This window comes from Rugosimonospora africana (assembly GCF_016862975.1).
GTDB lineage: Bacteria > Actinomycetota > Actinomycetes > Mycobacteriales > Micromonosporaceae > Rugosimonospora > Rugosimonospora africana.
Window position 1 is genome coordinate 1 of the sequence record NZ_BONZ01000112.1, and the last position, 43,568, is coordinate 43,568.

At 71.7% G+C, this 43,568-nt stretch carries 35 protein-coding genes and 1 pseudogene; 17 read left to right on the forward strand and 19 right to left on the reverse strand.

Annotated features, from left to right (window positions below):
- Positions 1 to 66: 66 nt before the first annotated feature.
- The 6 genes and pseudogenes from Raf01_RS45445 to Raf01_RS45470 form a co-directional block, all read right to left on the reverse strand.
- Positions 67 to 2,061 (reverse strand): S53 family peptidase, encoded by a 1,995-nt coding sequence (locus Raf01_RS45445; protein ID WP_203924388.1) that lies wholly within the window; start codon positions 2,059 to 2,061, stop codon positions 67 to 69.
- A gap of 208 nt (positions 2,062 to 2,269) precedes the next feature.
- Entirely contained in the window at positions 2,270 to 3,292 is a 1,023-nt protein-coding gene (locus Raf01_RS45450) for a galactose-1-phosphate uridylyltransferase (RefSeq protein WP_239134501.1), read from the reverse strand.
- A 65-nt stretch (positions 3,293 to 3,357) separates the two neighbouring features.
- A complete protein-coding gene (locus tag Raf01_RS45455; protein ID WP_239134493.1) occupies positions 3,358 to 4,182 on the reverse strand; it encodes a PHP domain-containing protein in 825 nt (274 codons plus the stop codon).
- A 118-nt stretch (positions 4,183 to 4,300) separates the two neighbouring features.
- Positions 4,301 to 5,293, reverse strand: a complete 993-nt coding sequence (locus Raf01_RS45460) for a LacI family DNA-binding transcriptional regulator (RefSeq protein WP_239134494.1) — start codon at positions 5,291 to 5,293, stop codon at positions 4,301 to 4,303.
- A gap of 77 nt (positions 5,294 to 5,370) precedes the next feature.
- Positions 5,371 to 8,241, reverse strand: coding sequence for a glycoside hydrolase family 3 protein (locus Raf01_RS45465; protein WP_239134495.1), 2,871 nt, complete (start codon positions 8,239 to 8,241; stop codon positions 5,371 to 5,373).
- Positions 8,242 to 8,494: 253 nt separating this feature from the next.
- Positions 8,495 to 8,686: pseudogene (locus tag Raf01_RS45470) on the reverse strand (hypothetical protein); the annotation flags it as partial.
- A 178-nt stretch (positions 8,687 to 8,864) separates the two neighbouring features.
- Here Raf01_RS45470 and Raf01_RS45475 point away from each other — a divergent pair.
- Both Raf01_RS45475 and Raf01_RS45480 read left to right on the forward strand, forming a co-directional pair.
- Entirely contained in the window at positions 8,865 to 9,278 is a 414-nt protein-coding gene (locus tag Raf01_RS45475) for a DUF4352 domain-containing protein (RefSeq protein WP_239134502.1), read from the forward strand.
- Entirely contained in the window at positions 9,275 to 9,763 is a 489-nt protein-coding gene (locus tag Raf01_RS45480; RefSeq protein ID WP_203924391.1) for a type II toxin-antitoxin system HicB family antitoxin, read from the forward strand. Before Raf01_RS45475 ends, Raf01_RS45480 begins: the two co-directional genes overlap by 4 nt.
- A gap of 61 nt (positions 9,764 to 9,824) precedes the next feature.
- Here Raf01_RS45480 and Raf01_RS45485 read toward each other — a convergent pair whose 3' ends face one another.
- Both Raf01_RS45485 and Raf01_RS45490 read right to left on the reverse strand, forming a co-directional pair.
- Positions 9,825 to 11,039, reverse strand: coding sequence for an ROK family transcriptional regulator (locus tag Raf01_RS45485; RefSeq protein ID WP_203924392.1), 1,215 nt, complete (start codon positions 11,037 to 11,039; stop codon positions 9,825 to 9,827).
- A 198-nt stretch (positions 11,040 to 11,237) separates the two neighbouring features.
- The gene (locus Raf01_RS45490; protein WP_203924393.1) at positions 11,238 to 13,673 is read right to left on the reverse strand and encodes a TIM-barrel domain-containing protein; all 2,436 of its coding nucleotides are present in this window, start codon (positions 13,671 to 13,673) and stop codon (positions 11,238 to 11,240) included.
- 185 nt (positions 13,674 to 13,858) lie between these two features.
- Here Raf01_RS45490 and Raf01_RS45495 point away from each other — a divergent pair, with 185 nt between their 5' ends.
- The 6 genes from Raf01_RS45495 to Raf01_RS45520 all read left to right on the forward strand — a co-directional run bounded on the left by Raf01_RS45495 (position 13,859) and on the right by Raf01_RS45520 (position 20,903).
- Positions 13,859 to 15,571, forward strand: a complete 1,713-nt coding sequence (locus Raf01_RS45495; protein ID WP_203924394.1) for a type 2 periplasmic-binding domain-containing protein — start codon at positions 13,859 to 13,861, stop codon at positions 15,569 to 15,571.
- A gap of 71 nt (positions 15,572 to 15,642) precedes the next feature.
- Positions 15,643 to 16,632 carry an ABC transporter permease gene (locus Raf01_RS45500; RefSeq protein WP_239134496.1) on the forward strand — a complete coding sequence of 330 codons (990 nt, stop codon included), beginning with the start codon at positions 15,643 to 15,645 and terminating at the stop codon, positions 16,630 to 16,632.
- Entirely contained in the window at positions 16,629 to 17,582 is a 954-nt protein-coding gene (locus Raf01_RS45505) for a carbohydrate ABC transporter permease (RefSeq protein WP_203924395.1), read from the forward strand. Before Raf01_RS45500 ends, Raf01_RS45505 begins: the two co-directional genes overlap by 4 nt.
- A gap of 205 nt (positions 17,583 to 17,787) precedes the next feature.
- The gene (locus tag Raf01_RS45510; RefSeq protein ID WP_203924396.1) at positions 17,788 to 18,234 is read left to right on the forward strand and encodes a MarR family winged helix-turn-helix transcriptional regulator; all 447 of its coding nucleotides are present in this window, start codon (positions 17,788 to 17,790) and stop codon (positions 18,232 to 18,234) included.
- Positions 18,231 to 19,985, forward strand: a complete 1,755-nt coding sequence (locus Raf01_RS45515; protein ID WP_239134497.1) for an MFS transporter — start codon at positions 18,231 to 18,233, stop codon at positions 19,983 to 19,985. Before Raf01_RS45510 ends, Raf01_RS45515 begins: the two co-directional genes overlap by 4 nt.
- A 90-nt stretch (positions 19,986 to 20,075) precedes the next feature.
- Complete coding sequence (locus Raf01_RS45520; RefSeq protein ID WP_203924397.1) at positions 20,076 to 20,903, forward strand: LLM class F420-dependent oxidoreductase; 828 nt, start codon at positions 20,076 to 20,078, stop codon at positions 20,901 to 20,903.
- A 128-nt stretch (positions 20,904 to 21,031) separates the two neighbouring features.
- Here the strand turns inward: Raf01_RS45520 and Raf01_RS45525 are convergent, their stop codons facing one another.
- A complete protein-coding gene (locus Raf01_RS45525) occupies positions 21,032 to 21,808 on the reverse strand; it encodes a crotonase/enoyl-CoA hydratase family protein (protein WP_203924398.1) in 777 nt (258 codons plus the stop codon).
- 75 nt (positions 21,809 to 21,883) lie between these two features.
- On the opposite strand from Raf01_RS45525, the gene Raf01_RS45530 reads away from it, so the two are divergent.
- Positions 21,884 to 22,390, forward strand: a complete 507-nt coding sequence (locus Raf01_RS45530; protein ID WP_203924399.1) for an OsmC family protein — start codon at positions 21,884 to 21,886, stop codon at positions 22,388 to 22,390.
- A gap of 19 nt (positions 22,391 to 22,409) precedes the next feature.
- On the opposite strand, the gene Raf01_RS45535 is transcribed toward Raf01_RS45530, so the two are convergent.
- Both Raf01_RS45535 and Raf01_RS45540 read right to left on the reverse strand, forming a co-directional pair.
- Positions 22,410 to 23,717: a hypothetical protein gene (locus tag Raf01_RS45535; RefSeq protein ID WP_203924400.1), complete on the reverse strand. Its 1,308-nt coding sequence runs from the start codon at positions 23,715 to 23,717 to the stop codon at positions 22,410 to 22,412.
- A 70-nt stretch (positions 23,718 to 23,787) separates the two neighbouring features.
- Positions 23,788 to 25,011, reverse strand: a complete 1,224-nt coding sequence (locus Raf01_RS45540) for a CehA/McbA family metallohydrolase (protein WP_203924401.1) — start codon at positions 25,009 to 25,011, stop codon at positions 23,788 to 23,790.
- Between the two features lie 160 nt (positions 25,012 to 25,171).
- On the opposite strand from Raf01_RS45540, the gene Raf01_RS45545 reads away from it, so the two are divergent.
- Positions 25,172 to 26,710 carry a tyrosine-protein kinase domain-containing protein gene (locus Raf01_RS45545; protein ID WP_203924402.1) on the forward strand — a complete coding sequence of 513 codons (1,539 nt, stop codon included), beginning with the start codon at positions 25,172 to 25,174 and terminating at the stop codon, positions 26,708 to 26,710.
- Between the two features lie 146 nt (positions 26,711 to 26,856).
- Here Raf01_RS45545 and Raf01_RS45550 read toward each other — a convergent pair whose 3' ends face one another.
- From Raf01_RS45550 to Raf01_RS45570, 5 genes are read right to left on the reverse strand one after another with little or no spacing between them, the layout of a single operon-like run.
- Positions 26,857 to 27,615 carry an arsenate reductase/protein-tyrosine-phosphatase family protein gene (locus Raf01_RS45550; protein WP_239134498.1) on the reverse strand — a complete coding sequence of 253 codons (759 nt, stop codon included), beginning with the start codon at positions 27,613 to 27,615 and terminating at the stop codon, positions 26,857 to 26,859.
- 8 nt (positions 27,616 to 27,623) lie between these two features.
- On the reverse strand, positions 27,624 to 28,736 hold the full coding sequence (gene wecB, locus Raf01_RS45555) for a non-hydrolyzing UDP-N-acetylglucosamine 2-epimerase (protein WP_239134499.1): 1,113 nt from the start codon (positions 28,734 to 28,736) through the stop codon (positions 27,624 to 27,626).
- Positions 28,737 to 28,744: 8 nt separating this feature from the next.
- Positions 28,745 to 29,980: a glycosyltransferase family 4 protein gene (locus Raf01_RS45560; protein ID WP_203924404.1), complete on the reverse strand. Its 1,236-nt coding sequence runs from the start codon at positions 29,978 to 29,980 to the stop codon at positions 28,745 to 28,747.
- Between the two features lie 35 nt (positions 29,981 to 30,015).
- On the reverse strand, positions 30,016 to 31,137 hold the full coding sequence (locus tag Raf01_RS45565) for a polysaccharide biosynthesis C-terminal domain-containing protein (RefSeq protein WP_203924405.1): 1,122 nt from the start codon (positions 31,135 to 31,137) through the stop codon (positions 30,016 to 30,018).
- Positions 31,134 to 32,174, reverse strand: a complete 1,041-nt coding sequence (locus Raf01_RS45570) for a polysaccharide biosynthesis protein (RefSeq protein WP_203924406.1) — start codon at positions 32,172 to 32,174, stop codon at positions 31,134 to 31,136. The genes Raf01_RS45565 and Raf01_RS45570 overlap by 4 nt, the downstream gene beginning before the upstream one ends.
- A gap of 576 nt (positions 32,175 to 32,750) precedes the next feature.
- On the opposite strand from Raf01_RS45570, the gene Raf01_RS45575 reads away from it, so the two are divergent.
- The 6 genes from Raf01_RS45575 to Raf01_RS45600 all read left to right on the forward strand — a co-directional run bounded on the left by Raf01_RS45575 (position 32,751) and on the right by Raf01_RS45600 (position 39,186).
- Positions 32,751 to 33,884 carry an aminotransferase class I/II-fold pyridoxal phosphate-dependent enzyme gene (locus Raf01_RS45575; RefSeq protein ID WP_203924407.1) on the forward strand — a complete coding sequence of 378 codons (1,134 nt, stop codon included), beginning with the start codon at positions 32,751 to 32,753 and terminating at the stop codon, positions 33,882 to 33,884.
- A gap of 176 nt (positions 33,885 to 34,060) precedes the next feature.
- Complete coding sequence (locus Raf01_RS45580) at positions 34,061 to 34,741, forward strand: sugar transferase (RefSeq protein ID WP_239134500.1); 681 nt, start codon at positions 34,061 to 34,063, stop codon at positions 34,739 to 34,741.
- Positions 34,738 to 35,559, forward strand: coding sequence for a GNAT family N-acetyltransferase (locus Raf01_RS45585; protein WP_203924408.1), 822 nt, complete (start codon positions 34,738 to 34,740; stop codon positions 35,557 to 35,559). Before Raf01_RS45580 ends, Raf01_RS45585 begins: the two co-directional genes overlap by 4 nt.
- Before the next feature lie 31 nt (positions 35,560 to 35,590).
- The gene (locus tag Raf01_RS45590; protein WP_203924409.1) at positions 35,591 to 36,664 is read left to right on the forward strand and encodes a lipid II:glycine glycyltransferase FemX; all 1,074 of its coding nucleotides are present in this window, start codon (positions 35,591 to 35,593) and stop codon (positions 36,662 to 36,664) included.
- Between the two features lie 96 nt (positions 36,665 to 36,760).
- Positions 36,761 to 37,930 (forward strand): class I SAM-dependent methyltransferase, encoded by a 1,170-nt coding sequence (locus Raf01_RS45595; protein WP_203924410.1) that lies wholly within the window; start codon positions 36,761 to 36,763, stop codon positions 37,928 to 37,930.
- Positions 37,870 to 39,186: a lipopolysaccharide biosynthesis protein gene (locus tag Raf01_RS45600; protein ID WP_203924411.1), complete on the forward strand. Its 1,317-nt coding sequence runs from the start codon at positions 37,870 to 37,872 to the stop codon at positions 39,184 to 39,186. The genes Raf01_RS45595 and Raf01_RS45600 overlap by 61 nt, the downstream gene beginning before the upstream one ends.
- Before the next feature lie 6 nt (positions 39,187 to 39,192).
- Here the strand turns inward: Raf01_RS45600 and Raf01_RS45605 are convergent, their stop codons facing one another.
- The gene (locus Raf01_RS45605; RefSeq protein WP_203924412.1) at positions 39,193 to 39,942 is read right to left on the reverse strand and encodes a class I SAM-dependent methyltransferase; all 750 of its coding nucleotides are present in this window, start codon (positions 39,940 to 39,942) and stop codon (positions 39,193 to 39,195) included.
- A 47-nt stretch (positions 39,943 to 39,989) separates the two neighbouring features.
- Here Raf01_RS45605 and Raf01_RS45610 point away from each other — a divergent pair, with 47 nt between their 5' ends.
- Positions 39,990 to 40,904 carry a glycosyltransferase gene (locus Raf01_RS45610; RefSeq protein WP_203924413.1) on the forward strand — a complete coding sequence of 305 codons (915 nt, stop codon included), beginning with the start codon at positions 39,990 to 39,992 and terminating at the stop codon, positions 40,902 to 40,904.
- A 30-nt stretch (positions 40,905 to 40,934) separates the two neighbouring features.
- Here the strand turns inward: Raf01_RS45610 and Raf01_RS45615 are convergent, their stop codons facing one another.
- Both Raf01_RS45615 and Raf01_RS45620 read right to left on the reverse strand, forming a co-directional pair.
- Complete coding sequence (locus Raf01_RS45615) at positions 40,935 to 42,194, reverse strand: glycosyltransferase (RefSeq protein WP_203924414.1); 1,260 nt, start codon at positions 42,192 to 42,194, stop codon at positions 40,935 to 40,937.
- Complete coding sequence (locus Raf01_RS45620; protein WP_203924415.1) at positions 42,191 to 43,399, reverse strand: glycosyltransferase family 4 protein; 1,209 nt, start codon at positions 43,397 to 43,399, stop codon at positions 42,191 to 42,193. Before Raf01_RS45620 ends, Raf01_RS45615 begins: the two co-directional genes overlap by 4 nt.
- Positions 43,400 to 43,568: the final 169 nt, after the last annotated feature.

Genomic DNA, 43,568 nt, shown 5'->3' on the forward strand with positions numbered 1-43,568 from the left:
CCCCGCCGATACGAGCGGCGGCCCGGCCCCGGATCCGGGGCCGGGCCGCCCTTTCGGGTGAACTCGCTAATGGAACAGCGCGGCGAGCGGCATCCCCAGGAAGAACAGGAGACCGCCCGGCGTCCCGACGCCGGTTTCGTCGTCGTAGCCGCGCGTGCTGTGAATCGTGGTGCTCTGCACGTCGATCGTCTGCAGCTGGTACGTCTTGCCCTGCGTGTTGTCGACCGAGTTGGCGTAGTTCGTCCGCACCTGAGCCAGCGGGCTGGTGGGCGCGGTGATGTCGTGCAGCGCCGGCGTGTTCAACAGCTTGTAGAACAGCGGGTTGACGAAGCCGAGCTTGCGGTGGGCGAACTGGTCCGCCACCGCGATCACGCCGGCCAGCAGCGGCGAGGCCAGACTGGTACCGCCGATGCGGTACTGGTCCCAGTGGGTCCCCTCGGGGAAGACCTGGGTCTCGCCGACCAGGAAGCCGGTGTTCGGGTCACCCGGCATCGAGATGTCCGGCACCGCGCGCATCGGCGTGTTGCCGCCGAAGTACTTCGAGATCGACGCGGGTACCTTGCCCTTCTGGTAGAAGGGCTGGGCGTACAGCACGCTCGTGCCGCCACCGCCGCCGGAGGCGTACGTGCCGGGCGGTGCCGGCGACCACGCTCCGTTGGTCAGCGCCGAGTACGAGCTCTGCCAGCCGTGCTCCCACAGCCACTGCCCGTTCTTGCCGATGCCGACGCTGGTGCCGCCGACGCCGGTCACGTACGGCGAGTCGGCCGGGAACTCGACCGACCGGGCCGCCGGGTTGGTGCCGCCCACGGTGCGGTCCCCGGCGTCGCCGCTGGAGAAGTTCACCGTGATGCCGGTCAACGCCGCCTCGAGGCTGAACTGCGTGTAGAAGTCCACGTAGTCTTGGCCCAGCTCAGCGATGTCGTCCGTGCCGTCGGTCCACGAGTTGGTGATGACATCCGCGACGTGGTTGTCGATCGTCTCGGCCCAGGCGGTGTCCAGACCGCTGCTGCAGTCCGCGCCACCCACGTAGACGACCTTCGCCCCGGGCGCCATCGCGTGCACCGCCTCGACGTCGAGCGTCTCCTCGCCGTACCAGCCCTGTGGTCCGCACAGGTCGGTCAGGTCGTACCCGTCCGGCCCCGGGGTGATCTGGCTGAACTGGCCGGGCTTGAACAACGGCTGCCCGTGCACCTGGTTGTACTTCTGGGCGTCGGCCAGGATGGTCGGCGCCGCGTACGCGTCGGTGATGGCCACCGTCACGCCGCGCCCGTCGACGCCGGAGCGCAGCAGGCTGCTCTCCCCGTATGCCGACTGGTACTGCTGCGGCCCGTACCCGCAGACCGCGTACGGCTGCTTCTTGCCGTACGCGGACGGCTTGTCGGTGGCCACGTTCTGCCCGTAGTAGTCCGAGCACGGCTGGACGCCGAAGCGCTCACCGGGCGGCGGGCCGGGCTCCATGTCGGCCGGGGCGTGCAACTGCGAACCCTGGTCGATGCCGAGCACCCCGGCGACGACCCCGGTGACCGCAGCCGGCGTACCGGCCGGGAACGACAGCGCCGACGAGTTGGAGCGGACCGTCCTGCCGCGGTACGAGTAGTTCTTCACCGTGGTGGAGAACGTCTTCTCGATCTGTGCCGCGGTCCCGCTCGCCTCGATGTACATGCCGCTGGTGAGTGTCTTGGTGACCTGGAACCCTTGCTTGGTCAGCCAGTCGCGCACCGAGGACACGTCCGAGGCGCTCGGGGCGTACTGCGCCCGGAACTGCGCGTCGGACAGCCACTTGCCGTAGTTCGCGCTGTCCGGATCGGAGATGCTCTGCAGCGTCGAGACAGCACCGCTGCTGTTGCGCATGCCGAGCAGCACACCGAATCCGACCCGGTTGCTGGCGGGGGTGTCGCTCAGCGCCTTCGCCTGGCCCAGCCACGCGGGCGCGCTGCCCCCGATGACGTGCCTGCTGGGCGCTGCCGATGCCGCGGGCGCCAGGGCGGCCACGGTCACCGCGGATGCGGCGATCGCCAGCCCCACCATCAGGCGCCGCCGGCCAAACGGCGGTCTTTCCATGCGATTCCTCCATCTCACACGGAAGAGGTTTTCGATGGCGTCCAGCAAACTCGGATCGACGACGGTCGGTCAAGATTCACACAATCGGTTGATTACGGCGAATGCGGAGATCGCGACCATTGCACGTCATCGCAAGGGTGAAGACGAGGGTGAGCGAGCCTGCTCAACCGGGCCTCACTGGGCCGGGCATGCCGAGCCGGCCGCTCGTTCAGCCGGCCGCGGGCCGCCCCGCGATTTCGGCGCGCAGCGCGCCGGCGGTCTGCTCCGGCGTGCTCGGATTGACCGCGACGCCGGTCGCGATCTCCAGCCCGCCGACCGTGGTGACCCGCGGGTAGATGGTGAGGTGCCAGCGGTACCAGTCCTCCGCCGCCGGGTCGCCGACCGGGCCGGCGTGCACCACCAGGTTGTACGCCGGGTCGTCGAGCACCGCCGCGAGTCCGGCCAGCACCCGGGGGAGCGTACCGGCCAGTACCGTCAGGATTTGGTCGGACGCGTCGCCCAGACCAGCCGCGCGCTGCGCGGGCATCAGCGTCGTCTGGTGCGGCACCGACCCGGCCCGGTCCTGGAAGACCAGCACCTCGCCGAGGTCCAGGACGATCCGCTCGCCGGCCCGGCGCTCGGCCGCCGCGACGGCGTCGTGCAGGCACGTGCCGGTCCGGTCGTGGTACTCGCGGGCACGCCGCCACCGGTCGAGCAGGCCCGGCGGCGCCTGGTCGAGCGCCACGATCTGGCTGTGCGGGTGGACCAGGGACGCGCCGGCCCGCGCACCGTAGTTGCGGAACACGCTGATCGCGGCCGGTCCTTCCGCGGCCAGCGCCCGGCAGCGCTCACGCATCGCGAACAGGATCGTGGCCACCTCGTCCGGGTCGCCCCGCCGCAGGTCCCAGTCGTGCCGCCCGGACTCCACCAGGACCTCGTGCCGGCCGGTGAACGGGGCCGGGGACTCCGGCGTGGGCGCCGGCGCCCGGACGGTGTCGCCGGGCGGGTCGACCGCGGCGTACAGGTTGGGTACCACCCGGACCCGCCAGTCGGGTGCGCCGGCCGGTACCCGCAGCACCTCGGGCGGGGTCATGGCCTCGCTGCCCCAGCAGAACGGGCAGGCGGTAGGCCCCGGAGATGATCCGGCCGCCGGAGATGATCCGGGCGTCCGGGACTCGTCGGGTCGGGCGGCCCGCCGGGGTGCCAGGACGTTCCAGCCGCCGGTCGCCTCGTCCACCCGGACCTCGACCATCAACGTCCGCCCCTCCGGCCCCGTCGCTGCCCGGAGCGCTCCCGCTCAGGGCCTGAGCGCGAACCCTACCGCCGCCAGAAGTCGAACTGGTCGCGACCGGGCCGGAAGCCGGCCGCCTCGACGACATCGACAGCCACGTCGAACCGGCCTCCGACCAGCCACGGCCGGTGCGCGTCGCTGCCGAACGACACCGCCCGGCCGCCCTCCTCACGCCACCAGCGCATCAGGTCCGCCGTCGCCATCGGCGACTTCGTGTTGACCTCCAGCACCCGGCCGGTACCGGCCAGCGCGCGCAGCACCGCCCGGTACTCCTCCTCGAACTTCGGCTCGTCGAACAGCTGTGACCCGCCCGGCCAGTACCGGCGCGGATAGTCCAGGTGCGCCAGCACCTCAAACTCGCCGACGCCCTCGATCATCCGGATCAGCTCCGCGAAGTAGCAGCGCATCGCCTCGTCGTAGCTTCCGAGCAGGCGGAACAGGCTTTCGGCCGCGACCAGGTCGCCGCCGTACGGCACGGCGTGCAGCGAGCCGAGCACGCGGTCGAACGGGCCGGTGGCGAGCACTCCCTTGATGCTGCCGGCGAACAGGTGCGGCTCGCCCGCCTCCACGCCGGAGAAGATCCGCAGCGGCTTGTACCGCTCGCGGCACTCCTCGATGTCGGCGAAGTATCCGGTGACGTCCAGCGGCCGGATCTTGTCCCACCACTTCAGCGTCATCGGGTCGGTGGCGATGACGTCGTCGTCGATCCAGTCCGTCCACTCGACATGCTCGGTGAACGCGAGCGCCGGCAGGCCGAGCGCCAGCGCCTGCTCGCATGCCCGGGCCATCGATGCCTGCCCCTCGGTGTCGAATGACCACTGCGAATGCACATGATTGTCGACGGGCAGCACGTTCCGAGTCTGCCAGAGAAGGCCACACCCTCCGGCCGGACGTGTCGCGGCTCACGCGGCCTCGCCGGGCGTCCGGCCGTACCCCCGCCCGACTGCCGCCGGAGGTGGCGGGAATCACTCACACCCGGGGCGGCGGGGCGGTGCTGTCCCGCACGGTCAGGCGCGGTGGCAGCAGGCTGGAGTCGGGCACCGGCTGGCCGCCCAGCTTGCGCATGAGCAGCCGGACGGCCTGGGTACCCACCTCCTCGGCCGGGATCAGCACCGAGGTCAGCGCGGGCGTGGCCCGGTGGGCGAGGCCGTCCGGGCAGATCGCCACCACCGACACCTGCTCCGGTACCCGCCGCCCGTGCGCCACCAGCGCGGCCAGCAGCGGATCGACGACCGCCTCGTTGTGCACCACCAGGCCGGTCAGCGCCGGGTGCCGGGCCAGCAGCTCGTCCACCCTCGCGCCGACCGCGACCGGGTCCTGCTCGCAAGGCCCGGCGGCGGCCGACATGCGCAGCGCCGCCGCCATGTCCAGAAAGCCGGCCATCGTACGGCGGGCGAAGCCGGTGCCCCGGTCGTACACCGCGCCGGGCGCGCCGATCAGGGCGACGTCGGTGTGCCCGAGCCGCGCCAAGTGCTCCACGCACACCTGCCCGGCACGGTAGAAGTCGAGGTCGACGCAGGTGAGCCCGGCCGGTTGGGCGGGAAACCCGATGAGCACGCTCGGCCGGTCCAGCTCGCACAGCAGCGGGATGCGCGCGTCGTCCAGCTCCACGTCCATCAGGATGAGACCGTCGACGAGTGCGCTGGCATCCATCCGGCGCAGCCCGTCGGCCCCCTCGTCGGCCGTCATCAGCAGGACGTCCTGATCGAACTCCCGGGCCGTGGTGACCACCGAGACTGCGAACTGCATCAGCACCGGTACGTGCATGCCGGCCCGCAGCGGCAGCACCAGGGCGATCACGTTGGCCCGGTTGCTGGCCAGCGCGCGGGCACCGGCGTGCGGGTGGTAGTTGAGGGTACGGATGCTGGCCAGCACGCGCGCCCGGGTGGCGGCCGAGATGGTCCGCTTCCCGCTGAGCGCGTACGACACGGTGCTGGGCGCGACCCCGGCGTGCCGGGCCACGTCCAGGATTGTGATGACGCCGTTGGGCGGTGGGCGCCGTCCCGTCACCCGGTCCGGTGGCGTGGCGTGGTGAGCGGTCACTTCCCGGCCCGGAAGCTGAGGCTGCGCAGGGTGACGCCGGGCGCGTCGAACACCGCGTACAGGTCGCGGACCCCGGCCGCGCCGCGCAGCGGCGTACCGGCGGAGACGAACTCGTACCGGCCGGCCCGGCAGGCGGCGGTGACCTGCCCGATCACCGGCCCGTCCAGCGGATCGTCCAGGCGCAGCGTGATCCCGGCCGGGCCGCTGCCGAGACGCGACAGCTCGGCCGCGCACCGTGCCGCACCGTCGCCGAAGTCAGTGCCGTCGAAGCAGACCCAGGCGCCCGGCTCGGTGGAGGTGACCGCGTCGCCGCGCTCCGGGCCCGCGTCGCACAGGGTGATCCCGGCGTACCCGTCGAAGTCCGCCGCGCACACCGTGCCGTCCAGCGCCCGCCGCGGCGGGATGGTCTCCCCGGCCACGTCCAGGGTCGCCGCGCACCGGATGTCGGCGCTCGACCGGCCGACCAGGATGTCGTGGGCCGCCCGTTCCACCACGGCGCGCTGCCGGGTGACGTCCCAGAACGCCAGGCCGGCGGCGGCCAGTCCGAAGTGGACGGTGGTGCGTTCGCCCGGAGCCAGGTGCAGCCGGCGGAACCCGCGCAGCTGCCGTACCGGTTGCTTGACCCGTGAGGTCCGCTGGCGCGTGTAGAGCTGGACGACCTCGTCGGTGGCCCGTGCGCCGGTGTTGGTCACGTCGAGGCTGATCCGCACCTCGCCGTCGGGCTCCACGGTTGAGGAGGACAGGCGCAGGTTGTCGTACTCGACGGGGGAGTAGGTCAGCCCGTGGCCGAACGGGTACAGCGGGGTGCCGCGGAAGTAGAGGTAGGTCGCGTCGCTCGCGATGATGTCGTAGTCGAGCAGGTCCGGCAGGTCGGCGGCGTGCCGGTACCAGGTCTGGGTCAGCCGCCCGGCCGGCGCGGTGTCGCCGAACAGCACGTCGGCCAGCGCGCGACCGAACTCCTGACCGCCGTGCGCGGACCAGAGGATCGCGGGTACGTGCTCGTCCGCCCAGCCGATCGCGTACGGGTAGCTGCTGGTGACGACGAGCACGCAGCGCGGGTTGGCCGCGTGCACCGCCCGTACCAACCGGTCCTGGTCCGGCGGCAGGGACAGGTCGGCGCGGTCCTCGGTCTCCCGGCCGTTGATCAGCGGATGGTTGCCGACCACCACGACGGCGATGTCGGCTTCCGCGGCCACCGCGGCGGCCCCCAGGATCCCGTCGCTGACCAGTTCGACGGCGAACCCGGTCGCCTCCGCCCCGCTGGCCGCCACGGCGCGCAGCGCGCCGTCCGGATCGATCGCGACGTACCGGTCGCTGGCGAAGTGCCGCAGCACCGTGTCGCCGCCGCGCTCGACCAGCTCGAACGTCTCGTTGACCACCCAGCCGCCCGGGCGCGGGGACTCGTTGGCCAGTGCCTTGCCGGTGTCCACGGTGAGGTAGCGCCCGTTGCACACGCAGCGCAGCGCGAGCACGCCGTGCCCCCAGTCGTGGACGTCGAGCCAGGAGTCCGGCCCGGCACAGTCGGCGCCGGCCGTCAGCGGGCCGCCGTGCGCGGAGCCGTCCGCGGTCACGTACCGGCCGGCCGCCGTCCCCGCCCCGGGCGCCACGCGCAGCGCGATCCGGTCCACGCCCTCGGCGAACCGCACCGCGTCCGGGCTGTCGAACCGTGCGGCGAGCCCACCCCGCACCGTCGTCGCGTACGGCAGCGTGCCGCTGTACCAGTCCTCGTACAGTACGTCGGCCAGCGGCCCGACCACCGCGACACGGTCGCGCCGGGACAGGGTGAGCGGCAGCATGCCGTCGTTGCGCAGCAGCACGATCGACTGCCGGGCGGCCTGGACCGCCAGGTCCTGGTGCTCCGGGCAGTTGATGACCTCCTCGGTCACGTCCGCGTACGGGTGGGACTCCGGCGGATCGAACTCGCCGAGCCGGAACCGGAGGAGCAGCAGCCGCCGCACCGCCGCGTCCACGTCGGCCTCGGTGAGCAGGCCGCGCGCCAGCGCGGTGGTGAGCCGTTCGACGGTGAGCGTCGGGTGGTCGCCGTTGTCGGTGAAGCTGTCCACGCCGGCGCGCACCAGGGCGGCGTGGCCGGACACGTGGTCGGGATAGTAGTGCTGCGCGTCGACCACATTGGACGGTGCCTGCGCGTCGCTGACCACCACGATGTCGTGCTCGCTCCAGCCGCGCAGCTCGTCGTGCAGCAGCGGGGACAGGTGCGCCGGCCGCCCGTTGACGAGGTTGTACGAGGCCATCACGGCGACCGCGGCGCCGGCCCGGATCGGGGCCTCGAACGCCGGCAGTTCATACTCGCGCAGTACCCGGGGCGGCATGCCGCTGCTCGTGCTCTCCCGGCGGGTCTCGTTGTTGTACGCCAGGAAGTGCTTGAGCGTCGGTGCCGTCTTGAGTACCCGGGGGTGGTCGCCGCGCAGGCCCCGCGCGTACGCCGTGGCGAGCACGCCGGTCAGCAGGGGATCCTCCGAGTACCCCTCCTCGTTGCGGCCCCACCGGGGATCGCGCAGCAGGTTGACCACCGGAGCCCAGACGTTGAGCCCGCCCCGGTCGGGGTTCTTGTGGTGGAACCCGCGCGCCTCGTCGCCGACCGCGTCGCCGACCCGCTCGACCAGGTCCGGGTTCCACGTGCTGGCCAGGCCGATCGCCTGCGGAAAGACGGTGGCCGGGCCGAGCCAGGCCAGACCGTGCAGCGCCTCGGTGCCGGTGTGGAACGCGCCCATCCCGAGGCGGGGGACCGGCGCCTGGTGCTGGTGAAGCAGGGCGACCTTCTCGGCCAGCGTGAGCCGGTTCATCAGGTCGGCCACCCGTTGGTCCAGCGGCAGGTCCACGCTCTGAAAGCCGCCCGGCTCTTCCATGTCGATCCTCCCGGCCCGGTAGCGCTGCCCGGCGCCGGGGGCGTTTCCGGCGCGGCAGGTCGAAGCGCTTCGACCGACCCCGGACGGGCCGCTGTCGTCCGGGAAGTGAGGCTTCGAAGCGCTTCGATAGCGATTTCCGTTAGGTTGCCCCGCGGTTAGCGCCACGTCAAGAGGTCGCCGTCGATCCGCACGATGTCCCGGCAGTTGCGGGTCAACGGCGTCGGGTCGGGATATTGAGTCGGGTGAGTGCCGGTCAGATTTGCCAGTTCGCGTCCACGTCATCGCTCTGCAGGTCCAGGTGCACCTTGTACTCGTGAACGCTGCCCTTGGTCACGTCGAACACCACTGTGCCGGACTTCTTCTGACCCGACTGGATGTCACCCGCATCCATGTCCTCCCAGCCAAGCGCGGTCGTCTCGTCGTAGGTTGTCCCGTCCGGGCCGACGGGCTGGAAGTCGCAGCTGCACGCGTAGGCGGTTCCCTACGTAACCGACTCGGTCACGTACACCACCACGAACATGCCCTTGACACAGTACGGGCAGCAGCCCGGATATCCCCAGCAACCGCCACCCGGTTTGCCAGTTCCGCCGCCGCCACCGCGGAAGCGGAAGTCGCGGGTGGGGATGGTGATCGGCATCGTGGTCGCAGCAGTGATCGTGCTCTGCGGTGTGGGCGCGGTGATCGCAGCCTTCAACGGCGGCGGAAGCTCGTCGGGCACCACCACTGCCTCGGGCGCAGGGAACGGCAGCGGCGGCGGGAAGAAGACGACGGTCGGCCTGAATCAGCCGGCCCGTGACGGGAAGTTCGAGTTCACCGTCACCAACGTCAAGTACGGGGTGGCGGAGGTGGGCGATCAGTTCCTCAGCAAGTCCGCCCAGGGCCAATTCGTCGAGGTAAGCGTCACCGTCAAGAACATCGGCGATCAGCCCCGCACGTTCGCCGGATCCAACCAGAAAGCGTTCGGCGTCCCTACAGGGACACTGCGGGCCATTGAGAAGGACATGGAACCAGTGTTCGGAACGGGGTGGCTGAAGTGAGCGCCAAGACCTACCGGGTGGACGTCATCCGCGAAGATGGCTCCTGGCTGGCCGACGTACCGGATCTTCAAGGAGTCCACACCTGGGCTCGCAACCTGCCTACGCTGGACCGGTCGGTGCGCGAGGTCATCGCCTTGGCCGAGGATCTTCCCGACGGTGCCGAGGATGGCCTACGCCTCGACTACGAATACAACATCGGCGACCCAGAGCTGAACGCCATCACTGCACGGCTACGCGCCGAACGCGAACGCATCCAGAAGGCAGAGCGGGAGCTGGCCGAGGCGACTGCTGCCGCCGCCGGGCGCCTTGTCGGCGACGCGGCTCTGTCCGTCCGAGATGCGGCCACCTTGCTCGCCGTATCCCCGCAGCGGGTGTCGCAGGTGGCGCCGCAGCCGGCCCATGCCGAGCGAAGGGCGCGGGTAGCAAGGAGCAAGAAAGCCGCCAAGAAGGTCCGGAAGCAGCGGCAGGAACGCACGAGCGCCTGACACCTCTGTCGGGCCGGCCACCCTGGAGTCGCCAGGGCTGGTCGCGCCGGGCGAACCCGGATCAGGCCGTGGGCAGCGGCAGCCGGCCGGCCTCGACGGCGTCCAGCACGGCGGCCGCTCCGCCGACCGCCGCCGCGTCATGGCCGAGCGCAGACGCGACCAGCCCGGCGCCGGGCGGCTGGGGCGCGACGACCAGCGTGTCCAGCGCCTCGCCGGCGGTCGGCAGGATCCACGGCGCGAGCGGGACGTAGTGCCCGCCGAGAATCACCACGCTCGGGTTGACCAGGTTGGCGAGCAGCGAGGCGCCGTGACCGAGGTGGCGACCGGCCTCGTGCAGCGCCGCGAGGGTCTTCGGTTCCTGCGCGCGGGCGCGGCGCACGATGCCGGCCACCTCGGGCTCCAGGTCGCCGGCCGGTTCCGTGCCGGCCAACCGGCGGATCAGCGCGCCGACGCCCGCCACCGCCTCCAGGCAGCCACGCCGGCCACAGCTGCACTCCGGGCCGCCCGGGTCGACCACGAAGTGACCGATCTCGCCGGCGTACCCGCCGGCACCGCGCAGCAACCGGCCACCGGCCACGATGCCCGCGCTCACGCCCGGCCCGCTGGTCAGGTACGCCAGGTCGGGCGTGCCGGCGTAGGGCCCGTACCGGTGCTCGGCCAGCACCGCGAGGTTGGCCGAGTTGTCCACGGTCACCGGGTAGTCCGGCGCACCCAGTGCCCGTACCAGCGAGTCGCGCAGCGGCACGTCGCGCCAGTCCAGGCCGGTGGCGATCCGGACCACCCCGTCCGGGTCGACCAGTCCGCCGACTCCGACGGTCAGCCCGAGCACCTGCCGACCCTGGTCGGCCAGGCGGCCCAGGGCGCGCCGGGCCAGCGCCGCGATCGCGGCCACCGATCTGCCCGGTGTGGCGCCCCGACCGGTGAAGGCGCGCCGCCAGGCCAGCAGGTGCTCGCCGCCGAGGTCCACCGCGATGACGGTGAGCTGGTCGGTGCCGACGTCCAGGCCGATCGCGGCGTACGGCGCGCCGTCCAGGACGATCATCGTCGCCGGGCGGCCGATGCGCCGCTCGGTCATCCCGGTCTCGCGCAGCAGCCGCCGTTCGATCAGCTCCCCGACGAGGCTGGACACGGTGGCCTTGTTCAGTCCGGTGGACGCCGCGATGTCGGCCCGCGAGCAGGGCGCGTTGGTGCGTACGTAGTCGAGCACGACCGCGAGGTTCGTGGCGCGTACGTCGGTGAAGTCCGCCGGCGCGGGGCCGGTGTACGTCGTCGTCAAGGTGTGTCCCGCTTCTCGCTGGGCTGGTTCTCGCCGGGCTGGGCTGGCTGGCCCGGGCTGGCTGGCCTGGGCTGGCCTGGGCTGGGCTCTGCGCCGGTCCGGCAGCCGGGCAACCTTCCTTTTGTTTGTAGATCCAACAAAACTGTACCGGCCGGGGACTGTGCCCGCATCACCCCGGCCGGTCCCCGCGTGTGTCCGTCAGGCCAGCCGCGCGGTCAGCCGCCCGTCGACCGTCTCCAGCGTCGCCACCACCCCGTCCACCGTCACCACCTCAGGCGGCTGCGCCCCCGCCACCGGCGCGAAGACCACCCCGTGTACCCGGGCCGGGCCGTCGGTCACGATGTCCAGCCGGGTGTCCTGGCGGACGGCGGTGATCCGGGTGTCGCCGGACACGTCCGAAACCACGGTACCGGTCTCGCCGTCCCCGCCGGCCGCCCAGCTGACCAGGGTCAGGTCCCCGAACGCGCCATCGCCCACCGTGTCGCCGGCATCGGTCGTCGCGATCAGCGCGCCCAGCCGGACGAACAGTGGCACGCGTCCGACGCCGCGCGACGACCCAGACCAGTCGTCCGACCAGTCTGGCTCGGCGCGTCTGACGCCGCGCGACGACCCAGACCAGTCGTCTGCGATGGTGACGTAGCGGCCGCCGGCCTGCGCCGTGCCGGTCCAGTAGTCGACCCAGTCGCCCTCGGGCAGGTACACCCGGCGCACGCCGGCCGGGTCGGTCATCGGCGCGACCAACAGGTCGGGACCCAAGAGGTACTCCAGGTCGGCCTGCCAGGCGGCCGGGTCGTCCGGGTACTCGACCAGCAGCGGGCGCATCATTGGCAGCCCGGTGCGCGCCGAGTCGGTGGCGGCCGAGTACAGGTACGGCATCAGCTCGTACCGCAGCCGGAGCGCCGCGACCGCGTCCCGCTCCGCCTCCGGCGGGAACTCCCAGGGCAGCCGGGACGTGGTGCCGTGGAAGCGCACCAGCGGCGACAGCGCGCCGAAACCGGCCCAGCGCGAGTACAGGTCGGGCACCGGGGTGCCGTAGAACCCGCCCACGTCATGGCTCCAGAACGGTACGCCGGACAGCCCGTGCGACAGGCCGCCGCGCAGGGTGCTGGCCATCGCCGGGTACGACGCGTTGGTGTCGCCGCTCCACTGGGCGCAGTGCCGCTGCCCGCCCAGGAACGACGAGCGGGCCCACACCATCGAGTGCCCGGCGACCTGGCGGGTCGCGTCCGCCACCGCGTCGTTGTAGAGCAGGCTGTAGACGTTGTGCAGGACCGTACCGCTCATGCCGTTGGACGCCACCGAATCGACCGGTACCCCCTCGGCGAAGTCCGTCTTGAACACCGCCACGCCCTGCTCCAGCAGCCCGCGCAGCCGGTCGCAGTACCAGGCGCTCGCGGCCGGGTTGGTGAAGTCGACGATGCCGGACGCCGGGTGGCTGCCGTGCCAGACGTCGGCGATGTAGACCGAGCCGTCCGCGCGGCGCAGGAAGTACCCGCGCTCGGCCGCGTCGGCGAAGTCGGGGCTGAACTGGCTGATGTACGGATTGATCCACAGGCAGACCCGGAACCCCGATTCGGCGAGCGTGGCCAGCATGCCGGCCGGGTCCGGAAAACGCTCCGCGTCCCAGCGCAGGTCTGACCAGTGGCCCTCGGTCTGCCAGTAGCAGTCCAGGTGCAGCACGTCGCAGGGGATGGCGCTGGCGCGGATGCGACGCGCCCGGGCCAGCACGGCCTCCTGTGTGTCGACGAAGAAGCCGGACGAGATCCAGGTGCCGAACGCCCACTTGGGCGGCAGCGTCGGCGCGCCGGTGAGCCGGTCGAACCGGGCCAGCACCCGCGCCGGGGTCGGCCCGGCGAGCACGTAGTAGTCGATCAGGTCGTCCGGTACGACGATCTGCAGGCTGCTGTGCGTGGAGTGACAGATGTCGAACTCGGTCGCGGTACCGCTGTCGACCAGCACCCCGTAGCCGCGGCTGGACAGGTAGAACGGCACGTTCTTGTAGGAGCGCTCGGACTCCGCGCCGAACGCGTCGTAGTTCCACATCACCACGCGCTGGCCGCGCTTGTCGAAGCCGGTGAACTTCTCGCCGAGCCCGACGAAGTGTTCGTCGGCGGCGGCGGCGAAGCTCTCGTGGTACGCCGCGACGACACCGTCCACCGTGGATCGTCCCAGGGGCAGGGTGCGCATCCGTCCGCTGATGTCCACCTCACCGGGATCCTCGGCCACCAGTACGCGACCGTCGCCGTCCAGGAAGCGCAGGTGCCACGGGTCCAGGGTGATCTCGGCGGTGAGCGGGCCGGTGCGCAGCCGCACCCGTCGGTCCTCGACCTCGACCCGGGCCTGCGGGTCGGTCGCCGGGCGCACCAACTGGGCCACGGTCGCCGAGCGGGAGCGGACGTCGAGGTCCTGGGCGAGCCGGACGCGCACGACGCCCTCGCCGGCCGCGCTGATCTCGGCGGTCAGTACCTGGCCGTCGGCGGTGACGGCCTTGACGCTCACCCCGTTGCGGTCGGTGGCGACCAGTTCGGCGCGGACGAGCGCGGACAGCCCGCCCGCGCCCGGTGGGCGCACCGGGAGGTCGATCGGGTCGGCGACGAACAGCTCGTGAGGTACCAGTGGCGGGCGGTAGGGCATGCGAATTAGTTTTCCGACTAACCAAACGAACGTCAACCTTCCTACCGATTGCGGCTTGGACGAGCGGTGCCTTGTGGTCCATGGCCCTGTCGTCTAATTTGTTTAGCGTCCAGCCCAACTAACTGACGTCAATGTCTGCGCCGCCTTCACACCCCCGTCTCCATACACCCGAAGGGTGATCCGTCATGCCACCCGAAGCTTCGCCATCGGTGCCCCTCGCCGTTTCCCGGCGCGGCCTGCTCTCCGCCGCGGCTGTCGCGGTCGGGGCGGCCGTGGCGTCGCCACTGCTGTCGGCCTGTGGTTCGAAGGGCAGTGGCGGTCCAGGTACGACCGGCAAGAACGAGCTGCAACGCGCGCTGCCCAGCTACCTGCCCAACCATTCGGTCACCGCCGACGTCCCGAGTGTGACCGGGGCCAACGGCGCCATCTCCGACCCGTGCTTCCTGAAGTACCCGGCCAGCCCGGTGACCACGGTCAGCGGCGCGGTCGGCTCCGGCGGCAGCTACACGACCATGACCCCGCTCTGGGGGGCAATCCCGCCCTCGGCCGGCAACAAGTACTACGACGCGGTCAACAAGGCGATCGGCGCGACGCTCAAACTCCAGCCGTCGGACGGCAACACCTACGGCAACATCCTCCCGCCCGTGTTCGCGGCGGACAAGCTGCCTGACTGGATCATGATCCCGGGCTGGTTGAACGTCCAGCTGAACCTCGGCGAGGCGATGGGCACCAAGTTCGCCGACCTGACCCCGTACCTGGCCGGCGACAAGGTCAAGCAGTACCCGAACCTGGCCAACGTGCCGGCGGCCGCCTGGGCGGCCGGGGTGTGGAACGGCAAGCTGTACGGCATCCCGACGTACCCGTCGGCCGCGGTCTTCAACGGCGCCTACTTCTACCGCAAGGACCTGCTCGACAAGCTGGGTGTCTCGACCGCCGAGCTCAAGTCCGCCGACGACCTGTTCAATCTCGGCAAGGAGCTGACCCACGCGAGCTCCGGCGTGTGGGCCTTCGACGACTTGTTCGGTCAGTCCGCCGCATACGCCAGCCAGCTCTTCCAGTTCACCAACCACTGGACCGCCGACAGCGCCGGGAAGCTCATCTACAAGTACGAGACCGACCAGATCGTCGAGGCGCTGAACTGGCAGGTCAAGATCGTGAAGGCCGGGTACATGCACCCGGACGCGGTGGCCAACACCAACCAGAACGGCAAGCAGAGGTTCTGGAGCGGCAAGGTGTACTTCGAGGTCGACGGCACCGGGGCCTGGAACGGTTCCGACGCGCAGTCGGGCACCGCCGCGAATCCCGGCTACAACCGGCAGGCGTTGCCGCTGATGGCCGCGGACGGCAAGAGTACGCCGACCATCGAGCTGGGCAACGGCGCGGCGATGTTCAGCTACCTCAACAAGAAGCTCTCCGACGCTCAGATCAAGGAGTGCCTGGCGATCGCGAACTACTTCGCGGCACCGTACGGCTCGGCGGAGTGGCTGAAGGTGAACTTCGGCGACGAGGGCGTGGACTACACCATGGTCGACGGCAACCCCGTGCTGACCTCGGCCGGCAACAAGGAGGTGGCCACCACCTACCAGTTCCTGGCGTGTCCGCCCGCGGCGACCACGGTCAGCAACGGCTTCACGCAGGTCGCCAAGGACTACGCCACCTGGCAGGGCCAGGCGGTCGCCCGCGCGGTCAAACCGCTGTTCTACGACATGAACATCGCGGAGCCTTCGCAGTACAGCTCGATCAACAAACCGGTCGACGACACCATCGACGACGTCCGGTTCGGTCGCAAGCCGATCTCAGCCTTTACCGACGCCGTCGCCACTTGGCGCAAGCAGGGCGGCGACGCGCTGCGCACGTTCTACGACGGCATCCGCGACAAGTACGGAACCGGTCAGTAGGGGCGACGGGGCGTCCGGCCCGCGCCTTTGCCCGGGCGCGGGCCGGAGCGGTGAAGCGTGAGGAGGCGGAGGTGTCCGCGATCATCGAGGACGGCGCGGTACCGGGCGCGTCCCGGGAGGCCGCCCGGGCGGACACGGTACCGGCCAAGCGGCGCACGGGCTGGCGGATCCGGATCCGCCGGGACCGGTCACTGCTGATCATGACGGTGCCGGCGGTGGTGCTGCTGCTCGTGTTCACCTACGTACCCATGCTCGGCGTCATCACCTCGTTCCAGAGCTACGACATCTACCAGGGCTTCCTGCACAGCCCCTGGGTCGGGATCGCCAACTTCACCAACCTGTTCGGCGACACGCTGTTCTGGCACTCATTCGCCAACACCCTGGTCATCAGCGCGGTGCAGTTGGTGCTGTACTTCCCGATCCCGATCGTCCTGGCGGTCCTGCTCAACTCCGTGATGAACGGCAAGGTGCGCTCGTTCGTGCAGTCGGTGGTGTACCTGCCGCACTTCTTCTCCTGGGTCCTGGTCGTCACCATCTTCCAGGAGATGCTCGGCGGCGCCGGAGCGGTGAACATGGTGCTGCGCCGGCACGGCCTCGGCACCTGGAATGTCATGACCGACCCGGCGACGTTCAAGTATCTGGTCACCGCGCAGGCGGTCTGGAAGGAAGCGGGCTGGGGCATCATCGTGTTCCTGGCCGCGCTCGCCGCCATCGACCAGGCTTTGTACGAGGCGGCCGCGGCCGACGGCGCCAACCGGTGGCGGCGGCTGTGGCACATCACCCTTCCCGGCATGCGCGGGGTCATCGTGCTGATGCTCGTGCTCCGGCTGGGCAACGCGCTGACCGTCGGCTTCGAGCAGATGCTCGTCCAGCGGCAGGCGGTCGGTCGGGACGCCGCGGAAGTGCTCGACACGTTCACGTACTACTACGGCGTGGTCAACAACCACTTCAGCTACGGCGCCGCCGCCGGCCTGTTCAAGGGCGTGCTGTCGCTGGTTCTGGTACTGGCGGCGAACAAACTGGCGCACGCGTTCGGCGAGGATGGGTTGTTCCGGAAATGACGACGTTGACAGCCCGGCCGGGTCCGCCGGCCACCCGGCGCCGGCCGCGCGACGAGCGACCGGCCTGGGAGGAGAAGCCCACCGCCGCCGGGCAGGCGGCCAAGGGCGTGACGATCCTCGTCGTTCTCGCGGTCGTGCTGGTGCCGCTGTACGCAATCGTGCTCACCAGCTTCTCCACCCAGGCATCGATCAACATCGCGGGTGGCCTGGTGCTGGTGCCGCACGGGCTGACCGTCGAGGCGTACCACCAGATCTTCACCAATCAGCTCGTCCTGCACTCGCTGCTGGTCAGCACCGGGGTCACCGTCGTCGGTACGGCCGTGTCGATGGTGGTGACCGTGCTGTGCTCGTACGGGCTGTCCCGCCCCGGCTCGTACGGGCACCGGACGATCCTCATGACGCTCGTCGTCACGATGTTCTTCAGCGGCGGCATCGTGCCGACCTTCCTGCTGGTCTCCACGCTCGGCGGGTACGGCCAGTACTGGTCGCTCATCCTGCCCAGCGCGGTGTCGGTCTTCAACATCCTGGTGATGCGCGCGTTCTTCGCGAGCACGACGCCCGAGCTGATCGACGCGGCGCGCATGGACGGCGCGGGCGAGTGGCGCATCCTGTGGAGGGTCGTGCTGCCGACGTCCCGGGCCGTGACCGCCGTCATCGCGCTGTTCTACGCGGTCGGGTACTGGAACTCGTTCTTCAACGCCCTGCTGTACCTGCCGGACAACGGCAAGTGGCCGATGCAGATGGTGATCTACACGTACACGCTCCAGGCCAACTCCCTGCCGGGCAGCGGGGTCACCAACACCGGGGTGTACGCCGGGCACCAGCAGATCGCCGCCCTGTCGCTGCAGATGGCGGTGGTGAGCCTGACCCTGCTGCCGATCGTGGTGGTGTACCCGTTCGTGCAGCGGCACTTCACCAAGGGCATGCTGCTCGGGGCGATCAAGGGGTAAAGACTGAACGCAGCCGGAGCCGCCGTTTGGCGGAGGCGAGCACAGTCACAGACAGCGAAGACTGAGCGCAGCCGGAGCCGCCGTTTGGCGGAGGCGAGCACAGTCACAGACAACGCAGCCGCGGCCGACACGAGGCACCCCCGCGGGGGTGCCTTTTCTCACCCCACTTTGTAAACCCAGACTTATAAGTCTATGGTTAAGATCTGTGGGAGAGAAACAGAACGCCGCCGACGCGGTCGCTCTCGGTGCGGAACTGCGGGTGGTGCTCGGCCGCGTGGTGCGCCGGGTACGCCAGGGACACAAGCCCGGAGAACTGACCCTGTCCGAAGCCTCGGTGCTGGCCCGGCTGGACCGCGACGGTCCGGCGACCCCGGGGGTACTGGCGGAGCAGGAGCGCGTACAGCCGCAGGCGATGGGTGTCACGCTCGCCGGGCTGGAGCGCCGTGACCTGGTGAGCCGCGCGAGTGACCCGGCCGACGGCCGGCGCGTCGTGCTGTCGGTCACCGACGCGGGCCGCCAACTGCTGAGCGACCGTGCCTCGGCCAGCGTCCAGCGGATGACGCGCGCCCTGGCCGAGGGCTTCACCGCGGACGAGCGCCGGCTGCTGGCCGACGTGATCCCGCTGCTGGACCGGCTGGCGGATCAGCTGTGAGCGTTTCGGAGGGGAGCACGTCCGCGGTGAACACTCCGGACAGGTACAAGTGGGTCGCGCTGTCCAACACCACGCTCGGTGTGCTGATGGCCACGCTCGACGCCTCGATCGTGATCATCTCGCTGCCGGCCATCTTCCGGGGGATCGGGCTCGATCCGCTCGCGCCGAGCAACATCGGCTACCTGCTCTGGATGATCCTCGGGTACCTGCTGGTCTCCGCCGTACTGGTGGTGGCGCTCGGCCGGCTCGGCGACATGTTCGGCCGCGTCAAGATGTACAACCTGGGCTTCCTGATCTTCAGCTTCGGTTCCCTCGCGCTGTCGGTCGACCCGTTCACCCACGCCAGGGGCGCCCTGTGGCTGATCGCCTGGCGGATCGTGCAGGCGGTCGGCGGATCCATGCTGACCGCCAACTCGGCGGCGATCCTGACCGACGCGTTCCCCGCCCGGCAGCGCGGCATGGCCCTGGGCATCAACCAGGTCACCGCGATGGCCGGGCAGTTCCTCGGGCTGGTCGCCGGTGGCCTGCTGGCCGCGGTCGACTGGCGGGCGGTGTTCTGGATCAACGTGCCGATCGGCGTGTTCGGCACCATCTGGTCGTACCGCAGCCTGCGGGAGATCACCGCGGCGCGCCGGGCCCGCATCGACTGGATCGGCAACGTCACCTTCGTCTGCGGCACCACGAGCCTGCTGGCCGCCATCACGTACGGCATCCAGCCGTACGGCGGCCGGGCGACCGGCTGGCTCAACCCCTGGGTCCTGGCCGGCCTGATCATCGGAGTCGTTCTGCTGGCCGGGTTCTGCCTCGTGGAGACCCGGGTCGCCGAGCCGATGATCGACCTGGCGCTGTTCCGGATCCGCGCGTTCGCGGCCGGCAACATCGCGGCCCTACTGATGGCCATCGCCCGCGGCGGTCTCCAGTTCATGCTGATCATCTGGCTGCAGGGGATCTGGCTGCCGCTGCACGGGTACGCCTTCGAGGACACCCCGCTGTGGGCCGGCATCTACATGCTGCCGCTGTCGTTCGGGTTCCTGATCGCCGGTCCGGTCTCCGGGTACCTGTCCGACCGGTTCGGCGCCCGTTCGCTGGCGACCGGCGGCGCGCTGCTGGTCGCCGCGTCCTTCCTCGGGCTCATGGGCCTGCCGGTGAACTTCGCGTACCCGCTGTTCGCGATCCTGCTCGCGCTCGTCGGCGTGGGGATGGGCATGTTCTCCTCGCCGAACACCTCGTCGATCATGGGCAGCGTGCCGAACAACCGCCGGGGCGTCGCCTCCGGCATGCGCTCGACGTTCCAGAACTCCGGTCAGGCGCTGTCCATCGGCGTGTTCTTCTCGCTGATGGTCGCCGGGCTGGCCAGCTCCCTGCCGCACTCGCTGTCGACCGGGCTGGCCGCGCAGGGGGTACCGGCACCGGTCGCCGCACACGTCGCGGGCCTGCCGCCGGTCAGCGCGCTGTTCGCCGCGTTCCTCGGGTACAACCCGGTCGGTACGCTGCTGGCCAGCGCCGGGGTGCTGCACAGCCTGCCGGCGGCGAACGTCGCGGTGCTCACCGGTACCCACCTGTTCCCGAAGCTGATCGCGGCCCCGTTCCACCACGGGCTGGTCACGGTGTTCGTCGCCGCGACCGCGATGGCGCTCATCACCGCGCTGGCCTCGCTGCTGCGCGGGCGGCGATACTCCCACCCGGACAACGCGGTGGACACCGCCGAGCGCGGCGACCGGGTGGACGCCGGCGATCCCGGTCGCCGGTAACCGGCTTGACCGGGGGCGGTGGTTGATCAACCATCGGTGCCACCGCCCCCGGCGCACGGGCCGGGCGCACCGGGAGACGGAGGCTGCCGCGTGGACATCGGGATCGTGGCCTTTTCCGGCTCGGACGGGCTCACTCCGCAGGCGCTCGGGCGCGCGGTCGAGGAGCGCGGCTTCGAGTCGCTGTTCTACACCGAGCACACGCACATTCCGGCCGCCAGCACCCGCGGCGACGGCAGGCCGACGCGCGCCTACGCGGACACGTACGACCCGTTCGTCGCACTGGCCGCGGTCGCGGCGGTCACCACGACCCTGGCGCTCGGCACCGGCGTGTGCCTGGTCACCCAGCGGGACCCGATCGTCACGGCCAAGGAGGTAGCCAGCCTCGACCGGCTGTCCGGCGGCCGGTTCCTGTTCGGCGTCGGCGCCGGGTGGAACCGGCTCGAACTGGCCAACCACGGCACCGATCCGCGGACCCGGATGGCCCTGCTGGCCGACCGGGTACGGGCGATGCGCGAGATCTGGACCGCCGACGAGGCCGAGTACCACGGCACGTACGTCGACTTCGACCCGATCTGGTCCTGGCCCAAGCCGGTCGCCCGGCCGCACCCGCCCGTGCTGGTCGGCGGCAACGGTCCCGGTGCCGAGGACCGGGTACTGGCCTTCGGCGACGGCTGGCTGCCGCAGTGCGGCCCGCTCGCCAGCGTCGAGGAGTTGGCGGGGCGCATCGCCGGGCTGCGCGCACGCGCGGCGGACGCCGGACGGGGACCGGTGCCGGTCACCCTGTTCGCCGCGCTGCCCGACCTCCGGGACCAGTTCGAGGCGGCCGGGGTGGACCGCTGCCTGTTCCCGCTGAGCGACCAGGACGAGGCCAAGACGCTCGAGCAACTGGACGCCTGGGCCGCGCTCATCCGGCGCTGACTGCCCCTTCCTCAGTCGGCGTTACTCGTCTCCGCCACAGATCGGCTCCGGCTGCGCTCAGTCGGTGTTGCGTGGGACTGTGCTCGCCTCCGCCACAGATCGGCTCCGGCTGCGCTCAGTCGGCGCGCTCACTCGAAAGTGCCGCCCCGGCCGCTGCCCGCGCTGAACCGGGCCGCGCCCGGGACCGCCTCGGTCGCCAGCGCCGCCTTTCCGTGCTCGTACTCGACGGAAAGAGCCCGCTCGAGGTCGAGCCCCGCCGCGTCGTACACCGAGGCCCGGTCGTGCCGCAGGCACGTCTGCGGGAACGCGGCCAGGGTGGCGGCCAGTTCCTCGGCGGCCTGGCGCGCTGTCCCCGTCGGTACCACCCGGGTGGCCAGCCCGATCGCCAGCGCCTCCTCGGCGGGTACCGGCCGGCCGGTGAGGATGAGGTCCATCGCCCGGCCGAGCCCGACGATCCGGGGGAGCCGGACCGTACCGCCGTCGATCAGCGGTACCCCGAAGCGCCGGCAGAACACGCCGAACGTGGCGTCGCGCTCGACCACCCGCAGGTCGCACCACAGCGCCAGCTCCAGCCCGCCGGCCACCGCGTACCCGCTGACCGCGGCGATGACCGGCTTGGTCAACCTCATCCGGGTCGGCCCCATGGGCGCGTCGCCGTCCGGCTCGAACCGGTTCGGCCGGCCCTGGGCGACGGCGTGCAGGTCGGCCCCGGCACAGAAGGTGCCGCCCGCGCCCCAGAGCACCGCGACCCGGGCATCGCCGTCGGCGTCGAAGGCGCGGAACGCGTCGGCCAGCGCCCGCGCGGTGTCCCGGTCGACCGCGTTGCGGACCGCCGGGCGGTCCAGGATGACCGTGGTCACCGGGCCGGCGCGCTCGACCCGTACCGCGTCGGTGTCATAGCTCATCGCACCGCCCCTCGCCGCCCATCCACGCTCGCGGCGATACTAGCCTCGTCGGATCGCGACGATGAAGGAGCCGGATTGGGCAGGACGCACAGCTACGAGTTGACCGTGACGTGGACCGGCAACCGGGGCACGGGTACCAGCGGTTACCGCGAGTACGGCCGGGGGCACGAGGTGACCGCGCCCGGGCTGCCGATGCTGCCGGGCTCGTCGGATCCGACGTTCCGCGGCGAACGGGACCGGTGGAACCCCGAGCAGTTGCTGGTCGCCGCGCTCACGCAGTGCCACATGCTGGCATACCTGCACGCCTGCGTGAACGCGGGCGTGGTGGTCGTCGGGTACACCGATACGCCGATCGGGCAGATGGCCGAGACGCCGGACGGCGGCGGCCACTTCACCGAGGTGGTGCTGCGGCCGGAGGTGACCGTGGCGTCGCCCGACATGGCCGACCGGGCGGCCGAGGCGCACGAGACCGCGCACCGGCTGTGCTTCATCGCCAACTCGGTGAACTTCCCGGTGCGGCACCAGCCGGTGATCCTGGTCGCCGGACAGGCGCCGGCTGGGGAGGCCGCGCCGGCTGGCTGAGCGAGGCCGGGTGAGCGGGCTACGCCGGCCGGCCCACCACGGTGAGGTCGAACACCTCGACCGGCGCGCCGGGCACGGTCTGTGCCTGAAGCACCCGGACGTCGGCGCTCAGCGAGCCGTCCGGCACCCGGTAGCTGGCGTCCAGGCCGCCCCACACGCCGGTGGTCGGGTTCCACACCACCACGCCCTGCGGGTTGCCGTGCTTGTCCGACCCGGCCGCGAGCGCCACCGCGCCGCCGTCCGCCAGCCGGTACGGACGGTCCAGCTCGGTCGGGCCACCGGAGCCGTCCGCCTTCACCACCGCGAACGAGATGTTCTCCACCCCCGCCCCGGCACACCAGGTCGGGGAGCACTCCAGGCGCTCGTCGTGCCCCACCCCGCCGACCGGTACCCGCATCCGCCGGCCGGTCAGCACGTCGAACAGCTCGTCGCGGCCGGCGCCGTCACCGCTGCCGCCTCCGTCACCGCTGCCGGCACCGCCGGCGACCTGCCTGCCGGCCGGCTGTGCCCAGGCGCCGGTCACCAGGTCGTACCCCGCCGTGCCCGGCACCGGTGCCGGGGTGCCGCCGGTCGCCGGTACCCGGTAGATCCCGGTGGTCGTCGACTGGGCGTACCGGTCCCACACCACGGTGCCGTCGACCGGGCGGGGCTGGCCGACTTCCCGGGCCTGGCCCCTGGACGTCCCGGGGATCCGGGTCAGCCGGACCGGCCGCCCGCCGGTCAGGTCGGCCGCCCACACCTCGGTGTCCGGCGAGCCGCCCTCGATGACCGTGTCCGCCCAGGTCACCACGTCGCCGTCGACCAGCGGCGGGTACAGCAGGGCGTTGCGCGGCAGGCCGAGCTGGAGCTGCCCGGGGGTGTTCGGCGGCAGGGCCGCGATCGTCGTCACGGTACGGGTACCGGTGTCGAAGACCCGCACCGCGGTCGCGCCGGCCGGGCTCACCTCACCGGTGGTCACCAGGTACCGGTCGGCGGACAGGACCGCGACGACCTGATACGCCGAGCCGTCCGGCAGGGTGGCCGGCAGTGTGTGCACGGCGCCGGGCCAGAACAGCCGCGCCGGTTGGATCAGCCGCACGATCGGGATCCGGCCGGGCAGCGGCGACGGGGAGACCGGGCCGGCCGCCTTCGGGTGCGGGGACACCGCGCCCCGCGCGACGTCCCTGATCGCGACGAGCGCCCCGGCGAGGCACAGCACGCCGAGTACCGCCGAGACGATCACCCGCCGCAGGGTGCGCGAGCCGCCCGGCGCACGGCCGTCCCGGTGGCGCTCACCGTCCACGCCCACGCCGCGACCCGGTCGGGTCCGGTCGCCATCGAAGTTCACGGCTGAACTGTCGCACGGCGGCACCCGTCCCCGCGCGCCGCCCCGCGCACTCCACTGTGGACAGTCGGGGTCACCCGCTGACGGCCAGCACCCGAGTCTGGTGATCCTCCAGCCAGTGCAGGCCGGGTACGGCGGCGAAGGCGACCCGGTCGCCGAGAACCGGCCGGCGCTGCCCGGTGAAGTCGGTCAGCAGGGCTCCGTCGGCGCCGACCGCGACCAGTTCGTCGCCGAGGCGCAGCAGTGCCGGGCCGTCGGGCGACTCGCCGATCGACACCGGTCCGGTGCGCAGCGCGTCGAGCAGCATGCCCGCGGTCGCTTCCCGGGGATCGGTGACCGGGCACAGTACCCAGGTGGTCGGCGTACCCAGCCGCCAGCTGTCGGACGGGTCGTGGAAGTCCGAGCCACCGACCGGTACGGCGGCCGGGTCGAACGCGAGCAGCCAGGCCAGCGGCGCCGTCCAGGTCCGGTCCCACCAGCCGGAGTGCCACACCTCGACCAGCCGGGGCCTGGCGTGCAGCGGGTGCAGCCAGGCGACGTCGGCGGCGAGCGGGTGGTTGACGGAGACCAGCCCGCCCCGATCGTCCACAATGGACAGCCAATCGTCGGCCGGGAGCCGGAAGTCCACCCAGCCGACGTCCCCGTACGCGTTGGCGTGCCCGCGTGCCGTGGTCACCTCCTGACCGGGCAGCAGCAGGATGCCGGACTCGTCCGGCAGCCACGGGTGGTGGCTGACCGTGTTGTGGTCGGTGACCGCGAGGAAGTCCAGTCCGGACGCCACGGCCAGCCGGGCCAGTTCGGAGACGGTGAGCGCGCCGTCTGAGTGCACGCTGTGCGCGTGCAGGTCGCCGGCCAGCCACCGGTACCCGGGCGGGGCCGGCAGCGGGGGACCGGACCGGGTCGGCCGCTGTGGCCACGGCGCGAGCGGTGCGGCGGCGTCGGGTGCCGGGCCGGGCTCGGACGAGGTGGAGACGGTCAGCCGCCACGGCAGGCCCTCCGCCGGTACCCGGTGCAGCCCCAGCATCACCTGCCACTGCCCGGCGGGCAGCGGACCCGGCAGGTACCCGGGGGTCGACCAGGTTTCCGCGATCGTGAACCCCTCGCGTGCGCCGCCGGACCAACCGCGAAACGCCCCGGTGGGGTCCAGGCAGCCCAGGTCGAGGACGCCGGCCGACCGGTCGTACGCCAGCCCCACCCGCAGGGCGCGATGCCCGGCGCCGACCTCGACCGGCACGTACTGGTAGATCGACGCGGCTCGGTCCTCCGGCCGCCACACTCCGTGCTGGACGCTGCTCACCCGATCAGGGTGCCATCAACGCCTCCGGGCGAGGGCGGATCGGCGCCGGAACCGGGCCCGCCAATCGAGGGGCAACCTCCGTTACCTCACCCTTTGCGGAAGTCGTCACTCTTTGCCGAGATGCGCCGTTATTAACCCGAGATGGGAGGGCAGTGGGCTCATGGATTTGCGTAGCTATCTGCGTGCCGTACGGCAGCGGTGGTGGATCGTACTCGCGGCGGTGTTGATCGCACTCGGCATCGGTGCCGCGATCACCATTCGCACCCAGCCGCAGTACGCGAGCACGGTGACGTTCTTCGTCAACACTCCGAACGAGGGGGTGGCCGACGCCTATCAGGGCAACCTGTTCACCCAGCAACGGGTCAAGTCCTACGTGGACCTGCTGACCAGCGACCGGCTCGCGCAGAGCCTGGCGTCCTCGTCCGGGCTCGGGTTGTCGACCGACGGGGTACGGCGGCGGATCAGCGGGTCGACCGAACCCAACACCGTGCTGCTCCAGGCGACCGTCACGGACACCCAGCAGTCCCGGGCGCTCAAGCTCACCGAGGCGCTGACGAAGACGTTCCCGGCGCTGGTCCAGCAGATCGAGACACCGCCCGGTGACGGCGCGCCGACCGTCAAGATCGAACTGGTGAACGGCCCCCGGCTCAGTACCAACCCGGTGTCCCCGCGGCCGGCCCGCAACCTCACCTTCGCCGGTCTGCTCGGCCTGCTGGTCGGGCTCGCCACCGCGATCCTGCGCGAGCAGCTGGACAACACGGTACGCAGCGGCATCGTGCTCCAGCGGGTGGCCTCGGCCGCGGTCCTCGGCCAGATCCCGTACGACGGGGAGAGCCGGACGACACCGCTGATCGTCGGGACCGCCGGCCAGTCGCTGCGCGCCGAGGCGCTCCGGAAACTGCGTACCAACCTGCGGTTCGTCAACATCCAGGAGCCGAGCCAGGTCATCGCGGTCACCAGCGCCACGCAGGGCGAGGGGAAGACCACCACCTGCTGCAACCTCGCCATCACCCTCGCCGAGACCGGGTCGCGGGTCCTGCTCGTCGACGCGGACCTGCGCCGGCCCAAGGTCGCGCACTACTTCGGCCTGCCGTCCGAGGTGGGTCTCACCGACGTCCTCATCGGCGAGGTCACCGTGCAGGACGCGGTGCAGCCGTGGGGTGACAAGCAGCTCTACGTGATGGCCAGCGGCTCGGTGCCCCCGAACCCCAGCGAACTGCTCGGCTCGCCGCGGATGGCGGAGCTGCTGAAGTCCCTGCGGGAGTGGGCGGACATCGTCATCATCGACACCCCGCCGCTGCTGTCGGTCACCGACGGCGCCGTGGTCGCCGTGCAGACCGACGGTACGGTGCTGGTCACCCGCTCCGGGAAGACGACACAGACTCAGGTCACCGCCGCGATGCGGGCGCTTCAGACGGTCGCCGCCCGGGTCCTCGGCTGCGTGCTGAACATGACCAAGGCGTCGAAGTCAGACGCCTACTACTACAAGTCGTACAAGATTCTGTCCTCGGAGCCGGCGGCGGACATCAGCCCGGTCGCGGACATCGACGCGGCCGAGCCCGTGGCGGCGACCGATCCGGTCGACGCGGACGCGCCGCTGGCGCCGGAGACCGAGCCGGCCGCCACCGGACCCGCGCCGCAGCCGGGAGCGAAGCCGCACCGGCGCCCGGGCCCGCAGCTGACCCGCACGAGGCGGTGAGACGGCCGCTTGTCGGGCTCACCGCGGGGGCATGGTGAGCCCGACAAGCGGCTTCACGCGTTGTTGGTCAGACGTTCCTTCGGAGGCGAGCAGCCCGGCGACGCAGCCGGAGCCGTTCCGTGGCGGAGGCGAGCACCGGCCGCGAATCACCCACAGGACGCGATGAGCGCCACCACCGGCTCCAGGGCCGCCTCGATCTGGCCGGCACACTGGTGGAACGCCGCGACCGGCTGCCCGACGGGATCGGCCAGGTCGTCGTCGCCGGGTTCGACCGGCTGAAGCTGGCCGCGAGCCCGTACCGCCGCGGCAACCGCGGCCGCCAGCCGCCGCGCCGCGTCCTGTCCAACGTCCCTCGCGGCGTCCTGTCCACGGTCCCTCGCGGCGTCCGGTACACCGTCCCGGCCGGCATCCGGTCGCGCGTCGTCCGGACCGCTTGACGCGCTCTGGTCTCCGGCCGCCGCGGCGAGCCGGCTGAACTGGCGCAGCGTGAACGTGCGGTGCAGGGCGGCGGGTACCAGCGACAGGCACACGGCCCGCTCCCGCTGGGTCGCGGCGAGTACCAGGCCGGCCTGCGCGATCGTGTCGGCGGTCAGCGGCCGGCTGCGGAACGGGGCCGGATCGGCGCCGAGCCCGGCCGCCACCGTGGCGGCGTGCGGGTGCATCCGGTACCCGGGCATCGCGTTCGTACCCGCGCTGGACACCGGTACCGGTGCCCGATCCGCCCCCAGCCGCCGGGTCAGCATGTCCCGCGCGATGTACTCCGCCATCGGCGAGCGGCACATGTTGGCGTAACAGACGAACAGGATCCCGGACGCCATCGGGGCCACTCCCTCCGCGACCGGCTGGAAGATCCGTTCGCGTGGCGGAGTGTAGCTCCACGGTGAGGTGGGCAGGCGTACCGGCATCGTCGCCGCTACCGCCGGATCCCGGCCCAGTCGTGGTGCCGGCGCACGGTCGACAGGATGAAGTCGACCACCCGCCGGGAGGTGTCCGCGACCTGGTAGTCGGCCGGGCAGCCGACTCCCTCGGCGGCGACCTGCTCCACCGTGACGGCGACCGCCTCGATGACCCCGTCCGGGTCGAGCCCGGTCATGATGATGCCGCCGCTGTCCAGCGCCTCGGGGCGCTCGATGGACTCGCGCAGCGTCACCGCCGGGAAGCCGAGGATGGCGGCCTCCTCGCTGATCGTGCCGCTGTCGGACAGCGTGCACCGGGCGGAGGTCTGTAGGCGTACGTAGTCGAACAGTCCGAACGGCTCGTGGAACGCCACGCCGTCCAGGGTCATGCCGTCGCCGGCGAGCGCTTCGAGCCGCTTGCGGGTACGCGGGTGGGTGGACACCAGTACCGGAAGGGACCAGGTGCCGCGCACGGCGCGCAGGCAGCCGAGCAGCCGGCGCAGCCGGGCCGGGTCGTCCACGTTCTCCTCGCGGTGCGCGCTGACCAGGAAGTACCCGCCGGGCTCCAGCTCCAGTTGGCGGAGGATGGACGAGCGTTCGACGTCGGGCCAGTAGTGCTCCAGCACCTCGCGCATCGGCGAGCCGGTGTGCAGGATCCGGCGCGGGTGCAGCCCCTCGGCGAGCAGGTTGCGCCGGGCGTGCTCGGTGTAGACCAGGTTGAAGTCGGCGATGTGGTCGACCAGCCGGCGGTTCGTCTCCTCCGGCACGTTGAGGTCGAAGCAGCGGTTGCCGGCCTCCATGTGATACACGGGTACCCGCATCCGCCGCGCGATCAGCGCGGCGATGCAACTGTTCGTGTCGCCGAGGACCAGCAGCGCGTCGGGTCGCAGGTCACGGATCGCGTCTTCGATCCCGGTCAGCACGCCGCCCAGCACCCGGCCGAGCGACGAGGTGTCCACCCGGAGGAAGTGGTCGGGCTGGCGCAACCGGAGTTCGGAGAAGAACACGTCGGACAGGTTCGGGTCCCAGTTCTGGCCGGTGTGCACGAGTATGTGGTCGACGGTACGGTCGAGCCGGTCCAGGACGCGGGACAGCCGGATGATCTCCGGCCGGGTCCCGACGACCGTCATGACGCGGCTCACGACTCGGCCCGCAGCCCGACCTTGGACAGCATGTCCTCGATCTGGTCGACGCCCACCGCCAGCGACATCCGGTCCTCGTACAGCCGGCGGGCCCGGTGGCCCATCGCCACCCGTTGCCGGTCAGGGACCTCGGCCGCCTCGGCGAACCGGGCGGCCAGCGCCCGCCAGTCCTCCGGCGCGCAGGTGAATCCCGCGCCCGCTGAGGACACCAACCGGGCGGCGTCGCCGGCCGCGGAGACGATGACCGGCGAGCCGCAGGCCAGCGCCGCCTGAAGCTTGCACGGTACGGTGCCGTGCAGCGCGGCCAGATCGCGGAGGGTCAGCAACTGGTAGTCGGCGGCGGCGTAGAGCCCGGCCATCTCCTGCACCGGCCGGCGGCCGAGGAACCGCACGTTGGTGGCCCGCAGCTGTTGGGCGAGCCGGCGCACCTCCTGCTCCTGCGGCCCGTTCCCGACGATCACCAGGTCCATCCGGGAGCCCACCTCGGCGGCGGCTCGCACCGCGGTCTGTACCCGCTGGAACGGGCCCACGTTGCCGGCGAACATCACCGTGCACCGGTCGCGGTAGCCGATGGCCTCACGCGCGGCGCCGGTCACCGGTACCGGCCGGAACATGTTCTCGTCGGTCCAGTTGAGCACCACCCGGACCTTGCCGGGATCCGCGCCCCGCTCGATGACGAGGCCGGCCATGGACGGCGCGATGACCGCGATGCCGGAGGCGGCGCGGTACAGCCGGCGCATGGTCGCGGTCAGCGCCCGGTGCACGGCCGAGCCCGCCCGGCCGCCCGGCGCCATGTCGGAGGCCGTGACCGACTCCGGCCACATGTCCTGCACGTGCAGGATGGTGGGGATCCGCCGGGCCAGTTGCAGCAGTCCCGCGGCCGTGTACGCGGTCGGTGGCGGGTGGTACACGTAGATGACGTCGACGTCACGCAGGTACCGGATGCCGGCCAGCGAACTGGTGGCCGCGAAGGACAGGTAGCTGGCCACCCGGCGGGCGGCGGAGTTGTCGTGACTCGGATATGCCGGCACCCGCCGCACCGTGATCGCCCCGGTTGTCGTGCGGTCGTTCCAGCGCTGCCGGTACCCGGGGTAGACGTGCCCCTCCGGGTACGACGGGAACGCGGTGAGCACGCGTACCTCGTGCCCCCGGGAGGCCAGTTCCCCGGCCAGCTCGCCGGGGATGAAAGCCGGCTCCGGCGGGTACCACTGGGACAGGATGCCGATCCTCATGCGCCCGCCCGGCGCCGTCCCGCTGTCATTGCCCATCACGCCGCCGCCATCATCACGTCGTCCAGCCGCACCGGCTCCGGATAGGTGTCCGGGCGCCGGGGATCGAAGATTTCGTTGCTCCAGAAGCAGGTCAACAACTCGTCCCGCCCGGTGTTGGCGATGTTGTGCGCCCACATCGCCGGCATGTCCACCACCACCGGGTCGTCGCCGCTGACCGCGAACCGCACGATCTCGTCGCCACCGACCCGGCGCAGCGCGATCTCGGCGCTGCCGCGCAGAACCGCGAACCGTTCCACCTTCGCCAGGTGGTAGTGCTCGCCCCGGATGACTCCGGGCCGGGTGGTGGAGTGGAACGTCTGCCCGCCGCTGTGCGCCTTGACGACCTCGACTAGCTCGCCGCGGGCGTCGGCGTGACGCACCAGCGGTATCGGGTAGTGGGTGGGGAAGCAGTGCGAGCGGTACGTGTTGAACAGCCGCACGTCGTGCCGGTCGCGCAGCGCCGGGATGTCGCCGGTCCGGTACGTGGCGGCGGTCGCGCCCAGCCAGCCGGCCAGTTCCCGTACGCTGACCCGCTTCGCGGGCATCGTCGCGTCCCACGGGCCACCGGCCGGGGCGCCGACCAGCCGGGCCGCCGCGTCCGTGGCGTGCACCAGCTCCAGTTGCCGGTCGTCGCGCACCTCCGGCTCGCCGCCCCGCGCCAACTGACGGCAGAACGTCGCGACCACCGAGTTGTAGAACGGCCGGCCGTGCTCCCCGTACAGGTTGGGCAGCCGTACGTCGGCGAACTCCGAACCGCCGCACGCGTCGGCCAGGGTGGCGGCCGCGACCGCCTTGGCGTCCCCGTACGCGGTGCCGTTGCCGGCCTGGACCGAGTTGGCGAACACCACCGTCGCCGGCGGTACCGCACACCGGCGCAGGCCCCGGGCCAGCGCCCCGGCCAGCTCCACGTTGCCGGCGGCAACCTCCTCGTCGCTTCCCCGGTTGACGCCGGCCAGGTGCAGCACCCGGTCGACGCCGCTGATCCGGCTCGCGACCAGCAACGGGTCGGCGAGGTCGGTGCGGTCGAGGACGACCGGCTCGGGCCAGCCCAGCGCGTGCAGGAACACCCGTACGTGCCAGCCCAGGAATCCGCCGGCACCGGTGACGGCCAGGTTCATGACGCCATCACCAGCTCGGCGGCGGCCAACTCCTCGTTGACCTCGGGTAGCGTGCGGAGCAGAGCGATGATCTCCGGTACCGCCAGCCGGTGCGCGTTGGACGAGTTGAACGCCGCCGAACTGGCGCCGGCCGGATCGCCGTCGGACACGTACAGCGCGTAGTTGAGGTCGCGGGCGTCCAGCGGTACCCGGAAGAATTCCCCGAAGTCCTCGGCCTGCGCCAGTTCCTCGCGGCTGGCCAGCGTCTCGTCCAGCTTCTCGCCGTGCCGCACGCCGATCACGTCGAGCTTTGCCGGCACGTCGAACAGCTGGCACAGCGCGGTGGCCAGATCGCCGATCGTGCACGCGCTGGCCTTGCGGATGAACACGTCTCCCGGCCGGGCGTGGGTGAAGGCGTGCTCCACCAGCTCGACAGAGTCGGTCAGCGACATCAGGAACCGGGTCATCGACGGGTCGGTGACGGTCGGCGCCCGGCCGGCCCTGATCTGCTCGATGAACAGCGGGATCACCGAACCGCGGGAGAACATCACGTTGCCGTAGCGCACGCAGGAGACGGTGGTGCGGCTGCGCGGATTGTTGCGGGCGTGCGCCTGGGCCACCTTCTCCATCAGCGCCTTGCTCATGCCCATGGCGTTGACCGGGTACACCGCCTTGTCGGTGGACAGCACCACCACCGACCGCACCCCGCACGTCTCCGCCGCCTCGATCACGTTCGCGCTGCCCAGTACGTTGGTACGCACGGCCTCCAGCGGGAAGAACTCGCACGACGGGACCTGCTTGAGCGCGGCGGCGTGGAAGATGAAGTCGACCTCCCGGGTGGCGCGCAGCACCGTGTCGAAGTCGCGCACGTCGCCGACGTGGTAGCGCACCCGGTCGTCGCCGATCCGGCGGCGCATCGTGTCCTGCTTGGCCTCGTCGCGGCTGAGTACCCGCACCTCGCCCACGTCCTGGCGGAGCAGCCGACGCACCATCGTCTGGCCGAAGGAGCCCGTCCCCCCCGTGATCAATACCCGGCACCCCGCTGGCAGGAAGCTCATCCCCGTACACCCTCTGATCTGGTTCGTACTGGTACTTACTCAGCATCCCGGTCAACGAACTACAAAGGCGCTGGTTATCCGTTAAACGATCCAATATCGGGCAAGATGGTTTGAGTCAGGCTCAGGGCGATAGGCGGCTAATTTACCCGCAAACCGCCTAGAAATCGCGAAGTCTCCGGAAACGGCGATATGTGCCCGATCGACCTGGTAGAACCCAGGAGGAGCTTTACGGTGTCGTCTGGGTCGGAGGTCCTGCCGCATGGGGCTCGTACTTCTCGCTGGTGGCCGCGCCACCGGACTCGCTGTCGCATCCATCGGGCTCGCCGCCGCATCCGCCGGGCCCACCCTCGCCTCCCTGGCCGACGCGCGAGGGTGGTCTCTGCGGCAGCCTTTGCTCTGCTTACCTCCACGCAACACAAACGGCGTTCGAGTGTTGCGTCCAGGTAAGCAGAGCAAAGCGTCCGTGATGGGCTCAGCCTCCGTGATGGCTGCGGCGTCCGTGATGGGCTCAGCCTCCGTGAGCGGCTCAGCCTCCGCGATGGGCTCAGCCTCCGCGACCGGCCCGGCGGCGTCGCCATGCTGAACCACCGGGTGTACCTGTCCGCCCCGGACGTCGGACCGGTCGAGGAGGCGTACGTCGTCGAGGCCCTCCGGTCGGGCTGGGTCGCGCCGCTCGGGCCGCAGGTCGACGCGTTCGAGCGGGAGATCGCCACCCGCGCCGGCACCGCGCACGCCGTGGCGCTCAGCTCCGGTACCGCCGCGCTGCACCTGGCCCTGCAGACCCTGGGGGCCCGGCCCGGCACGGTGGTCGTGGTGCCCACGCTCACCTTCGTCGCCACGGCCAACGCCGTCATGTACACCGGCGCCGAGCCGGTCTTCGTCGACTGCGACCCGGCGACCGGCAACGTCGACGTCGGCCTGCTCGCCCAGCTCCTGCGCCACCTGCGGGTCTCCCGGAAGCGGGTCGCCGCGGTGGTCCCGGTGGACATGTTCGGCTCCTGCGTGGACTACGGCGAGCTGTTGCCGGTGTGCGCCGCCGCCTCGGTACCCGTGCTCGAAGACGCGGCCGAGGCACTGGGCGCGACGTACCGGGGGCGGCCCGCCGGGTCGTTCGGCCGGGCCGGGGTGCTGTCGTTCAACGGCAACAAGATCCTCACCACGTCCGGGGGCGGGATGCTGGTGACCGACGACGCGCTGCTCGCCGAACGGGCCCGGTACCTGTCGACCCAGGCCAGGCAGCCGCTGCCGCACTACGAGCACACCGAGGTCGGGTACAACTACCGGCTGTCCAACCTGCTGGCGGCGCTCGGCCGCGCTCAGCTGGTCCGGCTGGACGGGATGCTGACCCGGCGCCGGGCGCTGCGCGAACGGTACGCGAAGCTGTTCGCCGCGGTACCCGGCGTACGCCTGCTCGGCGACGGCGACCCCGGCGCGAACTGCTGGCTGACCACGATCGTGGTGGACCCGGACGCGGCCGGCTGGTGCGCGCAGGATCTGGCCGGGCACCTGGCCGCCCTGGACATCGAGTCCCGCCCGATCTGGAAGCCGATGCACCTGCAGCCGGTCTTCGCCGGTACGCACGCGGTGCTCACCGGCGCCGCGCAGCGCCTGTTCGAGACGGGGCTCGCGCTGCCCAGCGGGTCGTCGCTCGGCGACGCGCAGATCGGCCGGGTGTTCGGCGCCATCGGCCAGTTCCTGGACGAGCGGTGAACCCGGCGCTGCGCCCGGCGGCGCCCACGGACCCGGCGCCCCCAGACCCGGCGCCCCCAGACCCGGCGCCCACGGACCCGGCGGCGGGTCAAGACGCGGCGGCGGGTCAAGACGCGGCGGCGGGTCAAGACGCGGCGGCGGGTCAAGACGCGGCAGACCCGGCGGCGGGTCGGAACGTGGCAGACCCCGGGGCAGATCGGGCGGCGGCCGACCCGGGGGCGTTCGCCGGTCCGGCGGGGCCGCGGTTGGTGGTCAAGCGCGTCGCCGATGTCGCGGTCGCGGCGCTGGTGCTGGTACTCGCGTCGCTGGTCCTGCTCGTCGCGGCCGTGGCGGTACGGCTGCTCCTCGGCTCGCCGGTGCTGTTCACCCAGCAGCGGACCGGCCGAGGCATGCGGCACTTCCGGCTGCTGAAGTTCCGGACGATGACCGACGCTCGGGACGCGTCCGGCCGGCTGCTGCCCGATCGCGAACGCTCCTGCCGGCTGGGCCGCCTGCTGCGCCGGTACAGCGTCGACGAACTGCCCCAGTTGGTCAACGTGCTCCGGGGCGAGATGAGCCTGATCGGGCCGCGACCGCTGCTGCCCCGGTACGACCGGTGCTACACCGACGCGGAGTTGGCCCGGTTCGCGGTGCGCCCGGGCATCACCGGCCTCGCCCAGATCACCGGCCGCAACGCGGCCAGCTGGGATGAACGCCTCGGGCTGGACGCGCGGTACGTCGCGCAGTGGTCGCTGGCGCTGGACGCCAGGATCGCGCTGCGCACGGTGGGCCGGGTGTTCGCCAGCTCCGGTGTCTCGGCCGATCCGGCCGGCGACATGCTCGACCTCGACCAGGAGAGGGGGATGTCCCGCCTATGATCGGCGAGCAGGACATCCAGTCCATCGACAGCCGCGACTCCGACGCCCGGCGGGCCGCCGTCCGGCTGCTCGGCGCGTCGGTACCGACAGAGTGCCAGGGGCTGGTCGCGTACCACGCGAGCGGGTATTCCACGTTCCTCGCCGCGGCGCTGTCCCCGCCGCCCGGGCAGCGCACCGTGTGCCTGCGCGCGGCCCGGGTCGCCGGTGAGGTGATCGCCGTCGCCGACTGGCGCATCATGAGCGGTCAGCTGTTCCTGAACGGGATCTCGGTACGCCCGCCGTACCGGGGGCACGGCTACGGCACCCGGTTGCTCGACGACGGCGTCCGGATGGCTCGCGACCTGGGCATCCCGGCGCTCGGGCTGGACGTCGCGGTGGACAACGTGGGCGCCTACGCGCTCTACCAGAAGATGGGCTTCGAGGAGATGGGGTACTCGTGGTGGGAGCACGTGCCACCGGAGGAGGACTCCCCGGGACGGGTACCGGTCCGGATCCTCGACTGGCCGGCCTTCGAGGCGCAGCGCATCGCGTACGGGTTCGGGGACCTGTCGGTACGGCACGCCAGGCAGGTGAGCAAGGTGCGTACCGTGGGCGACGTGTTGCGCGTCGAGCCGGGTACCGCCGGCGTGGTCCTCGCCCAGGCGCTGTCGGACCTGCTCGTGCCGTCCCGGGTGTATTCGGTGCGGGCCGGCGCGACGGCCGGATCCACCCCGGGATGGTTCGCGCGCTTCGTCCGCATGCGGATGTCGCTCGGCACACTGCGCCGGCCGATGGACTACGACCAGCGGCGTTCGGCGCGCGCGCCGTGGCGCAGGTGAGCGCCGCGCCGGCGAGGCGGTCGCGACCGGCATGAGGTTCGAGATCTGGAACGCTCGCGACGCCCGCGAGCGTGGCCGCTGGCTTGCCGCGCACGAGGCGCTGCCCACCCGGGAGGTGTACGCGCACCCCGCCTACGTCGGCCTGTTCGCCGGCGCGGGGGAGCAGCCGCTGGCCGCGTACGCGGAGACCGGCTCCGGTCCGGTGCTGTACCCGTTCATCCTGCGCCCGATCGGGGCCCCGGAGGCCGCAGACACCACAGACGCCGCGGCCGGCTACGACATCACGAGCGCGTACGGGTACGCCGGCGCGTTCTGCCCGGGACCGCTCGACGAGCCGGACGCCAAGCAGTTCTGGGCCGCCTTCGACGACTTCTGCCGGGACCGCCGGGTCGTCTCGGAGTTCACCCGGCTGTCCCTGTTCGAGGAACAGCGGCTGCCCCATCCCGGCCGGGTCGAGCCCAGGCTGGTCAACGTCGTGTGCGACCTGCGGGTGCCAGAGGACGAGGCGTGGCGGGGCTTCGAGCACAAGGTACGCAAGAACGTGAACAAGGCCCGGCGCGGCGGCGTGACGGTCGAGGTGGACGAGGCAGGCACCCGGCTGGACGACTTCCTGCGCATCTACGCCGGCACCATGGACCGCCGGCAGGCCGCGGCGAGCTTCTACTTCCCCCGCGAGTTCTTCGAGACCATCGTGCGGGAGATGCCCGGCCGGTTCGCGTTCTTCCACGCCCTGCACGGCGGTCGGGTGGTGTCCACCGAACTCGTGCTGGCCTCGGCCGGCACCATGTACTCCTACCTCGGCGGGACCGACCGGGCCGCGTTCGACCTGCGGCCGAACGACCTGTTGAAGGTCGAGGCGTGCGCCTGGGGCCGGGCGCGGGGGATGACGCGGTTCGTGCTCGGCGGAGGGCACGCCCCGGACGACGGGATCTTCCGGTACAAGCGGGCGTTCGCGCCGGGTGGGCTGGTGCCGTACTCGGTGGGGACCCGGGTGCTGGACGAGCGCGAGTACGCGCGGCTGACGGCGGAGCACGGCGCAGAGGCGCGGCGCCGCGACCCCGGCTGGGTACCCGATCCGGGGTTCTTCCCCGGGTACCGTGCCTAGTTTGATCCCTGAATTCCCGAATCGGATATTTATCCCCCATGGCACTGTTAGCGTGATTCGCGGCATTCATTGGGTTTCGGGGTTTTGAGGCGTCAGGTGGATCAAGCACTGCGTCCCGGTGGGGACGGCGAACGGCCGGGTGCCGGACCAGCGACGACCGTGCCCGCGTCACGGGTCGGCACCCTGGGGGAATCGCGGGCAGCGACCGAGCGCGGCCGCCCGGCACCGTCCGGGGCACCGTGCCCGACCTGCGGCACCGCGAGCGACCGGGTGTCCGGCGACTTCGACGGCTACATCGAGGGGTACCAGGTGTGCGTCCTGGAGTGCCCGCGCTGCCTGCTGCGGTTCAGCAGCCGGCTGGATGTACCCGGCGGGCTGTACGACGCCATCTACCGGCACACCGAGATGCTGCCCGGGTACGACCGGTACGCCGGGTACGCCGCCGCGGTGTCCCGCCACCCGCAGCCGCTGGACCTGCTCGCCTCCTGCGAGCTGCCCTACTGGTACGTCCGCGACCACGTCCGTCACCGGCTGCGCGCCGGCGCGACCGTGGTGGACTTCGGCTGCGGTGAGGGGCACCTGACGTACGCGCTGCGTCAGGCGGGCATCACCTGCTACGGCGTCGACATCTCGGGTACCACGATCGAACGCGCCCGGCGGCGCTTCGGCCACGACGACTGGTTCCTGACCAGCGAGGAGTTCGCCGACCGGCGACCGGCGACCGCCGACCTCGTCGTCGCGCTCGAACTGATCGAGCACGTGCCGCAGCCGGCCCGGGTCCTGGCCGGCGCGCTGGAACTGCTCGGCCCGGACGGCTGCGTCCTCGCGACCACGCCGAACCGGGACGCCAGCCCGGCGCACGCGGTGTGGGACACCGACCTCCCGCCGGTGCACCTGCTCTGGTTCGGCGTACGGGCGATGCGGGAGCTGGCGGCCGCCGCGCACTGCGAGGTGACCTTCCCCGCGGTACCGGGCCGGGTGATCGACGCCCTGCGGCCGGCGGTTCAGCGGCGGGGTACCTGGCCCCCGCTGCTGACCGCGTCGGGCGAGCCGTCCCTCGCGGTACGGCGGGCGCGCAGCCTGCCGTGGCGGTTCCGCCGCCGGGCGGCGCGCTCGCTGGCCTGGATGTCGGAGGTGATCGACCGCTCGCCGCTGCGCGAGATTCCGGACGTACGGCGCAGCTACCGGCCGGCCACGCTCGGCGCGTGCTTCACCCCCCGGTCCCGCCGCCCGGCCCCACCGCGGGCACCTCAGCCCGAGGCATGAACCGGCGCACCTACCCGACCCTGCTGTCCGGGCGCTCGGCGACGCTGCTCACCAACGGCGGGCTCCTGGTCACCGGGATCCTGTCCAGCATCCTGGTCTCCCGGGTGCTCGGCCCCAACGGGCGCGGGCACTATGTCACCTGGCAGACCTGGGCCGCGACGATCGGCATCTTCGCGCTGGGCGGCCTGCCGCAGGTGCTCGTGCTCGACGACTGGACTCCCGGGCGACACAAGCCGCGCGAGCTTCTCGCGCCGATGGCGTTGACGGTCGGCGCGGCCCTGGCGGTGCTCGCCGGGCTGTCCGCGTTCCTGCGCCCGGACTGGATCGTGTTCACCGCCGCGATCCTCGTGGTGCTGGCCAACCAGTTCAGCGCGCTGGGCGCCTCCGAGGCGCAGCGGATGGGCCGGATGGGCATCGAGTTCAACCTGGCGCGCATCGTGCCGCAGGCCGCCTCGCTGCTGGCCATGGGTGGGCTGCTCGCCGTGGATTCCGGGGCGTACCCGGCGTGGCTGATGGGCGTCGCGGTCTGCCAGGCCGTCGCCACGGCGCTGTGGCTGTGGTACCGGTGCGACCGGGGCCGCCGACCGTCGGTCTCCGCCCGTCCCACGGTCGCCGACTCGGTACGCCTGGCGCCCGGCAGCTGGGTGACTCTGTTGCAGTACCGGTTCGACCTGCTGGCCGTCACGGCACTGTTCCGCCCCGAGATCGTCGCCTTCTACGCCACCGGCCTGGCCGCCTCCGGCGCTGTGCTCGCCGCCGGCCAGTCGCGCGGCATGCACTGGTTCTCCCGGCAGGGCGGCACGTTCACCGACCGGCACGGCGCGCTGGGCCGGGAGCTGTGGCGCACCGCCGGGATCGCGCTGGCCGTGGCCGCCCCGCTGGCGCTCGGCGGCCGGCTGTGGGTCGCCGGCGCGTACGGCTCGGCGTTCCTGCCGGCGGTACCGATCGTGGCGGTGCTGTGCGGCGTCGGCGTCATCCAGTCCGTCGACTACCTGCTGGCCCACGAGTGCCTGATCGTCGGGCTGGGCAGCCGGGTCCTGTTGTTCCGGTTGCCCAGCGTCGCCGTCGTCGCGGCCGGGTTCGGGCTGGCCTCGGCGCAGCACTGGCCGACCGCCGCGATCGCGGTCGTCCCCGGCGCCGGGTACGCGCTGTCCTCGGCCGTGTTCCTGGTGGCGATCCGGTCGCGGCGGTCGGTCGCGCCCTCGGCGCTGCCGGTACCCGAGCCGGCCGCCGCCGGTGCGGCGCCGTCCCGGTGAGCCGGGTCAGGACAGCGGGCGCCAGAGCTGGGTACTGAGCACCTCGCCGTCGGCGTACTGCGACGTCGGCGCCGGTACCCGGAGCACCTCGACGACCGGTGCGCAGTCGAACGGGGGGCGGGAGATGTCCACCCAGGAGCCGCGGTCCAGCCGGGTGTCCGGGCCGTGTGCCTTGTCGAGGTTCGGTTCTCCGGTCCGCTCCGGAGCCGGCAGGTGCTCGGTGACCAGCACCAGCGGGTACTGGCCGCAACGCTTGAGGATCCTGGTGATCTGGTCGTTGCTCAGGTGCTGGAGAACCTGGCGGACCAGGCAGATGTCGGCCGGCGGCAGCTCGTCGGTTGCCGCGTCGAGCACCGAGAACCGCACGCCCGGCCGGCCGTGCAGGGCGCTGTTGCGCGCGACGAGGTCGGGGACGACGTCGATCCCGTGGTAGCTCTCCAGCGCGTCGGCGAACAGGGACGCGACCCGGAAGTCGCCGCAACCGATGTCCACCGCACTGCGCCCCGCGCTCTGCTCGATGAGCCACCGGACGATGTCCGCGTAGCCCAGGGCGGCGTCGCCGCGCGAGCCCGAGCCGGAGTCGAAGTCGTCCCCGGCGCCCCACTGGCGGGCGGCGTAGACCTCGGAGAACACCTCCTGTGCCGACCGTGAGGAGTTGCGCTGGCGCAGCCGCGCCAGCCGGGCCGCGGAGACCCAGTTCCGGACCGGGGCCGGGGTGCGCTCGGCGACCAGGTGGCGCCACTTTTCATACGACATGGCCGTATCATAGTCAAATAAGCATCAGAACGATTAGTATGTCCGAAATGAACGAGACGAACCCGCCGGCGGGGCGGCGATCGACGTCCGTCATCGTGCACTACGGCGACCTCGAACCGACCGTCCGGCTCGCCAATCACCTGGCGGGCTTCGACACCGACGTGGTGGTGGTGGCGAACGACCGGTCGCCCCGGCCGGAAGCGCTGCACGGTCGGGTGGAGTGGATCGTGCCGGACCGCAACCTCGGGTACGGCGAGGCGTTCATGACCGCCGCCCGCGGCCGCTCGACCGAGGCGCTGGTGTTGCTCAACAACGACATCGCGCTGCCCCGGGAGACCTTCGAGCGGTGCCTGGACGCCCTGCTCGGCGAGCAGGACGTCGGGGTCGTCGGCCCGGTGCTGCGGCGCGAGGACAACTCGCTGCAGTCCGGCGCGGCCCGGCTGACCCGGTGGCGGCGGGTACCCCGGGTGCTGATCGATCCCGGTCCGGTCACGGTCGAGTGCGTCTGGGTGACCGGTGCGGTGATGTTCATCCGCCGCGAGGTCGCGCAGCGGGTCGGCATGGACGGCTCGTTCTTCCTCGGCGCCGAGGACGCCGACCTGTGCATCCGGGCGCGGCGGGCCGGCTGGCGGATCCTGTGCCGCGGCGACGCGGTCGCCATCCACCACGGGTCGCGGGTCATCGGTACGCGCTGGAACTACTACTCCACCCGCAACCGGGTCTGGTACACGCGGTCCTGCTTCGGCCTGCTGCCCGCCGTCCTGAACTGGACGTGCGCGGTGCTGATGCTGCCCCGGGTGGTACTCGCCGATCTGGTCAAACGCAACGACCTGACCGCGTCGCGGCTGTGCGTCCTGGCCCTCGCGCACGCCTGGCGGCGCAAGCCGGCCGCGGCGGAGGGCCCGCTAGCCGGGGAGCCCTTCCCGGACCGGCTGATCGGCTCGAAAGCGCTCCGCGCGTAGCCGGCGACCGGTCTGGGTCGTCGCGCGGTGTCAGACGCGAGCCGGACTGGTCGGCGACTGGTCTGGGTCGTCGCGCGGCGTCGCGACGCCCAACAGGTCGTCGTAGACCGAGGTGAAGCGTCCCAGCGCGACGTCCGAGGAGAAGTGGGCCGTGCAGCGCTCCCGGGCGTGGACACCGAAGCGGCAGCCCGGGTCCGCGAGCACCCGTAGCGTCCGCTCGGCGATGGTGGCCGGTATCCGGTCGGCGGGCAGTTGCGGCACCAGCCACCCGGTCTGCCCGTCCTGTACCGTCTCGACGCTGCCGGCCGTCTCGGTGGACACCACCGGCAGCCCGCAGGCCATCGCCTCCAGGACGGTCATCCCCAGCCCCTCCTCGTGGGAGGTCTGGAGGAAGACCGAGGCGTCCTGGTAGAGCCTGACGAGATCGTCGAGGCCGACGTCGCGGTGGACGACGACCCGGCCGCTCAGCCCGAGGTTCGTCACCAGGTCGCGTACCGGTCGCGGCAGTTCGCCCCGGCCGACCAGCAGCAGATCCGGTACGGCGTCGTTGCGGCGGACCATCTCGGCGTAGGCGCGCACCATCCGGTCGAGGCCCTTGCGCGTGTCGCCCAGCCGGCACACCGACAGCAGGTGGCCGTCGGGCCGCCACGGGTGGTCCGGCGGCGTGAAGAACGAGGTGTCCACGCCCGGTGCCGCCTTGACGACCCGGCCCTGGTTGAGCGAGCGGACCCAGGCGAGCATCGTCGCGTTCTCCACCAGGACGGCGTCGACGCCGGCGAGCGCCCGCCGTTCGGCACGGCTGGTGAGCCTGGTCATGGCGCCGCGCCAGGCCCGGGCCGGCAGCGGCTGCTCGACCAGTTGCGATGCGCGTTCCCAGCAGGCCCGGGTGGCCACCTGCAGGACCACCGGAATGCCGGTTCCGACCACCGCGGACGCCCACGCCGGGCTGCCGGCCACCACCTGGATCAGGTCGTACCCGCGGAGCACGGCGGTCAGCTCGCGGCGCGGGCGGTACCGCATGAATTCCAGCTCGACGGCGTTCGCGCCCCAGTGCTTCGCGGACGGGCCGCCGGCCGGCGTGGCCAGGCTGCCGCGCGGCCACGAACCGGGCGCGACCAGGCGCCGGCTGCTGGGATCCCGGCTGGAGGTCGCGAGGGTGTGCACGTCGACCGAGTAGCCCTCGGCGGCCATCAGCGCGTCGTGCAGCCACCGGCTCACGGTCGCCACTCCGCCGCCCGCGTTCAGCCCGTGACTGACCAGAGCGATCCTCCGGCGCCGCCGAGTTGTCATCGACCCACCGCCCGGGAAGAACACAGCACCTGCTCGAAGATGTTGATCTTTATCGACTGCGCCTGCCACCGCCGGTACGCCTCGCCGGCGGCCAGTCTGGCCCGAAGCCGCGCGTCCGGGGACATCGACACGACCGATCGCAGCGCCGCGGCGAGACCGTCGACGGTCAGGTCCCGGACGACCTGCCCGCCGCCCTTGTCCAGCACGTCGGTCCACGGAGTGGTGTCCGAGCAGATCACCGGGCAGGAAGCGGAGAGGCTCTCGGCGATCGCGTGGCCGAAGTTTTCCCCCAGCGTCGGGAAGACGAAGGCGTCGTAGGCGTGGAAGGTACCGGGAACGGCGGCGGGCGCCAGTTCGCCGCGGTACCGCACCCGGACGGTGGGCGGCAGCAGCGCGATCAGCGCCTCGCAGCGCGCCCAGTACGCGGCGTCCTCCCGTGGTCCGTAGATGTCGAAGTCGATCCGCCCGCCGACGAGCGGCAGGGCCCGCAGAGCCAGTTCCAGGTTCTTCTTCGGGCTGATCCGGCTGATGAAGACGAGCCGGGCCGGACCGGCCTCCGGCTCGGTCGCCGGCATCGGCTCGGCGGGCAGCTGGCTCTGATCCTGATTGATCTCAACGCTTGCCCACGGGAACGCGGACCTGATGTCGGTGGCCTCGTGCCGGGTGGAGGCGTGCCAGACGGTGTCCATGCCGCGCAGGAACGGTCGCCACCACCGCAGGAACAGTCGCTTCTTGCCGGCCTTGAGCGACAGCGCGCCCGCGGACAGTTCGCCGCGCGGTGCGATCAGGACGGTCGCCGCACGGATCAGTCGCAGCCGCGCGGCGAGCACCGGCACCACGGTGAACACCGGCGCCCAGAGGCTGTTGACGTACAACAGGTCGTACTCGTCCCGGCGGAGCGCGCGCCACAGCCGCAACCACTGTCCCGGCCGGCGGGTGTCGAGGTAGAAGATCCGTGAGCGGTACCGGTCGACCCACCGGCCCGAGAGCCCGGGATAGGGCTGCGCGGAGCCGAGGTCCCGGTCCCGCGTGACGAGCAGCAGGTCGACGTGCCCGGGCAGGCTCGCCATTATCGCCGCCAGTGATCTGACCGGTCCGCCGCCGCGGAACCCCGGTTCGAAGCATCCGCACGTGGCGAGCACCCGTACCCGCACCCGGTCGCCCTCCATCCCGGTCGCGGCGAGCGAGCGTGCGCGCGACGTCATCGAAGACCCCTCCCTGCGACGTAGTTCGCGGATATAACGACCTTACGTTCGAATACGTGACTGAAGGCTGAATAGACCTTTTAAGCTCTCAAACCGGCTCAGCCGGCCCTATGCTGGCAAAGGTACCGTAGCCGCTCAGATCGGCCGAAACCGGTAAAAAACCACGGGG

Coding starts and splice junctions, on each gene's coding strand:
- Raf01_RS45445 (WP_203924388.1), bottom strand. CDS start 2,061: ATGGAAAGACCGCCGTTTGGCCGGCGGCGCCTGATGGTGGGGCTGGCG.
- Raf01_RS45475 (WP_239134502.1), top strand. CDS start 8,865: ATGGTGATCGGCATCGTGGTCGCAGCAGTGATCGTGCTCTGCGGTGTG.
- wecB (WP_239134499.1), bottom strand. CDS start 28,736: ATGACGGTCGTCGGGACCCGGCCGGAGATCATCCGGCTGTCCCGCGTC.
- Raf01_RS45620 (WP_203924415.1), bottom strand. CDS start 43,399: ATGACGTCGCGCGCACGCTCGCTCGCCGCGACCGGGATGGAGGGCGAC.
- Raf01_RS45545 (WP_203924402.1), top strand. CDS start 25,172: ATGGATTTGCGTAGCTATCTGCGTGCCGTACGGCAGCGGTGGTGGATC.
- Raf01_RS45505 (WP_203924395.1), top strand. CDS start 16,629: ATGACGACGTTGACAGCCCGGCCGGGTCCGCCGGCCACCCGGCGCCGG.
- Raf01_RS45615 (WP_203924414.1), bottom strand. CDS start 42,194: ATGACAACTCGGCGGCGCCGGAGGATCGCTCTGGTCAGTCACGGGCTG.
- Raf01_RS45575 (WP_203924407.1), top strand. CDS start 32,751: ATGCTGAACCACCGGGTGTACCTGTCCGCCCCGGACGTCGGACCGGTC.
- Raf01_RS45605 (WP_203924412.1), bottom strand. CDS start 39,942: ATGTCGTATGAAAAGTGGCGCCACCTGGTCGCCGAGCGCACCCCGGCC.
- Raf01_RS45465 (WP_239134495.1), bottom strand. CDS start 8,241: ATGGAAGAGCCGGGCGGCTTTCAGAGCGTGGACCTGCCGCTGGACCAA.
- Raf01_RS45570 (WP_203924406.1), bottom strand. CDS start 32,174: ATGAGCTTCCTGCCAGCGGGGTGCCGGGTATTGATCACGGGGGGGACG.
- Raf01_RS45525 (WP_203924398.1), bottom strand. CDS start 21,808: ATGAGCTATGACACCGACGCGGTACGGGTCGAGCGCGCCGGCCCGGTG.
- Raf01_RS45585 (WP_203924408.1), top strand. CDS start 34,738: ATGATCGGCGAGCAGGACATCCAGTCCATCGACAGCCGCGACTCCGAC.
- Raf01_RS45495 (WP_203924394.1), top strand. CDS start 13,859: ATGCCACCCGAAGCTTCGCCATCGGTGCCCCTCGCCGTTTCCCGGCGC.
- Raf01_RS45490 (WP_203924393.1), bottom strand. CDS start 13,673: ATGCCCTACCGCCCGCCACTGGTACCTCACGAGCTGTTCGTCGCCGAC.
- Raf01_RS45450 (WP_239134501.1), bottom strand. CDS start 3,292: ATGGTCGAGGTCCGGGTGGACGAGGCGACCGGCGGCTGGAACGTCCTG.
- Raf01_RS45560 (WP_203924404.1), bottom strand. CDS start 29,980: ATGAGGATCGGCATCCTGTCCCAGTGGTACCCGCCGGAGCCGGCTTTC.
- Raf01_RS45565 (WP_203924405.1), bottom strand. CDS start 31,137: ATGAACCTGGCCGTCACCGGTGCCGGCGGATTCCTGGGCTGGCACGTA.
- Raf01_RS45590 (WP_203924409.1), top strand. CDS start 35,591: ATGAGGTTCGAGATCTGGAACGCTCGCGACGCCCGCGAGCGTGGCCGC.
- Raf01_RS45610 (WP_203924413.1), top strand. CDS start 39,990: ATGAACGAGACGAACCCGCCGGCGGGGCGGCGATCGACGTCCGTCATC.
- Raf01_RS45550 (WP_239134498.1), bottom strand. CDS start 27,615: ATGCCGGTACGCCTGCCCACCTCACCGTGGAGCTACACTCCGCCACGC.